At 55.2% G+C, this 56,480-nt stretch carries 54 protein-coding genes, 2 pseudogenes and 1 riboswitch (1 of these 57 running past the window's edge); of the genes and pseudogenes, 29 read left to right on the plus strand and 27 right to left on the minus strand.

What is annotated here, in order from left to right:
* The 3 genes from AAIR21_RS19045 to AAIR21_RS19055 all read left to right on the plus strand — a co-directional run.
* On the plus strand, positions 1–498 hold a 498-nt coding region (locus AAIR21_RS19045), incomplete at its 5' end, for a gp53-like domain-containing protein (RefSeq protein WP_434681967.1).
* 1 nt (position 499) lies between these two features.
* Positions 500–919 carry a tail fiber assembly protein gene (locus AAIR21_RS19050; protein ID WP_434681969.1) on the plus strand — a complete coding sequence of 140 codons (420 nt, stop codon included), beginning with the start codon at positions 500–502 and terminating at the stop codon, positions 917–919.
* A gap of 263 nt (positions 920–1,182) precedes the next feature.
* Positions 1,183–1,395: a hypothetical protein gene (locus AAIR21_RS19055; RefSeq protein ID WP_434681972.1), complete on the plus strand. Its 213-nt coding sequence runs from the start codon at positions 1,183–1,185 to the stop codon at positions 1,393–1,395.
* Between the two features lie 21 nt (positions 1,396–1,416).
* Here AAIR21_RS19055 and AAIR21_RS19060 read toward each other — a convergent pair whose 3' ends face one another.
* Positions 1,417–1,686: a hypothetical protein gene (locus AAIR21_RS19060; RefSeq protein WP_434681975.1), complete on the minus strand. Its 270-nt coding sequence runs from the start codon at positions 1,684–1,686 to the stop codon at positions 1,417–1,419.
* A gap of 93 nt (positions 1,687–1,779) precedes the next feature.
* Here AAIR21_RS19060 and AAIR21_RS19065 point away from each other — a divergent pair, with 93 nt between their 5' ends.
* Positions 1,780–2,553 carry a DNA adenine methylase gene (locus AAIR21_RS19065; protein WP_434681977.1) on the plus strand — a complete coding sequence of 258 codons (774 nt, stop codon included), beginning with the start codon at positions 1,780–1,782 and terminating at the stop codon, positions 2,551–2,553.
* A 25-nt stretch (positions 2,554–2,578) separates the two neighbouring features.
* On the opposite strand, the gene AAIR21_RS19070 is transcribed toward AAIR21_RS19065, so the two are convergent.
* A complete protein-coding gene (locus AAIR21_RS19070; RefSeq protein WP_434681979.1) occupies positions 2,579–3,046 on the minus strand; it encodes a hypothetical protein in 468 nt (155 codons plus the stop codon).
* A 369-nt stretch (positions 3,047–3,415) separates the two neighbouring features.
* On the opposite strand from AAIR21_RS19070, the pseudogene AAIR21_RS19075 reads away from it, so the two are divergent.
* The 5 genes and pseudogenes from AAIR21_RS19075 to yegS all read left to right on the plus strand — a co-directional run.
* Positions 3,416–3,499: pseudogene (locus tag AAIR21_RS19075) on the plus strand (DUF1508 domain-containing protein); the annotation flags it as partial.
* Positions 3,500–3,653: 154 nt separating this feature from the next.
* Complete coding sequence (yegQ, locus tag AAIR21_RS19080; RefSeq protein WP_014170855.1) at positions 3,654–5,015, plus strand: tRNA 5-hydroxyuridine modification protein YegQ; 1,362 nt, start codon at positions 3,654–3,656, stop codon at positions 5,013–5,015.
* Positions 5,016–5,442: 427 nt separating this feature from the next.
* Positions 5,443–6,405 (plus strand): annotated as a pseudogene (locus tag AAIR21_RS19085) (hypothetical protein).
* 7 nt (positions 6,406–6,412) lie between these two features.
* A complete protein-coding gene (locus AAIR21_RS19090; RefSeq protein WP_020883240.1) occupies positions 6,413–7,018 on the plus strand; it encodes a hypothetical protein in 606 nt (201 codons plus the stop codon).
* Between the two features lie 180 nt (positions 7,019–7,198).
* Entirely contained in the window at positions 7,199–8,098 is a 900-nt protein-coding gene (gene yegS, locus AAIR21_RS19095; protein ID WP_014170856.1) for a lipid kinase YegS, read from the plus strand.
* 54 nt (positions 8,099–8,152) lie between these two features.
* Here yegS and fbaB read toward each other — a convergent pair whose 3' ends face one another.
* A complete protein-coding gene (gene fbaB, locus AAIR21_RS19100) occupies positions 8,153–9,205 on the minus strand; it encodes a class I fructose-bisphosphate aldolase (protein WP_014170857.1) in 1,053 nt (350 codons plus the stop codon).
* 251 nt (positions 9,206–9,456) lie between these two features.
* Here fbaB and AAIR21_RS19105 point away from each other — a divergent pair, with 251 nt between their 5' ends.
* The 3 genes from AAIR21_RS19105 to AAIR21_RS19115 are packed head-to-tail and all read left to right on the plus strand — an operon-like array spanning position 9,457 to position 12,685.
* A complete protein-coding gene (locus tag AAIR21_RS19105) occupies positions 9,457–10,734 on the plus strand; it encodes a nucleoside permease (protein WP_183516150.1) in 1,278 nt (425 codons plus the stop codon).
* Positions 10,731–11,735: an ADP-ribosylglycohydrolase family protein gene (locus AAIR21_RS19110; protein ID WP_047955865.1), complete on the plus strand. Its 1,005-nt coding sequence runs from the start codon at positions 10,731–10,733 to the stop codon at positions 11,733–11,735. Before AAIR21_RS19105 ends, AAIR21_RS19110 begins: the two co-directional genes overlap by 4 nt.
* A complete protein-coding gene (locus AAIR21_RS19115) occupies positions 11,732–12,685 on the plus strand; it encodes a PfkB family carbohydrate kinase (RefSeq protein WP_063924750.1) in 954 nt (317 codons plus the stop codon). Before AAIR21_RS19110 ends, AAIR21_RS19115 begins: the two co-directional genes overlap by 4 nt.
* Here AAIR21_RS19115 and AAIR21_RS19120 read toward each other — a convergent pair.
* From AAIR21_RS19120 to thiM, 3 genes are read right to left on the minus strand one after another with little or no spacing between them, the layout of a single operon-like run.
* Positions 12,659–13,405: a GntR family transcriptional regulator gene (locus AAIR21_RS19120; protein WP_014170861.1), complete on the minus strand. Its 747-nt coding sequence runs from the start codon at positions 13,403–13,405 to the stop codon at positions 12,659–12,661. The genes AAIR21_RS19115 and AAIR21_RS19120 overlap by 27 nt on opposite strands.
* A 42-nt stretch (positions 13,406–13,447) precedes the next feature.
* Complete coding sequence (thiD, locus tag AAIR21_RS19125; protein ID WP_025203664.1) at positions 13,448–14,248, minus strand: bifunctional hydroxymethylpyrimidine kinase/phosphomethylpyrimidine kinase; 801 nt, start codon at positions 14,246–14,248, stop codon at positions 13,448–13,450.
* Positions 14,245–15,015, minus strand: coding sequence for a hydroxyethylthiazole kinase (gene thiM, locus AAIR21_RS19130; RefSeq protein WP_183516149.1), 771 nt, complete (start codon positions 15,013–15,015; stop codon positions 14,245–14,247). Before thiM ends, thiD begins: the two co-directional genes overlap by 4 nt.
* A gap of 35 nt (positions 15,016–15,050) precedes the next feature.
* A riboswitch (TPP riboswitch) is annotated at positions 15,051–15,148 on the minus strand.
* 493 nt (positions 15,149–15,641) lie between these two features.
* Here thiM and AAIR21_RS19135 point away from each other — a divergent pair.
* Together AAIR21_RS19135 and AAIR21_RS19140 are read left to right on the plus strand one after the other, a co-directional pair.
* Positions 15,642–17,018, plus strand: coding sequence for a diaminobutyrate--2-oxoglutarate transaminase (locus tag AAIR21_RS19135; protein ID WP_014170865.1), 1,377 nt, complete (start codon positions 15,642–15,644; stop codon positions 17,016–17,018).
* Positions 17,019–17,036: 18 nt separating this feature from the next.
* Positions 17,037–18,503: a pyridoxal phosphate-dependent decarboxylase family protein gene (locus tag AAIR21_RS19140; RefSeq protein ID WP_041162772.1), complete on the plus strand. Its 1,467-nt coding sequence runs from the start codon at positions 17,037–17,039 to the stop codon at positions 18,501–18,503.
* A 36-nt stretch (positions 18,504–18,539) separates the two neighbouring features.
* Here the strand turns inward: AAIR21_RS19140 and AAIR21_RS19145 are convergent, their stop codons facing one another.
* Positions 18,540–19,055 carry a protein disulfide oxidoreductase gene (locus AAIR21_RS19145; RefSeq protein ID WP_121339288.1) on the minus strand — a complete coding sequence of 172 codons (516 nt, stop codon included), beginning with the start codon at positions 19,053–19,055 and terminating at the stop codon, positions 18,540–18,542.
* 70 nt (positions 19,056–19,125) lie between these two features.
* Positions 19,126–20,046: a LysR family transcriptional regulator gene (locus tag AAIR21_RS19150; RefSeq protein ID WP_160890458.1), complete on the minus strand. Its 921-nt coding sequence runs from the start codon at positions 20,044–20,046 to the stop codon at positions 19,126–19,128.
* Positions 20,047–20,168: 122 nt separating this feature from the next.
* Here AAIR21_RS19150 and AAIR21_RS19155 point away from each other — a divergent pair, with 122 nt between their 5' ends.
* Entirely contained in the window at positions 20,169–21,947 is a 1,779-nt protein-coding gene (locus AAIR21_RS19155) for an adenine deaminase (RefSeq protein ID WP_183516148.1), read from the plus strand.
* Positions 21,948–21,967: 20 nt separating this feature from the next.
* Positions 21,968–23,311, plus strand: a complete 1,344-nt coding sequence (locus tag AAIR21_RS19160) for an NCS2 family permease (protein ID WP_032678560.1) — start codon at positions 21,968–21,970, stop codon at positions 23,309–23,311.
* On the opposite strand, the gene AAIR21_RS19165 is transcribed toward AAIR21_RS19160, so the two are convergent.
* From AAIR21_RS19165 to AAIR21_RS19175, 3 genes are read right to left on the minus strand one after another with little or no spacing between them, the layout of a single operon-like run.
* Positions 23,308–25,506 (minus strand): polysaccharide biosynthesis tyrosine autokinase, encoded by a 2,199-nt coding sequence (locus AAIR21_RS19165; protein ID WP_183516147.1) that lies wholly within the window; start codon positions 25,504–25,506, stop codon positions 23,308–23,310. The genes AAIR21_RS19160 and AAIR21_RS19165 overlap by 4 nt on opposite strands.
* Positions 25,506–25,955: a protein-tyrosine-phosphatase gene (locus AAIR21_RS19170; protein ID WP_047742893.1), complete on the minus strand. Its 450-nt coding sequence runs from the start codon at positions 25,953–25,955 to the stop codon at positions 25,506–25,508. The genes AAIR21_RS19165 and AAIR21_RS19170 overlap by 1 nt, the downstream gene beginning before the upstream one ends.
* Positions 25,955–27,094, minus strand: coding sequence for a polysaccharide export protein (locus AAIR21_RS19175; RefSeq protein WP_059306865.1), 1,140 nt, complete (start codon positions 27,092–27,094; stop codon positions 25,955–25,957). The genes AAIR21_RS19170 and AAIR21_RS19175 overlap by 1 nt, the downstream gene beginning before the upstream one ends.
* A 490-nt stretch (positions 27,095–27,584) precedes the next feature.
* Here AAIR21_RS19175 and AAIR21_RS19180 point away from each other — a divergent pair, with 490 nt between their 5' ends.
* Positions 27,585–27,917, plus strand: coding sequence for an RcnB family protein (locus AAIR21_RS19180; protein ID WP_008500887.1), 333 nt, complete (start codon positions 27,585–27,587; stop codon positions 27,915–27,917).
* Entirely contained in the window at positions 27,892–28,347 is a 456-nt protein-coding gene (locus tag AAIR21_RS19185; RefSeq protein ID WP_410390819.1) for a GNAT family N-acetyltransferase, read from the plus strand. The genes AAIR21_RS19180 and AAIR21_RS19185 overlap by 26 nt, the downstream gene beginning before the upstream one ends.
* Before the next feature lie 103 nt (positions 28,348–28,450).
* Here AAIR21_RS19185 and apbC read toward each other — a convergent pair whose 3' ends face one another.
* Positions 28,451–29,560, minus strand: coding sequence for an iron-sulfur cluster carrier protein ApbC (gene apbC / locus AAIR21_RS19190; protein ID WP_020883218.1), 1,110 nt, complete (start codon positions 29,558–29,560; stop codon positions 28,451–28,453).
* A gap of 137 nt (positions 29,561–29,697) precedes the next feature.
* Here apbC and metG point away from each other — a divergent pair, with 137 nt between their 5' ends.
* Entirely contained in the window at positions 29,698–31,731 is a 2,034-nt protein-coding gene (gene metG, locus AAIR21_RS19195) for a methionine--tRNA ligase (RefSeq protein ID WP_020883217.1), read from the plus strand.
* Positions 31,732–31,795: 64 nt separating this feature from the next.
* On the opposite strand, the gene AAIR21_RS19200 is transcribed toward metG, so the two are convergent.
* The 3 genes from AAIR21_RS19200 to AAIR21_RS19210 are packed head-to-tail and all read right to left on the minus strand — an operon-like array spanning position 31,796 to position 34,717.
* Positions 31,796–32,266, minus strand: a complete 471-nt coding sequence (locus tag AAIR21_RS19200; protein WP_014170878.1) for a DUF1456 family protein — start codon at positions 32,264–32,266, stop codon at positions 31,796–31,798.
* Positions 32,267–32,318: 52 nt separating this feature from the next.
* Positions 32,319–33,038 carry a two-component system response regulator BtsR gene (gene btsR, locus AAIR21_RS19205; RefSeq protein ID WP_020883216.1) on the minus strand — a complete coding sequence of 240 codons (720 nt, stop codon included), beginning with the start codon at positions 33,036–33,038 and terminating at the stop codon, positions 32,319–32,321.
* Complete coding sequence (locus tag AAIR21_RS19210; RefSeq protein ID WP_025203652.1) at positions 33,032–34,717, minus strand: sensor histidine kinase; 1,686 nt, start codon at positions 34,715–34,717, stop codon at positions 33,032–33,034. Before AAIR21_RS19210 ends, btsR begins: the two co-directional genes overlap by 7 nt.
* A 217-nt stretch (positions 34,718–34,934) precedes the next feature.
* On the opposite strand from AAIR21_RS19210, the gene mlrA reads away from it, so the two are divergent.
* Positions 34,935–35,675 carry an HTH-type transcriptional regulator MlrA gene (gene mlrA / locus AAIR21_RS19215; RefSeq protein ID WP_020883214.1) on the plus strand — a complete coding sequence of 247 codons (741 nt, stop codon included), beginning with the start codon at positions 34,935–34,937 and terminating at the stop codon, positions 35,673–35,675.
* A gap of 69 nt (positions 35,676–35,744) precedes the next feature.
* Entirely contained in the window at positions 35,745–35,858 is a 114-nt protein-coding gene (locus tag AAIR21_RS19220; RefSeq protein WP_010433613.1) for a protein YohO, read from the plus strand.
* Here the strand turns inward: AAIR21_RS19220 and AAIR21_RS19225 are convergent.
* From AAIR21_RS19225 to bglX, 5 genes are all read right to left on the minus strand, one after another.
* On the minus strand, positions 35,833–36,570 hold the full coding sequence (locus AAIR21_RS19225) for an ABC transporter permease (protein WP_025203651.1): 738 nt from the start codon (positions 36,568–36,570) through the stop codon (positions 35,833–35,835). The two genes, AAIR21_RS19220 and AAIR21_RS19225, sit on opposite strands and share 26 nt — an antisense overlap.
* Positions 36,554–37,504, minus strand: a complete 951-nt coding sequence (locus tag AAIR21_RS19230; protein WP_020883212.1) for an ABC transporter ATP-binding protein — start codon at positions 37,502–37,504, stop codon at positions 36,554–36,556. Before AAIR21_RS19230 ends, AAIR21_RS19225 begins: the two co-directional genes overlap by 17 nt.
* On the minus strand, positions 37,497–38,654 hold the full coding sequence (locus AAIR21_RS19235; protein ID WP_025203650.1) for an ABC transporter permease: 1,158 nt from the start codon (positions 38,652–38,654) through the stop codon (positions 37,497–37,499). Before AAIR21_RS19235 ends, AAIR21_RS19230 begins: the two co-directional genes overlap by 8 nt.
* Before the next feature lie 12 nt (positions 38,655–38,666).
* Positions 38,667–39,584 carry a glycine betaine ABC transporter substrate-binding protein OsmF gene (gene osmF / locus AAIR21_RS19240; protein WP_014170886.1) on the minus strand — a complete coding sequence of 306 codons (918 nt, stop codon included), beginning with the start codon at positions 39,582–39,584 and terminating at the stop codon, positions 38,667–38,669.
* Positions 39,585–39,730: 146 nt separating this feature from the next.
* Positions 39,731–42,028: a beta-glucosidase BglX gene (gene bglX / locus AAIR21_RS19245; protein ID WP_183516145.1), complete on the minus strand. Its 2,298-nt coding sequence runs from the start codon at positions 42,026–42,028 to the stop codon at positions 39,731–39,733.
* A 189-nt stretch (positions 42,029–42,217) separates the two neighbouring features.
* Here bglX and dld point away from each other — a divergent pair, with 189 nt between their 5' ends.
* Together dld and AAIR21_RS19255 are read left to right on the plus strand one after the other, a co-directional pair.
* Positions 42,218–43,966, plus strand: coding sequence for a D-lactate dehydrogenase (gene dld, locus AAIR21_RS19250; RefSeq protein WP_050737097.1), 1,749 nt, complete (start codon positions 42,218–42,220; stop codon positions 43,964–43,966).
* Between the two features lie 111 nt (positions 43,967–44,077).
* Positions 44,078–44,632 carry a GNAT family N-acetyltransferase gene (locus AAIR21_RS19255; RefSeq protein WP_014170889.1) on the plus strand — a complete coding sequence of 185 codons (555 nt, stop codon included), beginning with the start codon at positions 44,078–44,080 and terminating at the stop codon, positions 44,630–44,632.
* Positions 44,633–44,698: 66 nt separating this feature from the next.
* Here the strand turns inward: AAIR21_RS19255 and pbpG are convergent, their stop codons facing one another.
* Both pbpG and AAIR21_RS19265 read right to left on the minus strand, forming a co-directional pair.
* Positions 44,699–45,622: a D-alanyl-D-alanine endopeptidase gene (gene pbpG, locus AAIR21_RS19260; protein ID WP_014170890.1), complete on the minus strand. Its 924-nt coding sequence runs from the start codon at positions 45,620–45,622 to the stop codon at positions 44,699–44,701.
* A 167-nt stretch (positions 45,623–45,789) separates the two neighbouring features.
* The gene (locus AAIR21_RS19265; protein ID WP_014170891.1) at positions 45,790–46,377 is read right to left on the minus strand and encodes a Yip1 family protein; all 588 of its coding nucleotides are present in this window, start codon (positions 46,375–46,377) and stop codon (positions 45,790–45,792) included.
* A gap of 157 nt (positions 46,378–46,534) precedes the next feature.
* Here AAIR21_RS19265 and AAIR21_RS19270 point away from each other — a divergent pair, with 157 nt between their 5' ends.
* The gene (locus AAIR21_RS19270; protein ID WP_020883206.1) at positions 46,535–47,107 is read left to right on the plus strand and encodes a DedA family protein; all 573 of its coding nucleotides are present in this window, start codon (positions 46,535–46,537) and stop codon (positions 47,105–47,107) included.
* Between the two features lie 42 nt (positions 47,108–47,149).
* Here AAIR21_RS19270 and AAIR21_RS19275 read toward each other — a convergent pair whose 3' ends face one another.
* From AAIR21_RS19275 to dusC, 3 genes are all read right to left on the minus strand, one after another.
* Positions 47,150–47,914, minus strand: a complete 765-nt coding sequence (locus tag AAIR21_RS19275; RefSeq protein ID WP_183516144.1) for an SDR family oxidoreductase — start codon at positions 47,912–47,914, stop codon at positions 47,150–47,152.
* A gap of 50 nt (positions 47,915–47,964) precedes the next feature.
* The gene (gene mdtQ, locus AAIR21_RS19280) at positions 47,965–49,374 is read right to left on the minus strand and encodes a multidrug resistance outer membrane protein MdtQ (protein WP_151887816.1); all 1,410 of its coding nucleotides are present in this window, start codon (positions 49,372–49,374) and stop codon (positions 47,965–47,967) included.
* 321 nt (positions 49,375–49,695) lie between these two features.
* Complete coding sequence (dusC, locus tag AAIR21_RS19285) at positions 49,696–50,628, minus strand: tRNA dihydrouridine(16) synthase DusC (RefSeq protein ID WP_047355772.1); 933 nt, start codon at positions 50,626–50,628, stop codon at positions 49,696–49,698.
* A gap of 194 nt (positions 50,629–50,822) precedes the next feature.
* Between dusC and AAIR21_RS19290 the strand changes: the two genes are divergently transcribed.
* From AAIR21_RS19290 to AAIR21_RS19310, 5 genes are all read left to right on the plus strand, one after another.
* A complete protein-coding gene (locus AAIR21_RS19290) occupies positions 50,823–51,221 on the plus strand; it encodes a CidA/LrgA family protein (RefSeq protein ID WP_020883202.1) in 399 nt (132 codons plus the stop codon).
* A complete protein-coding gene (locus AAIR21_RS19295; protein ID WP_434682003.1) occupies positions 51,218–51,913 on the plus strand; it encodes a CidB/LrgB family autolysis modulator in 696 nt (231 codons plus the stop codon). Before AAIR21_RS19290 ends, AAIR21_RS19295 begins: the two co-directional genes overlap by 4 nt.
* Positions 51,914–52,042: 129 nt before the next feature.
* Positions 52,043–52,927 (plus strand): cytidine deaminase, encoded by an 885-nt coding sequence (cdd, locus tag AAIR21_RS19300; RefSeq protein ID WP_020883200.1) that lies wholly within the window; start codon positions 52,043–52,045, stop codon positions 52,925–52,927.
* A 127-nt stretch (positions 52,928–53,054) separates the two neighbouring features.
* Entirely contained in the window at positions 53,055–53,774 is a 720-nt protein-coding gene (gene sanA / locus AAIR21_RS19305; protein ID WP_014170903.1) for an outer membrane permeability protein SanA, read from the plus strand.
* Positions 53,775–53,895: 121 nt separating this feature from the next.
* Positions 53,896–55,284, plus strand: coding sequence for a glutamine synthetase family protein (locus AAIR21_RS19310; RefSeq protein WP_040017992.1), 1,389 nt, complete (start codon positions 53,896–53,898; stop codon positions 55,282–55,284).
* 49 nt (positions 55,285–55,333) lie between these two features.
* On the opposite strand, the gene mglC is transcribed toward AAIR21_RS19310, so the two are convergent.
* Complete coding sequence (gene mglC, locus AAIR21_RS19315) at positions 55,334–56,344, minus strand: galactose/methyl galactoside ABC transporter permease MglC (protein WP_014170905.1); 1,011 nt, start codon at positions 56,342–56,344, stop codon at positions 55,334–55,336.
* 15 nt (positions 56,345–56,359) lie between these two features.
* Positions 56,360–56,480 carry the final stretch of a galactose/methyl galactoside ABC transporter ATP-binding protein MglA gene (gene mglA / locus AAIR21_RS19320; protein WP_020883197.1) on the minus strand. The gene runs 1,400 nt beyond the window's last position, so the window shows 121 of its 1,521 coding nt (coding positions 1,401–1,521); its start codon lies beyond the right edge, outside the window; it ends in the stop codon at positions 56,360–56,362.

Genomic DNA, 56,480 nt, shown 5'->3' on the forward strand with positions numbered 1-56,480 from the left:
GTATCGTTTGACGGCACGGCGAACATCAATCTGCCTGGGGTGAATACAGCAGGTAGTCAGAGCACATCAGGTAATGCGGCAACGGCGACAAAGCTGGCCACTGCCCGCGCCATCGCTGGGGTAAATTTTGATGGTTCTGATGCAATTTCTATCCCTGCCGGCAACGTCGGTGCATACACCAAGGCAGAAGTCGATTCAAAAGTTAACGCGAAAGCCGCACCAAATAGCGCCTCAAAGGCGGCAAACGGTTGGTGGAAATGCGCATCGACGGGGATCATCTTCCAGTGGGGAAAAAACGCGTCAACAGCCGTGGGTAACACAACTGTAACTTTTCCAATCGCATTCCCCGGTGCCTGCGTCAGTGTCCAGAATACATGGATAAGGAACTCAGGTGAACCCGGGACCAAGCCGTGGGGATTTGTTACGAGTTTTAACACAACTACAGCGAGCGTAACCGGTGACACCATGGGGTCATACTGGTTCGCAATAGGATATTAAAATGGCTATTTTTTATAGTGCTGCATCTAATTCATTTTACCCGGATGAACTCAAAGAGGACTATGAGGCTAACGGGTCATGGCCCGCTGATGCCCTTGAAATCAGCGATGCTGAGCACCAGAGCCTCCTTGAGGGGGCCTCGTCCGGGATGCTCCTCCAGCCTGACGAGAATGGCAAGCCGTCACTAAGAGAGCCTGCTATTGATTACGTGCAGCAAGCAACCGGGGAGCAAAGATCCCTGATTGCTGAGGCAAAGGATATTATCGCACCGCTTCAGGATGCTGTTGATTTAGGGATTGAAACCGATGAAGAACGCGAACAATTGACTGCGTGGAAAAAGTACCGCGTACTGCTTGGGCGGGTTAATCCAGAATATGCGCCAGATATTACATGGCCTGAGCCGCCTGATATTAATGCGTGATAAAAGCCCGTGAGCGGGCTTTTACTCTGCATCACCTTCATCATCAATAAACCACAGGCAAAAGTAATACCCGGTAAGACAGATTGTAACGAACGCAGTAACAGAATCCAGTAAATAGCTCATGTGCTTATGGCTCCTCTTTTGTTGCGTTACGGTATGTTTGTTGTTCTTTGCTTTCAAATTGTTAAAAACGATCGAAATCATGAAATTGATCGCCATCAACGATCAATTCTTCCTGTAAATACACTTTTAAGGTGAGTGTTATGCAGTTTAAAAAGTTTCAGATTGCACGTGTTTACGATAATGGACATTTCGTTGGGCTTGGCGTGGCGGTAGATGGCGTATTGCTTGACGGCTCTACTGCGGCAACGGTATCGACGACTGCCGGTGGGCCTTCAACACTCAGTATTGAGTTTGTCCTTGGGCTGAATGGTCAGGATGAGCTGGGGGATAGCATCAGAATTGATGTCACCTGACACTATCTCTTTAGCGGCTGTTTAACTGTCCGGGCAAAGAGCCTTATATCCCTCAAATGTTAATTTCAGTTGGCTCAGATTGATTTCCGGGCCTCTGAGCAGGGGAATAACGGCCTGTTCGATAATAAGGCCATCATCAATCAGTTTCGCAATATTCAACAGCATCACCTCATTGCTGATGTCGCCAAACATCTCGTCGTAATCAGCTTTATTTATTGCTGACGGGAAGATATTAGCCAGAGTCGACAGGAGGTTTAACTGTAATTCCTCTGACAGGAGTCTTTGATTCATAGACGGTTTCCTTGCTCTAAATGAAAGATAACACGGCATTCTGCCCTGTGAGCATTATTAGCTACCACAATTCAGGTCAACAGAGGTGATTTTATGTCTTGCATAATATTTCCATGGGTTGGCGGCAAGCGTAAGCTGGCTCGTCAGATCCTCCCGTTATTCCCTGAACATACATGCTACGTTGAGCCGTTCTGTGGTGGCGCAGCGTTGTTCTTTATGAAAGAGCAATCGAAGGTAGAGGTGCTGAATGATATCAACAGCGATATTGTGAACCTGTACCGCGTCGTGCAGAACCATCTGGAAGAGTTTATAAAGCAGTTTAAATGGGCGTTAACCAGCCGTGAAATATTCACCTGGGCAAAAGATACGCCACCGGAAACGCTGACTGATATTCAGCGTGCTGCCCGCTTTTATTACCTGCAGAAACTCTCTTTTGGCGCAAGGTCAGACAGTCGTTCGTTCGGCACCAGTGCTACCAGCCCCGGCAGCTTCAACCTGATACGCCTGGAGGAGACAATATCGGATGCCTGGCTGCGCCTGCAGCGCGTGACGATTGAGCATCTGGACTGGCAGGAGTGCATCCGGCGCTATGATCGCCCCGGCACACTCTTTTACCTTGATCCGCCGTACTGGAAAACCCAGGGTTATGGCGTGCCGTTCGGCATAGAGCAGTACCAGTTCATGGCGGATGCGGTGCGGGGTATTAAGGGGAAAGCGATTATTTCAGTGAATGACCACCCGGACATGCGGGCGGTGTTTGACGGGCTGGATATACGCATCACCAGTACCACTTACTCTGTCGGCGGTAATAATAGCCACAGGGCGGCAGAATTACTTATCTGTAACTTTGACACCGGCCCACGCTGACCGGCATTCAAAGACAGTAGCAAATTTAATGTGGCACACCGCCGCCTAACAGGCTGGTGAACTTTTCCATCACAGTAAGGCTTTCACGATGGTTATTATTGAGCGAGATGCATGCACGATTTCTGGCCGGGTTAAACAGAGAATTGAGCGTCACGCTGTCGAACTCTTCGATCATGCTCAGTCTTGCTTTAACCTCGGAGAGGTCAAGCTCATCCATTTCATGAGCCAGAACGCCATAACGTTTCGCCTGCTGTCTCGCGGCCTCAGCCTTTTTTCCAAATTGCCAGGCTACACGGCATGCACTAAGAATGGCGATGATGATGCCAAACAACCAACTAAAATGATGGGTGCCAGAAACCAGAGCACCGAGAAAAAGCATAATGGCGTTCATGATGGTTTCGATGCGGCGGTTAAGTGTTTCTGTCATCGTTTCCAGCCAGTAGCAATACCAGATACGGAAATGATAGTCATATTCAGTTGGTTGTTTGTTCATCTAAAACTACTCCTGTTCGTCAGAATCTCTGTCATCGGGAGGTGCGGGTTTATGCAGTGCATGGCACGGCGTCGCACCTTCGAAATCAGGTATTAGTACAGCGATCTTATGTGGGGACTCATTCTGCTCATCGTTGTGCATAGCATCTCCTTTAGTGATGAATTTTATGCCCCTGCTCCCGCGAAGAAACGAGGCATTGAAATTTTATCATTAAAAACCCTTGCCGGGCAGGGTCATAAGCCCGGCATTAATCTGCCATCTGTTCTTATTTATGATTTATTCTGCACAGTGCGAAATCACTGTTTTTGTGTGGGTTGACTGGTGCGGAAAATATCGTAAATCAGTGCAGAATTTATCGCCGCGCTACAGTATGCCTCGGAACAGTCGCGAGATAAAGGCATCGCGTCGGTCAAAACTAACGGTTCAAGCCAGACGGTAAAAGACAATACCTGACGACACGCATCCGGCCGGGTTAGCGATGGTACGACCCGGCGCTTTACCTCCCTGTCCCTCAGCGCTACAATGCCCGCCCTTAAAGTGGGGGATCTCCCCTTACCGCTGCACCTGGTGCATGCGGATCTGACCTGTCATCAGAACGAGAACAAACATGTTTAAACCGGAACTCCTTTCCCCGGCGGGAACGCTGCAAAATATGCGTTACGCTTTCGCCTATGGCGCTGACGCCGTCTATGCTGGCCAGCCGCGCTACTCGCTGCGCGTGCGTAACAATGAATTCAACCACGAGAACCTGCAGCTCGGCATTAACGAAGCACATGCCCTGGGCAAAAAATTCTACGTGGTGGTCAACATTGCGCCGCATAACGCCAAGCTGAAAACGTTCATCCGCGATCTGAAGCCGGTGGTTGATATGGGACCGGACGCGCTGATCATGTCGGACCCGGGTTTAATCATGCTGGTTCGGGAGAACTTCCCGGAGATGGATATTCACCTCTCCGTTCAGGCCAACGCCGTTAACTGGGCAACGGTGAAATTCTGGAAACAGATGGGACTGACCCGCGTCATTCTGTCTCGTGAACTTTCGCTGGAAGAGATTGAAGAGATCCGCACGCAGGTGCCGGATATGGAAATCGAAATCTTCGTTCACGGCGCGCTGTGCATGGCCTACTCCGGTCGCTGCCTGCTCTCGGGATACATCAACAAGCGTGACCCGAACCAGGGTACCTGCACCAACGCCTGCCGCTGGGAATATAACGTTCAGGAAGGCAAAGAAGACGACATCGGCAATATCGTCCACAAACATGAGCCGATCCCGGTGACCAACGTGGAGCCAACCTTAGGCATCGGCGCGCCAACTGACAGCGTGTTCATGATTGAAGAGGCCAAACGTCCGGGTGAGTACATGACCGCCTTTGAAGACGAGCATGGCACTTATATCATGAACTCCAAAGACCTGCGTGCGATTGCGCACGTTGAGCGTCTGACGCAGATGGGCGTGCATTCCCTGAAAATTGAAGGCCGTACCAAGTCCTACTACTACTGCGCGCGTACTGCTCAGGTGTACCGTAAAGCCATCGACGATGCCGCTGCCGGTAAACCGTTCGATACCAGCCTGCTGGAAACCCTGGAAGGCCTGGCGCATCGCGGTTATACCGAAGGCTTCCTGCGTCGTCACACCCATGACGATTACCAGAACTACGAACACGGCTATTCCGTTTCCGAGCGCCAGCAGTTTGTCGGTGATTTTACCGGTGAGCGCAAAGGTGCGCTGGCCGCCGTGGCGGTGAAGAACAAATTCACCAAAGGCGACAGCCTGGAGTTGATGACCCCGCAGGGCAACATGAACTTCACCCTGGAACATCTGGAAAACGGTAAAGGCGAAGCAATTGACGTGGCGCCAGGCAACGGCCATACAGTCTGGCTGCCGGTACCCGAAGAAGTGGAGCTGGAGTTTGCGCTGCTGATGCGTAATTTCAACGGCGAAAGTACCCGTAACCCGCACAGTAAATAGTCAAGCAGGGAAATTTTTTCGCGCTGGGATAATTCTTAGAATCGGATCACATACCGCTTCGTTCAATACGGGTATTATCCCCCCGCTGAAAAACATAACCCATAAATGCTAGCTGTACCAGGAACCACCTCCTTAGCCTGCGTAATCTCCCTTACGCGGGCTTATTTTTTTGTACAATTCAGTCCACTTATTAAGAATGCATAAGAATGCAATTGCATAGACCCACCATATGAAGGGTGTGTATTCGCGATAACGTATGCCGGAATACCGTTCATGAAAATCGGACGGACCTATGATATTCATCACAACTATTATTGGATCTGGTAGGCGGGAGTGTTATTCAGAGCATTCCTAATTCCCGACCATAGCATGCCCTTTACTCTTGATTTCTTAGCACAATACGTTTTCACATGGACGGAGAGACGACATGACATTCCCCGGTCAGTTTTCAAAGGACATTCCGGATTACGAACTCGCACGCAGTCTGGGCCTTGCCTCCGGCGGCGATATTAATTTCAACGATTTTGCCAGTCACCTGGACTGTAGCCGAAACTTTAGCCAGGTTGGGATCCTCTACTCAGACGGTGCGCGTCAGTAATTAGTAAAGCCCTCAAGGCGGATTGCGACACCAAACGAAAGCTCGGTAAGCCATGTAGTCATCACCAAAGTAAATGCTTCCTCAAGTAGTGCCATTCAGGCAACGACTACGATTCAGTCACCTTCATTGGCGACTGAAATCGGTTCTACGGCAATTTCTTGCGGAGCCGCCATTCTCACTGTCGTACTTGCTGCTGGCGCAGGTATGGCCATTCCTCTCACCGCAGGCTCTTCAGGTGCTGTTGCTGCCGTGATTGTCGCCGGTGGTGTGGCAAAAGGAATTCAGTGTGCGAACGGGCTTGGCCGCTTGTCACTTATTGCCATGAATCATAATGACTATGTAGCGTGGATGGATTCCCAGGAATGGTATACTGCAACCAATACCGCTCTGGATGCGATTTCACTTGCTGGGGCCGCTGCGGGTCTAAAAAGCGCGGTATTGACCTACCGCCTTCTTAATCGCTCGACGTCTGAAAGTTTACTCTCTTTATTACAAAAAATGAGCCGATCGGACCGCACGAGGTTAACGGAGGAAATTATTCGCATCCGAAATCCCGGCATCTCGAATTCAGGTGTTAAAGCAGCGATGAAAGCTGGGGTTTACCCTAAACGTTACCCATCGGAAGCGCTGCAGTTGCTCTTACAGCGTGAGCTGTTGAATGCCATTTCCAACTCCTCAGCTTTTGTTGGAAGTGCGGTCTCGGGTACAATCAGGAATCCTCAGAATATTACACAATCTGGAAAATACGTTTTTGGTTTGATCCAGTCTTTTTCATTTACAGGAAGTTATTGACCTGAGCATGATAAAATACATCAAGAAGAGCCTGGCATTAAGTACTGTGATCACAAATCAAATGGCGACTGACGATCTCCAACGGCTTGAGTCTTTAAAAGATGGCTTAAAAGATCAGTTTGGCGTTCCTGTAGGTGTACATATGACAGGAATTCCCTTGTCTATCAGTATGTTACTCGCCATTTTTTGCTACGCTATGCTACAAGTTTCTGTCTGGATATTACTATTTCGCCTGCTCGGCTTACCCGAATTTAAAGTCATGATGGGTGTATTTCTTGCAGCAGTGGCGTATTGCATGATTGCGATGAGTACTATGTTTCTGACTGCTCGGGGGTCCTTGGCTGGATTTAAAGCGCATATTTCCGTTATCACGCTGACTGGACTGATGAGCATCGTTTATTTTATCTGGACGTGGAGTTCACTTTTATTCGGCTCTGTTGAGAATTACACCCCGCAAATAACCTCTTTTTTAGGGTTGGGATTTTTCTGCATGAATGTCGTGTGGATGAATACATCACTCTTTTACCGTTCAATCGCCCTAACGCTACATAATCGGATTTGGCGTAAACAGCTGAAAATAGAGACAAGGCAAATGTCGCGACTCAAACGTTGAGTGCAATAGCCCAGTGATTGACAGACGTAAAAAGTGTAAACGACACCGGGCACAGATTACGTTATACGGGGGAAAAATCTCCTTTACACAGGCTTATTTTTTCCCTTTCATCCTGTTCTTACCCGCTTTTTTCCTCCCTGCTATACACTCTTACTAACGCTAAAAAAGGGAGCAGCGCGGATGGCAATCTATCCAGACAGTTTATTGATTCTCAATGGCAAAAGTGCGGGCAACGATTTGTTGCGCCAGGCAGTGACGGATTTGCGTGAAGACGGTGCGCGTATACACGTGCGAGTGACGTGGGAAAAAGGTGATGCGGCACGCTATATCGACGAAGGCCTGAAGCTCGGGGTCGAAACCATTATTTCTGGCGGGGGCGATGGCACCATTAATGAAATTGCTGGCGCTCTGATAGATCTTCCCGCAACCGACCGCCCGGTGATGGGCATTTTGCCGCTCGGTACGGCCAACGATTTCGCCACCAGCGCCGGAATTCCCGAAGAACTGGGAAAAGCCTTGCAGCTGGCTATCCTCGGCAAAGCCACCGCCGTGGATATTGCTCAGGTGAATGAAAAAACCTGTTTTATTAATATGGCGACCGGTGGATTCGGGACGCGCATTACCAGCGAAACCCCAGAAAAGCTGAAGGCAGCGCTGGGCGGCGTCTCGTATCTGATCCATGGCCTGATGCGTATGGATACCCTGAAGCCGGACCGCTGTGAGATTCACGGCGAGAACTTTCAGTGGCAGGGTGATGCGCTGGTGATTGGTATCGGCAATGGCCGTCAGGCCGGTGGCGGACAGCAGTTATGCCCGGAGGCGCTGATCAATGATGGTCAGTTACAGCTGCGTATTTTCACGGGTGATGGCCTGCTGCCTGCGCTGTTTACCACCCTGACCCAGCCAGAAGAGAGTCCGAATATTATTGCCGGTAAATCCGCGTGGTTTGAAGTGAATGCCCCACACGGCATGACGTTTAATCTTGACGGAGAGCCGCTGAGCGGGAAGCAGTTCCGCATTGAGGTGTTACCGGGCGCGCTACAGTGCCGGCTGCCACCGGACTGCCAGCTTCTGCGTTGACAGTGTGGCCGGGCGGCGGTAACGCCTGACCCGGCCAGCGTTTTACAAAAAGTCTTAAGCGATAGTCACTTTGCTGTCCAGGTACACATCCTGCACGGCATTGATCAGCTTCACGCCGTCCGCCATCGATTTTTTAAACGCCTTACGGCCCAGGATCAGCCCCATACCGCCCGCGCGCTTATTGATAACCGCCGTGCGCACCGCGTCGGAGAGATCGGTGTCGCCACCCGCCGCACCACCGGAGTTAATTAACCCGGCACGTCCCATATAGCAGTTCGCCAGCTGATAACGCACCAGGTCGATAGGGTTTTCACTGGTCAGTTTGCTGTAGACCCGGTCATCGGTGTAACCGAAGTTTACCGCTTTATAACCGCCGTTATTTTCCGCCATCTTCTGCTTCACAATATCCGCGCCAATGGTTGCCGCCAGATGGTTCGCCTGGCCGGTCAGGTCGGCAGAAACGTGGTAGTCCACTCCGTCTTTCTTAAATGCGGAGTTACGCAGATACGCCCACAGAACGGTGACCATACCCAGCTCATGCGCGCGTTCGAAGGCAGCAGAAATTTCTTCAATCTGGCGACGTGACTGCTCAGAACCAAAGTAGATCGTCGCTCCGACCGCGACCGCGCCCATATTGAACGCCTGCTCTACGCTGGCGTAAAGCGTCTGATCGTATTCGGTCGGGTAGCTCAGGGTTTCGTTGTGATTCAGTTTGACGAGGAATGGAATGCGGTGGGCATAGCGACGCGATACGGAGGCCAGTACGCCATAGGTGGACGCCACGCAGTTACAGCCCGCTTCTATCGCCAGTTCGACGATGTTCTTCGGATCGAAATACAGCGGGTTCGCCGCAAAGGAGGCGCCCGCGGAGTGCTCAACGCCCTGGTCAACCGGCAGAATAGAAAGATACCCGGTTCCCCCCAGTCGGCCGGTATTATAGAGAGTCTGCATATTTCGCAGTACCGCAGGCGGACGGTTGTTATCAACCATCACGCGGTCGACGTAATCGTGGCCAGGCAGATAAAGCTGGTCGGCTGGAATGGTCATACAACGATGCTGTAAAAGGCTGTCGGCGTCTTTGCCAAGCAACTGCGCAATATCAGTCATGTGATGCTCCCGTAAGCCCGACGTGATGTCGGTGAGTGTTTATCCAGACCCATAGCGTTATGGGCAGACTAAGCCTGGTACCGACTTAACAGATTTTCCACCATTTGCATTTTTTTTCAGCACAATCTGCTGGCTCGATTCGTGTACAACAAAACTGTTACATTGATCAAACAATCACCGCAAAGGTATTTAAAAGGTATTATTAAGTGGTATGTTAAAGGCGTACCCTCTCTGACATGCAGGATTAAACAATGAAAACGAAAGTCCAACTGTCATTCATGATGTTTGTTGAATGGTTTATCTGGGGCGCGTGGTTTGTACCGCTGTGGTTGTGGCTGAGCAAAAGCGGTTTTACCGCCGGGGAAATTGGCTGGTCTTATGCCTGTACCGCGATTGCCGCGATCCTCTCCCCCATTCTGGTGGGTTCACTGACCGACCGCTTTTTCGCTGCGCAGAAAGTACTGGCCGTACTGATGTTCGCCGGTGCCATCGTGATGTACTTCGCCGCACAGCAAACCCAGTTCAGTACCTTTTTCCCGCTGCTGCTGATTTACTCCCTGACCTATATGCCGACCATTGCGCTGACCAACAGTATTGCCTTCGCCAATGTGGATGATGTGGAGGCCGATTTCCCGCGTATCCGCGTGATGGGCACCCTTGGCTGGATCGCCTCGGGACTGGTGTGCGGTTTTCTGCCGCAGATGATGGGCTATAACGACATTTCCGATACCAATATTCCGCTGCTGATGACGGCGGGCAGCTCCGCGCTGCTCGGTGTCTTTGCGCTGTTCCTGCCGAACACCCCGCCGAAGAGTACCGGCAAGATGGATTTCAAAGTCATGCTGGGGCTGGATGCGCTGATCCTGCTGCGCGATAAAAACTTCCTGGTGTTCTTCTTCTGCTCATTTCTGTTCGCAATGCCGCTGGCCTTCTATTACATCTTTGCCAACGGCTATCTCACCGAAGTGGGGATGAAAAACGCCACCGGCTGGATGACGCTCGGCCAGTTCTCCGAAATCTTCTTTATGCTGGCGCTGCCGTTCTTCACCAAACGCTTTGGTATTAAGAAGGTCTTGCTGCTGGGCCTGCTCACCGCCGCCATCCGCTATGGCTTCTTTGTTTACGGTGGTGCCGACCAGTACTTCACCTATGCCCTGCTGTTCCTCGGCATTCTGCTGCATGGCGTGAGCTACGACTTCTACTATGTGACCGCGTATATCTACGTGGATAAAAAAGCGCCGGTGCATATGCGCACCGCCGCACAAGGCCTGATTACGCTGTGCTGTCAGGGGTTTGGTAGCCTGTTAGGTTACCGCCTGGGCGGCGTGATGATGGAAAAAATGTTCGCATACAAAGAGCCGGTGAATGGGTTGACCTTCAACTGGGCCGGAATGTGGGCATTCGGAGGGATCATGATTGCCGTGATCGCCGTGCTGTTTATGCTGTTTTTCCGCGAATCGGACAAAGAGATCACCGCAATTGAGGTGGTTGAAGGCGATACCGCGCTGACACGAGGGGAAGTTAAATGAAACAAGAACGTGTTCTCGGTGCCCTTTACGGGCAAGCGTTAGGGGATGCGATGGGCATGCCGTCGGAGCTTTGGCCGAGAAAGCGCGTCAAAGCGCACTTCGGCTGGATCGACCGTTTTTTACCCGGACCGGCTGAAAATAACGCCGCCTGCTATTTTAAGCAGGCAGAATTCACCGACGATACGTCAATGGCGTTATGCCTGGCGGATGCGATTATCGAATGCGACGGGCAGATCAACGCGGATGTTATCGGCAAACATATTCTGCACTGGGCGGAGTCGTTCGATGCGTTTAACAAGAATGTGTTAGGTCCGACATCGAAGATTGCGCTTAACGCCATTCGTGACGGCAAGCCGGTCAGTGAACTGGAAAACAACGGCGTCACCAACGGTGCGGCGATGCGCGCCTCTCCGCTGGGCTGCCTGCTGCCGGCCACGCGTCTGGAGCACTTTGTCGCAGAGGTGGCGCTGGCCTCCAGCCCGACCCATAAATCCGACCTCGCGATTGCCGGCGCGGTGGTGATAGCCTGGGCAGTGTCGCGTGCCATTGACGGTGAACGCTGGCAGAACATCGTCGATGCCCTGCCAGGTATTGCCCGCTACGCACAGGAAGCGAAAACAACCACCTTCAGCGCATCGCTGGCGGCACGGATTGAGCTCGCCCTTAAGACCGTGCGTGAAGCCAACGGCATCGATTCCGCCAGCGAGCAGGTTTACCAGCTTATTGGCGCGGGCACCAGCACGCTTGAGTCGGTTCCAGCGGCGATTGCGATGGTCGAACTGGCAGGCACCGACCCGAACCGCTGCGCCATTTTGTGCGCCAACCTCGGCGGTGATACGGACACCATCGGCGCGATGGCGACGGCAATCTGCGGTGCGCTTCACGGCGTACAGGCGATTGACCCGGCGTACAGGGAGGAACTCGACGCCGTAAACCGCCTCGACTTTAATCACTATTGTGAAAAACTGCTGCACTTCCGGGAGCAAAGGGAGGGCGTATGAGTGCTTTTGCTGCACGCCTTGAAACACTGCACGCCACTCGCCCGGTCACGGTGTTGGGTGCTGCGGTCATCGACGTGATCGCCGACGCCTATGCCCTGCCCTGGCGCGGGTGTGATATCGAACTCAAACAACAGGGTGTCAATATCGGCGGCTGTGCGCTGAATATTGCTATTGCGCTGAAACGGCTCGGGATCGCCGCGCAAAACGCGCTCCCCGTCGGTCACGGGGTGTGGGCAGACATCATCCGTAACGCCATGGCAAAACAGGATCTGCACAGCGTCGTTGAAGTAGAAACGGGCGACAACGGCTGGTGTCTGGCGCTGGTCGAACCGGATGGTGAGCGGACCTTTATGTCGTTTAGCGGCGTGGAGAACCAGTGGCAACAGCGCTGGCTGGATGCGCTGCACGTGCCGCCTGAAAGCCTGGTCTACCTCTCAGGCTATCAGCTGGCGTCACCGTGCGGAGAGCTCCTGACGGACTGGCTGGAAGGCCTGGAAAACGTTACCGCGTTTATCGACTTTGGGCCGCGCATTGCCGATATTCCTGATGCGCTGATGGCGCGGATCATGGCCTGTAAGCCGATGGTATCGCTTAATCGCCAGGAAGCCGAGATGGCAGCGGGACGATTTGGCATGGAAGCTGAAACACTCGGCCCGCAGTGGCTACAGCGTTTTGGTTCTGCGCTGATTATTCGCCACGATAAAGACGGTGCCGCCTGGTATGAGGGTGATAAATCGGGCTACGTTCCGGCGTTTCCCGCAACCGTCGTCGACACGATCGGTGCGGGCGACAGCCACGCCGGTGGCACGCTTGCCGGGCTGGCGGCAGGATGGTCGCTGGCTGATGCCGTTACGCTTGGCAATGCAGTGGCAGCCTGGGTCGTTAGCCACCGCGGCGGCGACTGCGCGCCAGGGCGCGAGGCGTTACTCCTCGCACACAAAGACGTATAAATCGCTACGGCAGTAGCTGATGCTGAACTCAATGGGCCGGTTCTGCTGATCAAGTGCAACCTGCTTGATCACCAGCACCGGGATTTTGTCATCCATGCGGATATGCGTCTGAAACTCGCTGTCCGGCATGCGGGCACTGACGCGTGAGCGGGTGCGTTGCGGGAAGATATTCTGGCTACGGAAGTAGTCATACAGGGAAATCCCAATTGCATCCGGATCGTGAATCAACCCTACCGGCACCCAGGACTCCTCAATCGATACGGCGTCATCATCCACATAGCGGATGCGCTTAAGCAAAAAGACCTCGCTCTCCGGCGGCACTGACAGCTGGCTGGCCACCTCTTCCGGGCATTTCACCACCCGTTTATTCACCCACAGCGTGTTGGGCTTTTTGCCGCGCAGCACCACCTGCTGAGAAAAACCGCGCGCTTCCTTGAGCGAGTATTCAAAGATGTTATTGATTTGCGTCCCATAGCCCCGGGCGCGCGTCACTACGCCCTCGGCTTCCAGAGCCTGCATCGCTTTGCGCACGGTAATGCGCGACACGCCGGTTAACTGACTGAGATCGCGCTCGCCGGGCAGTATATTCCCATGCTCCAGCACCCCGTTGCGTACCGCGTTTTTTACCGTTTCGGCAAATTTCAGATACAGCGGCGTGTTGTCCGGGGCGGCAATGCGTTCATTCAGTTGGTCGATTAACCGGGTATGCGCTTGTTCCATCTCTGTTTTTCTCAGGCCTGGTGTGTGTTGCCAGTATACGGCTTACCACCAGGCATGAAAATGGTGTACCGGACCAATACCGTGACCAACCTCGAGAGTATCGGCTTTTGCCAGCGCTTCGGAGAGCCAGATTTTAGCGTCGCGGACCGTATCCCCCCAGTTGTCACGACGAGGGCGCAAAGCCGCCAGCGCGGCAGAGAGCGTGCAGCCGGTCCCGTGGGTGTTTTTGGTCTGTACCCGCGGGGCCGTGAAACGCAGCGCACCGTCGTGGGTAAACAACCAGTCAGGGCTTTCTTCATCATCAAGATGACCGCCTTTCATCAGCACGGCGCCGCAGCCCATCGCCAGGAGCGCATTCCCCTGCTCTTTCATTTCGCGCTCATTCTGCGCGTGCGGCGCATCCAGCAGCGCAGCGGCTTCAGGCAGATTAGGCGTGATAAGCGCAACCTGCGGCAGCAGCTTATTTCGCAGCGTCTCGACGGCGGAGGCGGACAGCAGCGGGTCACCGCTTTTTGCCAGCATCACGGTATCCAGCACCACGTTTTGCACCTGGTAACGTTTAAGCCGTTCTGCCACCGCTTCAACAATGTCGGTCTCGGCCAGCATCCCAATCTTGGTGGTGTCGATTCGCACATCGCTGAAAACCGAATCCAGCTGTGCGGCGACAAAGTCCGGCTCAATGCGGTAAACCGACTGCACGCCACGCGTATTTTGCGCCACCAGCGCGGTAATCACCGAGCAGCCGTATGCGCCGAGTGCGGAGAAAGTTTTCAAATCAGCCTGAATGCCCGCGCCGCCGCTTGGGTCGGTACCGGCAATGGTAAGGGCGTTAATCCGTTTCATACCCGTTCCTCCAGAGTGTAGAGCGCGTCGAGGAACGCGCTGGCAAAACTGCCGGGACCACCAGACCGGGCGACGGCCGCCGTTCCGGCACGTTTCATCCATCCGCAAGCGGCGGCGATGTTATCCAGCCGGTCACCGGGAAGCGAGCAGCTCGCCGCCACGACTGCCGAGAGCGCGCATCCCGTTCCCACCACGCGGGTCATTATCGGGCCACCGCCCACGACCGTGCGGGTGCGCTGCCCGTCGGTGACGTAATCCCGTTCACCGGTGACCACCACAATGGCATTCGTCTGGCGAGCCAGCGCCTGCGCGGCAGGCAGCGCAGCCGCCGCCGTGTCGGTGGTATCGACGCCGCGCCCGCCCGCACTCATCCCGGCCAGGGCGAGAATTTCCGAGGCATTGCCGCGAATGGCCGCCGGTTTCAGGGCGAGGATTTGGTGGCAAAAACGGGTGCGGAACGTCAGCGCCCCTACGGCAACCGGGTCAAGCGTCCAGGGTTTCCCTGCTGCCACTGCACTCTCAATCGCCCGGCGCATCGACTGGGCGCGCGGCGCCGTCAGCGTCCCGACGTTAATCAGCAGGGCATCTGCGAGCGCGGCAAACTGCTCGGCCTCTTCGGCTTCAATCACCATAGCCGGAGAAGCGCCAAGCGCCAGTAACACATTGGCCGTAAAGGTCTGTACCACATCGTTGGTCATACAGTGGGTAAGCGGGGAACGGGTTCGAAACTGATGTAAAACGTGTAAATCGAGCAGGTCAGGCTGCATGGTATCGCTCCTGCCGTGCGTGAAGAAGCGATGACCGGGAAGGCATCTGACTTCCCTACGCTGGCATTATCCAGATCAGGTAATACGGGTATTTCTCAGCCTTCATTTAAGAAGGGCACCCCGAGTCATTGGTAAGAATTCACTTACATTTGGCAGATTAGGGGAAGAGTACCAGTGATGCAAGACCTGTTGATTTCTCGCTTTCATGATTTTGTTATACCAATCAGATGTAATGAGAAGCCTGTAACCGCTATGTCCGGGAATAAAAACAACCTGTCGTGACCCCGGTATTTTGCAGGTAATGTCGAGATAATGCGCTTAAAGGGGCTATCTGCCCCCCTTAACGTCCCTCAATGGCACGATTTGTCACACACTTTTCTCTCTTTTTACAGTCCTGACAAAATACGCGTAACCGGCTGTTTTTGTTTGGCATAAAGCGCAATTTTTATTCTTAAAATGAGGATATTCCCTCCCCCGTACCGCATGTCATAAAACAGTAAACAAATTAACCATTGAGCCTCGTGACAAAAGGCTCTATATTGGCGGCGTTTTTTTCAGGCCCCCATCTGTTTTTTAACTTTTTATTCAATCGTTGCTCATAACGAAGCGGCGGTTGTAGGAGTGATATGATGACGGATAAAGTCCGTATTGACACCGTAGATGCCCACAAAAGCAACGAAACCTATCTGGCCCGTCAGGCCGAGTTTGAATCTAACGTCAGGAGTTATCCGCGCAAACTGCCTTTAGCAATCACTAAAGCAGAAGGCGTGTGGATCACCGATGCAGACAATAAAGAATACCTTGACTGTTTAGCAGGCGCAGGCACCCTTGCGCTTGGACATAACCATCCTGATGTGCTGAAAAGCATCCAAAATGTCATTACCAGCGGCTTGCCGTTACATACTCTGGATCTGACTACGCCTCTGAAAGACGCGTTCTCAGAATATCTGCTCTCTCTGCTGCCTGGTCAGGGCAAAGAGTACTGCCTGCAGTTCACCGGTCCATCCGGTGCTGACGCCGTTGAAGCGGCGCTGAAACTGGCGAAAAAAGTGACCGGTCGTAGCGGTATCATCAGCTTCTCTGGTGGTTACCACGGTATGACTCACGGCGCACTGGCCGTTACCGGCAACCTGTCTCCGAAAGAAGCGGTTAACGGAATGATGCCAGAAGTGCAGTTCATGCCTTACCCACACCAGTACCGTTGCCCACTGGGTATCGGCGGTGAGGCGGGTGTGAAAGCGCTGACCTACTATTTCGAAAACCTGATCAACGACGTTGAAAGCGGTGTGCGTAAACCTGCGGCAGTGATCCTTGAAGCCGTTCAGGGTGAAGGCGGCGTGAACCCGGCTCCGGTTGAATGGCTGCAGCGCATCCGTAAAGTGACTCAGGAACACGGCATTCTGCTGATCCTCGACGAAGTTCAGGCTGGCTTTGCCCGTACCGGTAAATTCTTCGCCTTCGAACACGCGGGCATTGAGCCAGACATCATCGTGATGTCTAAAGCGGTTGGCGGCGGTCTGCCACTGGCGGTACTCGGCATCAAAAAACAGTTCGATGCGTGGGCACCAGGCCACCACACCGGTACCTTCCGCGGCAACCAGCTGGCAATGGCAACCGGTCTGACAACGCTGAAAATCCTGAAAGACCAGAACATCGCGGGCAAAGTGGCCGCACAGGGCGAATGGCTGAAAGGCCAGCTGAACGAGATGGCGAAACGCTATCCGGTTATCGGTCACGTTCGCGGCCTGGGCATGATGATCGGGATTGAGATCGTTAAGCCACACGAAGCGGCAGACCACATGGGTTGCTACCCGGGTGATGGCGAGCTGTCTGCACTGATTCAGAAGAAGTGCTTCGAAGCCGGCCTGATTCTGGAGCGCGGTGGTCGCAACGGTATTGTTCTGCGTCTGCTGCCTTCCCTGCTGATCAGCGATGATGAGCTGAAAGTCTTCCTGGATAAATTCGAGCAGGCACTGCTTGCTGCGGGCGTTCGCCCGGCGTAACCGGAGTTGTTGAACACGATGTCAGATTCAAACCCAATTTTGTTCTCCTCTGCACAGAGCATTGAAGCTTACCAGCAGGCGATTGAACAAAGCACTCAGGCTGTGATGCAGTGGCTGAAACAGCCTGAGATGTATCAGGGCAAAACGGTCGCGGAACTGCGCGACCGTATTAAGCTGGATTTCAACCCGAAAGGGCTGGGCAACGAAGCGGCGATTGAACGCGCCGTGGAGTTCTTCCTGAAAGACAGCCTGTCCGTTCATCACCCGCAGTGTGTGGCGCACCTGCACTGCCCAAGCCTGGTGGTTAGCCAGGCGGCGGAAGTACTGATTAACGCCACTAACCAGAGCATGGACTCCTGGGATCAAAGCCCGTCCGCAACCATCATTGAGATCAAGCTGATCGAATGGCTGCGTACCCGCGTGGGTTATCAGGCTGGCGACGCTGGTGTGTTCACCAGCGGCGGCACGCAGAGCAACCTGATGGGTCTGATGCTGGCCCGTGATGCGTTCTTCGCGCGTCAGGGTCACTCCGTTCAGCAGGACGGTCTGGTTGGCGATCTGCGTAAAATCCGCGTGCTGTGCTCTGAAAACGCACACTTCTCCGTGCAGAAGAACATGGCGCTGATGGGTCTGGGCTACCAGTCCGTCGTGCAGGTGAAAACGGATGAATTTTCGCGCATGGATCTCAGCGATCTGGCAGCGAAAATTGAGCAGTGCAATGCTAACGGCGAGCAGATCCTGGCGATTGTTGCCACTGCCGGTACTACCGATGCAGGTGCAATCGATCCGCTGCGTGCCATTGCTGAACTGGCGGCGAAACAGAATATCTGGGTACACGTTGATGCGGCCTGGGGCGGCGCGCTGCTGATGTCTGAGCAGTATCGTCACTACCTGGACGGTATCGAGCTGGTGGATTCCGTTACTCTGGACTTCCACAAGCAGTTCTTCCAGACCATCAGCTGCGGTGCGTTCCTGCTCAAAGAAGCGCGCCACTATGAGCTGATGCGCTATCAGGCGGCCTATCTGAACTCTGAGTTCGATGAAGAAGCTGGCGTGCCTAACCTGGTGTCGAAATCTCTGCAGACGACCCGTCGTTTCGACGCGCTGAAGCTGTGGATGAGCCTGGAAGCGCTGGGTCAGGAACAATACGCGGCGATCATCGATCACGGTGTTACGCTGGCACAGCAGGTTGCGGCTTACGTGAAAGAGCAGCCTGCTCTGGAACTGGTTATGCAGCCGCAGCTGGCAAGCGTATTGTTCCGCTTCCGTGGACAGGTACAGATGGACGACGCGGGTATCGCCCTGCTGAACCAGAAAATTGGTGATGCGCTGCTGGAATCCGGCCGTGCTAACGTCGGCGTGACCGAGCATAACGGCGTCACCTGCCTGAAGCTGACTCTGCTGAACCCAACCGTGACCCTGGAGGACATTAAAGTCCTGCTGTCGCTGGTTGAGCGTACCGCACAGGAAGTTCTGGCGAAGTAATATCCAGCCCCTCTTCCGCCGGAAGAGGGGCTCTCTTTACAGCCCTGCCCACCACAGTCTGAGCTTCATTCCCCAGTAACTTGTCCACCCCGTAGTAGTACTGACCACTTTCCCCTTCGACACGATCACCAGCGTCGGTGTTACGCTCACCTGCCACGCCTGCGACAGCGCACCGTTGGCATCGTTGACCACCGGCATGACCAGCTGTTTCTTGTCGACCCAGCGCGCCAGCTTTGCATCGTCGCCGGAACGCATGGCGATACTTACGACGTTGCCACCCTGTTCTGCCAGCGTATTGACCGAGGGCGTCGTAAACCGGCAGATGCTGCACCAGGTTGCCCATACGTATATCAGCAGCGGGCGTTCCTGGCTGAGTACCGTTATATCGTGGATCTTTCCGTCGATGCTGTGCATCGGTGCAGCGCTAAAGCTGGCGGGGAGTGTGGGCTTGCGGTATTGATCCACGCCCCACATTACGGCCAGCGCGAGCAGAAAGAAGATGATCCCTTCCCGCGCCCAGCGGCGCAGTCGACTGAATTTGCGGTTTTCCATTGTGACCTCTTGATGAATCGACGGTCATCTTAGCGAGCAATGCGCCCTCACGCTGTAAAGAAGTGTCGGGTCATTTCGTTCGCAACGTGTCGGCCATCAGCGTAAAGCAGGATTCGATAAGCGGAGGAAGCGGCTGCGGGGCGCGCATTAACGCCACCGTGCGGGCCAGGGCCGGTTGTTGAAGATGTACCACCCTGAGCTGCGGGTCCTGGAGGTGCGTGGTATAGAGCTGCGGTAAAATCGCCACGGCGAGTTTCGAGCGCACCAGACCATACAAAGTTTCGATGTAGTCCACCTGATAGCGTGTCGGCAACGACAAACGGTGGCTTTCCGCGAGCGCCGCAACCAGACGCTGAATATTACCTTTTGAGAACACGGCGATATCCCGCCCTGCCAGTTGCTTCCAGGGCAGGTGCGCCGACGCGGCCAGCGGATCGTCGCTGTGAATGACTGCGACAAACGGGTCGTCCTGTAAGGGAAACACGTTCAGCTGGTCGGGAACAGAGTTATCGAGCGCACCAATGCCGAAATCAATCTGCCCTTTCAGCAGCTGGGCCACCAGCGCATCGTTGGTTTGATCGTGAAATTCCACCCTGAGGCGGGGAAAAGCCTGCGCGAGCGTCCGGGGCAACAAGGGGAACAGCAGCGAACTCACGGAAGGGATCAGCCCGATACGCACCGTACCTTCTCCGCCCGCCTGAACAATGTGCTGCATGTCGTCAAACGCAAGCTGCGCCACGCTGAGCACCCGCTGCGCGTGCGGCAGGATGGCATTGCCAAGCTCCGTCAACGTCACGGCCGAGGCGGTCCGGTTAACCAGTTTGCCCCCAAGCACCGTCTCGATTTGCCGCAACGCACTGCTGAGCGCCGGCTGGCTGATAGCCAGTTTGCTGGCGGTATCAGTAAAATGACGCAGCTGCGCCAGAGTGACAAAATACTGTAGCTGTCGAAGAGAGAGCGCGGGCAAGCGCTGCCAGGGTTCCGTCATGATTATCCATTACACACGTCACAGAATAACCCGGGGTTATCGGGCGATAAATTTTATCAGCTGGGCAAACGTTTGCCGTGTGCATAGAGTAGCGTCATTATTTTGATGCTGGAACTGTTAATTGCATGACTGCTGAAACCCGACGCCGCGCCGTTCAGGCTGCACGAGGCGAAATGCCCTTTGACCTGCTGCTCACCGATACCCGTATTGTGGATATGGTCACCGGTGAGATCCGCGAAGCGGATGTTGGTATCGTGGGATCACTGATTGCCAGCGTCCATCCGCGCGGCAGCCGCAACGACGCACATGAGACCCACGCGCTGAACAACCAGTTTCTGTCGCCAGGGCTGATGGATACCCACGTCCACCTTGAAAGCTCTCATCTTATGCCCGCCCGCTACGCGGAGATTGTGCTTGCACAGGGCACCACGGCGGTCTTCTGGGATCCGCATGAACTGGCCAACGTGCTGGGCATTGACGGCGTCCGTTTTGCCATTGAGGCCAGCCGCAATCTGCCGCTGCAGGTGATGGTCGCCGCGCCTTCAAGCGTGCCCTCAACGCCCGGCCTGGAAATGTCCGGGGCGGATTTTGCCGGAGACGAGATGAACACCCTGCTTGGCTGGCCGGAAGTGCGCGGTGTGGCTGAAGTGATGGACATGCATGGGGTGCTCAATGGCAGCCAGCGTATGCTTGAAATTATGCAGGCCGGGCTCGACAGCGGAAAGCTGATTGAAGGCCATGCCCGCGGTCTCAGCGGTGCGGATTTACAGGCTTATCTGGCAGCAGGCGTGACTTCTGACCATGAGTTAACGTCGGCTGACGATGCGCTGGAAAAGCTGCGTGCCGGGCTGACGCTGGAGATCCGCGGTTCGCACCCTTATCTGCTGCCCGATATTGTCAGCGCCCTGAAAACGCTCCCCCATCTTTCGTCTCACATCACGGTTTGTACCGATGATGTTCCGCCAGACATCCTCATGGAAAAAGGCGGGATCATCGCGCTGCTGAACCTGCTGATTGAAAATGGATTAGCGGCCACCGACGCACTGCGTTTTGCAACGCTCAATGCAGCCATTCGCCTGCAGCGTAACGACCTGGGGCTGATTGCCGCCGGGCGTCGCGCGGATCTGGTGGTGTTTGACTCGCTGGATAAACTGACGGCGCACCAGGTCTACGTCGCCGGAAAGCTGATTGCCCGGGACGGGGCAACGCTCGAACCTGTTGCTGATACGCCTCTTACGTTGCCGCGTGATACCGTACGGTTGTCTGCCCTGACCGCTGATGATTTTTGCATGCGCATTGGCAACGCGAACCATGGCGTGGCTCGCTTGCGCCACATCTGCGGCGCGCGCTTTACCCGCTGGGGTGAAACAGATGTGCAGGTGCGCAACGGGTGCGTGCAGATCCCGGACGGTTTTAGCCTGATCTGGGTTCAGCATCGCCATGCCCGTCATGCAGCAAAACCGCAAATTGCCCTGCTTGAAGGCTGGGGGGAACTGCGCGGGGCGATTGCCACCAGCTACTCGCACGACTCTCACAACCTGGTGGTTTTGGGCCGCGATCCGAACGATATGGCGCTGGCTGCCAATACGCTTATCAACAGCGGTGGTGGCATGGCGCTGGCGCAACAGGGTGACGTGATTGCCCACGTTGCCATGCCGATTGCGGGCATGCTGTCGGAACTGCCACCTGCCGAGCTGGCGCTGCAGTTCAGGACGCTGCGCGATCGCAGCAGTCTGATTGCCGACTGGGAACCGCCTTATCGGGTCTTTAAGGCCATCGAAGGAACCTGCCTTGCCTGTAATGCCGGGCCACATTTGACCGATCTTGGACTGACCGATGGCAGCACGCGCCAGATTGTCGATCCGCTGATTTCTTACCGGGAAACCCCGGACAACACACAATAATACCGAAGGAGAGCCGGATAATGGCCGACAATACCGTTAATTCGCCAGCACCAGGGCGCTGGCTTGAACGTCGTTTTGCACTCCGTGCACGCGGGAGCACCGTGCGCACCGAGTGCCTGGCGGGTATCACCGGTTTTCTCGCCGCCGCCTATTTGCTGGTGGTGATCCCGGGGCTGCTGGCCGTGGGCGGAATGGACAAAGGCGCCGCGACCACGGGCACCATTCTGGTCTTCGTTGCCGGGACGCTGCTGATGGCGTTTTACGCCAACCTGCCGTTTATCGTCGGGCCAGGAATTGGTGGCTCGGTGCTGGTCGGGGTGACGCTTGCGGGCAGTGAAGGCATTGGCTGGCAAATTGGTCTGGGTATCGCCTGCTGGTCGGGGATTTTATTCTTCCTGCTGACCCGGTTTGGCCTGCGTGAAGTGGTGACCCGCTCGGTGCCGCAGTCCATCAAGCTGGGGCTGACGGCCTCCATCGGGCTGTTTGTCGCCGTACTCGGTTTCCGCAACGCCGGGCTGGTGCTGGCGAATGCCAAAACGAACGCACTGATGCTGGGAGATTTTTTATCACCCGGTGCGCTGGTGGCGTTGCTCGGCCTGTTCCTGGCTATCGGCCTGCAGGCTCGTCGTATTCCGGGTGCGATCCTGTGGGCTATCCTGCTCGCGACCCTCGTGGGTATTCCGATGGGCGTCACGAAATTACCCGCCAGTTTTATCGATGTGCCCCACTCCATCGCTCCCGTCCTCGGGCATGTCGATATGCTGGGCGCGCTGAATATTGCCTTTCTGCCGTTCCTCTTTGTCTTCTTCGCCTCCGAGTTTTTCTCCACCATGGGAACAACGCTGGCGGTGGGCGGTGAAGCAGGGCTGCTGGATGAAGAAGGCAATATGCCAAACATTAACCGCCCGTTTATGGTGGACTCCATTGCCGCCGCAATTGGCCCGTGGGTAGGCATTCCTGCCGCCACGGCACTGATTGAATCGTCCGCAGCCGCGGAAGCTGGCGGCAAAACCGGCATGACCGCGCTGGCCGCGGCGGTAATGTTCCTGCTGATGCTGCTGTTTACCCCTGTGGCGCTGATGATCCCGAAAGAAGCCACGGCGCCCGCCCTGATCCTCATCGGGCTGAATATGTTTAGCGGTTTACGTAAGGTTGATCTGGCGAACTTCACCGACGGCTTGCCGGTGTTGATGATGGTGATGATTACGCTGATTGCCAACAGTTTCGGGACCGGTATTGCGGGCGGGCTGCTGTTTTATATCGTTATCAAAGCGATAGCCGGGAAATGGCGCGATATCCCCGTCGGTCTTTGGATCCTCGCCATTCCCCTGGTGTATTACTTCGCCACGCTGGTGAAGCACTAACCCTCACGCCGCTTTTCCTTCGGGGTATAGCCGTAGTCGAAATGGCTATACCCCGCGCTGTAATATAGCGCCGCAGATTTCACGATATCATTGAGAATGGCACCGTTCACCTGCACACCCATCTGCTGCAGACGCTTTACACAGTTTTCCGTCTCTTTCACGTTGGTTTTACCAAAGCGGGCAACCAGTAACGTGGTTGCGGCCACTCTGGCAATCAGCACCGCATCGGTCACGGCCAGCACCGGCGGTGTATCAACGATAACAACGTCATAGTGTGCGTTCATCCCCGACATCACCTCCTGGAAGCGTTCTCCCATGAGCAGCTCCACGGGACGTAACGGCTGGGGACCACAGGTCAGAACATCAAAGCCCGCCTTATCAACGCGCTGGATCGCCTCCTGCCACGCCACATTTCCCTCAAGGACAGCGGATAATCCGTGATGGTTGTTCAGCTTAAAGAGATTATGCACATAGCCTTTACGCATATCCGCATCGATAAAGAGCACCCGCTTTCCGGCCTGAGCCGCTATTGATGCCAGTGACGTGCTGACCAGCGTTTTGCCGCAATTCTGCGTGGGGCCCGTAATCACCACGATCTGGTTTGAGGCGTCCATCATCGTGAAGTGCAGGCTGGTACGCAGTCCGCGCATCGCTTCAACAAACATATCCGCTGGCCGGTCTGTGGGCAGGAAGGGGATATCCGAAGTTTTGTGTTTCCCGTGGGGCGCCAAAAAGTGCTTTCGGCGCAAATGCGTTTTTTTCCACAGCCAGACCGAGCGCGGCAGCGTCGCCAGAACCGGCATCCCCTGCTCTTCTATTTGCTCAGACGAGGTGATCCCTCGCCGACAGGCAGTACGAACCAACACCCAACCCATGGAGACCATCAGCCCTAGCAGCACACCAGGCAGAATAATAAGCGCTTTACGGGGCTTTATTGGCTCAGGTTGTGTAACCGCGGTATCAATGATCCGCACGTTGCCGATGGCGCTGGAGCGTGAAATGTTCAGTTCCTGTTGGCGTGTCAGCAGCTGCAGGTAAATGGTACGCCCGGACTCGACATCACGGCTCAGGCGCAACACTTCCTGCTGGGTAGAAGGCATAGATGAAACCCGGCTGTTCAGGCGCGCACGTCCCTCTTCGAGCGTTTGTCGCTTCTCCCGTAATGCGCGATAGGTCGGGTGATCCTTTTTGAAAAGCTGAGAAACCTCTGCCTCACGAAAAGTCAGTTCGTTGAGCTGATTTTCCACGTTAACGACCTGATCCAGTACGGACTTCGCCTCAAGGGATAAGTCGACGGAATCGCGCTTCGCCCGATAGGCATTCAGTCGTGCTTCGGCCTCATCCAGTTCGTGACGGACCTTAGGCAACTGCTCCTGTAAAAACGCCAGACTTCTGGAATCCTGTGCCTCCTGGCGCGCAATATTCTGGCTGAGATAATTTTCAGCAATCGTATTGAGCACCACCGCTATCCTGTCCGGGTCTTCACCCGTCAGCGTCAGGGTGATCATACCGCTCTGTTTACCGGATTCCGCGACAAAGAGTCTCTTCTGCAGCGCGTTAATTGCCTCAAGCCTGGTAAAGGCTTGAAGGGTGAATTGGGTCCCCGGCTCCGCGCTGAGCGAGGTCACCAGAAGCGTGACCCCGTCTTTCACCAGCCGTTTGCCAACCCTACCGTCAGCCTTAAGCGTCTCCCCTTCCAGGCGATACCGGCCCTGCCCCAGCGCGGTCAGGACAACCGCTTGCGGTTTCCCCTCCTGCTGGGGCAGGGTAAGCTCACCTATCGTCATGTTGCCCGGTTTACTGCCGCGTAGACGTTCCCAGAAGCGCCCCACAACCGGGAGAACGCGCTGTTTTACCTGATATGTCAGCCCCAGATTATCAACGGTTCCCCCCAGGATCATGCGCGATTTAAGCAGCAACAGTTCAGGTTCAGCGTCGGGTGAAAGGTCAGACCCAAACTGGCTTAAGCTTTTAAGCAACGAGTTGTCCTGCTTTGCTTCTATCTGTACCAGGGCATCCGCCTGGTAGACCGGCGTGGCGCTAAACGCGTAGAGCCCCGCGCACACCGTAAACAGGAGCGTGACCAGCCCGATTAGCATGCGGTGATCAATCATCTCAGCAAAGAGCTGCATAAGATCGATTTCATTACTGTGCGGTGCGGCAGCACCGTATTTGTCTGATGTATGAGAAGACATTAACGCTTAATTCCTTTTTGACCCACACGACGAGCCCATTCCTGACTGGCTTTTACCAGTTGCCCGAAAACATATTCAAACGCTTCACGACTTTTGCGGTAAGGATCGGGAATGTCCCTGTTTTCCAGCCATTGGCCAAACAGCAGCGATTTTCCGCGACATTCGGGCGACACAGCGGCAATAAAACGCAGGTGCTCCGGCTCCATCACCAGAATTAAATCGGAAGTTTGCAACATGCTGCGCGTCATCTTGCGTGCCACGTGCCCCTCCAGCGAAACGCCGTAACACCGGGCCACCTCCCGTGCAGTTGCATCCGCCGGGCGTCCTTCAAATCCGTAAATCCCAGCCGATGTCACGAGTCTGCCGGGCAGCTGTTGTCGCAACAGCCGCTCCCCCATCGGCGAACGGCAAATATTGCCGGTGCAAACCACTAAGATTGAGTTGAACATTATTGCGGCCATGAACGGATGAAGCGGACGGTTTCGGTCAGGTCATGGACACCGCTGATGGTGGGTACCAGCTGTGTGATCACGCGATTCCAGCGTGACAACGGCGCGGTGGTGACGTAGACAATGTCATACGGTTCAAGCTGGAATTCCGTCCCCAGTACCATCGCGGAGGCATCCTTCGCATTGAGCTGATAGATATTGGCAATTTTGTCCGTCGCCCCTTTTTTCGCTACCGAGCGAATAACAAAAATCCCGGTTGCATCGGCCATATTCTGATCCAGCCCGCCTGCATTCCCCAGGGCTTCCGCCAGGGTCATTCCGCTACGATCCATCTTCAACGTGCTCTGCTTCACCACCTCGCCCATCACGAACACTTTTAAGGCATCGTTACGCGGAACAAAGAGGATATCGCCCGGATACAGCAGCTTATTCTGGCTTAAATCACCATGCTGCATCAGCGCATAGAGCGAAAGGCGCGCGTCCTGGCCATTATGCGTGAGGACCACGTTACGCCAGTCGGCATCCGCGGAAAGCCCACCTGCGGCGTTGACCGCGTCCATTACCGTCAAAGGAATATTGGTTATCGGTTGCTGGCCTGATTTTGCCACCTCTCCCGTCACATAGGCTTTTTGTGAGCGGAAAGACGCCACGCTGACATCCACCTGCGGACTCTCAATGACCTTCTCCAGTTGCGCGGTGATTGCTTCACGCACCTGCGCGACCGTTTTGCCTGCAACATGCAGTTTTCCGACGTAGGGATAGAAGAGCGTTCCATCCGCATTCACCCAGTTACCCGCGTCACTCGCGGTACGATACTGCCCTGCGGGCGTGGTTAATTCCGGATGATCCCAGACGGTGACCGTCAGGATGTCGCCGGTGCCTATGCGGTATTCCCAGTTTTTGACCTGCTCATCCAGAGTAGGATTTGCCTGAGATTTGAGGACAGGCGGTCGCAATCTTTCAACAAGCGCCGGGGTCAGGGGATAAATTTCCACGTGTTGATCGAGCTGATAATTCGCTTCTCCGTCAGTCATGACTTTTTTCCCGGTAATGCTGAGATCCTGACCTGGCGAAAATACGCAACCAGTTAACTGGCCGACTGAAAGAAATAAAAGTGAAAATAGCGTTGTATTTTTCATTTATATAAAAAGTTCTTTTATTGTTGTGTTTGTTGTTAAACAGATAAAAAATAAATTCATTTAAATTAAAACTTTCAACGGGTTATTGTTTTAGCGGACGTATTACAAAAAACGGACAACGTTTCCCTTCCTGGCGATAAAAAAGCAAAATCGTTCCCATTATTTTGAAAAAAAATGGAAAGAGATTGATGTCATACGGAGGTGATATTAAATGTTCTTACGTGGGAAAGCATGCGTTGAACAGTCCATTTGCGAAGTGAGAAGGTATTTTCAGAATTGATTAATGAAATAATAAATATTGGAAATATCAAACTCGGGAGATATTGACTGTAGTGATACTGCACACGTCATTACGACTACACAAAACCGTCCACTTTTGTTACATTTTTTTTCAAACACACCATGCTTTGGTACTTAAAATGGACTGTCTGCCTCGCGTTCCATGAACCCGCAGACGAAAAGTATCTGTAACGATATCACTGGAGAAAAAATGGCTAAGCGTAAATTGCTGCTTCTGGGTGTATTACTGTCTCTGGCGGGTTCCGCGTTTTCTGCCCCGCAAACCGCCGCTGCGCCATCAGGCATTAAAGCCTATGAGGAACAAGAGTTCATCGCTGATTTCACCAAATTCAAGATTGGCGACACCGCACCGGCGCAGTATCAAACGCCTGAGTACACCATTAAACAGTACCAGCTGCGTAACCTGCCGGCCCCGGATGCGGGTACCCACTGGACCTATATGGGCGAGAACTACGTCCTGATTGGCGATGCAGATGGCAAAATCTACAAAGCCTACAATGGAGATATCTTCTATCACCGCTAATGACATTTTAATCCGGCCCTGGCAGGAGAGCGATCGCCCCTTTTTGCGAACACTCTATCTCCACGCGCGGCGCGAGGCCTGGCCATGGCTGGACGGTTCCGAGTGGCAGCTTGAAGACTTTGACGCGGCAACCCGCGACGAAGTGATTTGGGTGGCCGTTCAGGACGGGCATCGACTGGGTTTTGCGTCGGTGTGGACGAACGACAACTTCCTGCACAATCTGTTTGTCGATCCGCAGTATCAAGGTCTGGGCGTCGGTCATTTGCTCCTTGAACAGGTGCAAAACGCGTTCACCAGTACGGGTTCGCTGAAGTGTCTGGTAAAGAATGACCGGGCTGTTGCCTTTTACCAGCGCCATTGCTGGCATATTGAAGCGAAGGGTGACTCGCCGGAAGGCGAGTACTTTTTAATGCATTACGTACAGCGTTAAACGCGGGTGACACGGGTGACGCTTCGCTGAGCCGGCCTACAACACGTTATTTCCGTAGGCCGGGTCAGGCGCAAACGCCGCCCGGCAATTCAGACTAAAGCACTCACACCGCGCGAAACGCAATTTCACTCGGGATGACTTCGCCCTGCCAGTAAAGCTGCGCCGCAACGCGCCCCGCCAGCTGTCGATACATCTCTGCAAATTCACTGTCCGGACGGCTGACGACCGTCGGCTTCCCGCTGTCCAGATCTTCACGCAGCGAGATGTGCAGCGGCATCTGCCCAAGCAGTTGGGTGTGATACTGCGCAGCCAGTTTTTCTGCCCCACCGGTGCCAAAGATAGGCTCATGGTGTCCGCAGTTGCTGCAGATATGCATACTCATGTTCTCGACAATACCCAGCACCGGCACGTCCACTTTCTCGAACATCACGATGCCTTTTTTGGCGTCGATCAGCGCGATGTCCTGCGGGGTGGTCACCACGACCGCTCCCGTTACCGGAATGTTTTGCGCCAGTGTCAGCTGAATGTCACCGGTGCCCGGCGGCATATCCAGCACCAGATAATCCAGATCGGGCCACATTGTCTCCTGCAGCATCTGCATCAGCGCTTTGCTGGCCATCGGACCACGCCACACCATGGCGTTATCGTCTGTCACCAGATAACCAATGGAGTTGGTTGCCAGACCGTGGGCCATGATCGGCGCCATGTGCGTGCCATCCGGCGAGGTTGGGCGCTGGTTTTCCGCGCCCAGCATGTTAGGCACAGACGGTCCGTAAATATCGGCGTCCAGAATACCGACCTTCGCCCCTTCGGCTGCCAGCGCGAGCGCCAGGTTTACCGCCGTAGAGGATTTACCCACCCCACCCTTGCCTGAACTGACGGCAATGATGTTTTTCACGCCGTTCACGCCCGGGTGGTTTTTCACACGCTTGAGGGTGGCGATGCTGTGGGTCAGCTTCCAGTCAATGGCTTTCGCGCCGGTAATGCGCAGCAGCTCAGAGCTGGTTTGCTCTTTTAGCGCGTCAAACGCGCTGGTCCAGACGAAGGGCATCTGCAGCTCGATGTGCAGCGTATCGTCCAGCCATGCGACATGGTGTAACGCTTTCAGCGTGGTGAGATTGTGCTTCAGGGTTGGATGCTGAAAGTTAGCCAGCGTCCCGGCGACCATTGCTCTTAAGGCTTCCGGTGATTTGGCCTGGGATTGAGAACTCATCCCGACTCCTTTGTTCTTGTGAATAAGACCTTAGATGAACAAGTTTACCTGAAAGGCCGTGGTTTGTGCTTACTTAATAATGCCCCTTTTGGTAATATCAAAAACCCTTTTCACAGTTAAAAGAAGTAATGCCTACTATGACTCAAGTCGCGAAGAAAATTCTGGTAACGTGCGCACTGCCGTACGCCAACGGCTCAATCCACCTCGGCCACATGCTGGAGCATATCCAGGCTGATGTCTGGGTCCGTTACCAGCGAATGCGCGGCCACGAGGTTAACTTCATCTGCGCGGACGATGCCCACGGCACGCCGATCATGCTGAAAGCGCAGCAGTTGGGGATCTCCCCAGAGCAGATGATTGCCGAAATGAGTCAGGAGCATCAGACCGATTTTGCGGGCTTTGACATCAGCTATGACAACTATCACTCCACGCACAGCGACGAAAACCGTGAGCTGTCGGAGCTGATCTACTCTCGCCTGAAAGAGAACGGTTTTATTAAAAACCGCACCATCTCTCAGCTGTACGATCCGGAAAAAGGCATGTTCCTGCCGGACCGCTTTGTCAAAGGTACCTGCCCGAAATGTAAATCACCGGATCAGTATGGCGATAACTGCGAAGTGTGCGGCGCAACCTACAGCCCGACTGAGCTTATCGATCCGAAATCTGTTGTTTCGGGTGCCACACCGGTAATGCGTGATTCCGAGCACTTCTTCTTCGACCTGCCGTCCTTCAGCGAAATGCTGCAGGCGTGGACCCGCAGCGGCGCGCTGCAGGAGCAGGTCGCGAATAAAATGCAGGAGTGGTTCGAATCCGGTCTGCAGCAGTGGGATATCTCCCGCGATGCACCGTATTTCGGTTTCGAAATTCCGAACGCACCGGGTAAATACTTCTACGTCTGGCTGGATGCGCCAATCGGGTACATGGGCTCCTTCAAGAACCTGTGCGACAAGCGCGGCGACACCGTCAGCTTTGACGAATACTGGAAGAAAGATTCCGACGCCGAGCTGTATCACTTTATCGGCAAAGACATTGTTTACTTCCACAGCCTGTTCTGGCCGGCGATGCTGGAAGGCAGTAACTTCCGTAAACCAACCAACCTGTTTGTGCACGGCTATGTGACGGTCAACGGCGCGAAGATGTCCAAATCTCGCGGTACGTTCATCAAAGCCAGCACCTGGCTGAACCACTTCGACGCGGACAGCCTGCGTTATTACTACACGGCGAAGCTCTCTTCCCGCATCGACGATATCGACCTGAATCTGGAAGATTTCGTGCAGCGCGTGAACGCCGACATCGTCAACAAAGTCGTCAACCTGGCTTCCCGTAACGCGGGCTTTATCGCCAAGCGTTTCGACGGCGTGCTGTCTGCCGAACTGGCCGATCCTGAACTGTACAAAACCTTCACCGACGCCGCCGCGGCGGTTGGCGAAGCCTGGGAAAGCCGTGAGTTCGGTAAAGCGATTCGTGAAATCATGGCGCTGGCTGACGTGGCTAACCGCTACGTTGACGAGCAGGCACCGTGGGTTGTCGCGAAACAGGAAGGCCGCGACGCCGACCTGCAGGCGATCTGCACCATGGGCCTGAACATGTTCCGCGTGCTGATGACCTGGCTGAAGCCGGTACTGCCACAGCTGGCCTCCCGCGCTGAAGCATTCCTCAACACCGAGCTGACCTGGGATGCTATCCAGCAGCCACTGCTCGGCCACAAGGTGAATACCTTCAAGGCGCTGTACAACCGCATCGAGATGAAGCAGGTAGAATCCCTGGTGGAAGCGTCTAAAGAAGAGGTGAAGGCTGCCGCTGCGCCGGTGACTGGCCCGCTGGCAGACGATCCGATTCAGGAGACCATTACCTTTGATGATTTCGCCAAGGTCGATCTGCGTGTCGCACTGATTGAAAACGCGGAATTTGTCGAAGGCTCGGACAAACTGCTGCGCCTGACGCTGGATCTGGGCGGTGAGAAGCGTAACGTCTTCTCCGGTATCCGTTCTGCCTATCCTGATCCGCAGGTGCTGATTGGCCGTCAGACCGTGATGGTCGCCAACCTGGCACCGCGCAAAATGCGCTTCGGCATCTCGGAAGGCATGGTGATGGCGGCAGGTCCTGGCGGGAAAGATATCTTCCTGTTAAGCCCTGATGAAGGCGCCAAACCAGGTCAGCAGGTGAAATAATAAAAAAGCCGGAGATAATCTCCGGCTTTTTTTTGCCTCTTCATCCTTCACGCCCCGGTACCACTCACGGCTTAGCGTGATGCACCCGGTGAGTCAGTCCGCGTAAAAAATAACGCAAAAACTGGTCGCCGCACTCGCGGTAGTTCTTATGGTCCGGCGCACGCATCATGGCGGTGATCTCCGGCATCGACACGCGGTGCTTCTGCTCTGTCATAATCGCCAGAATATCGTCTGTTTTCAGTGAAAAGGCGATACGCAGCTTTTTCAGCACCGTGTTGTTATTCACCCGACGCTCAAGCGCCAGTTCTGGTGCTGAGTCATCTTTCCCGCGCTTGTCGTAGATGAGGCCGTTCAGGAAGCCAGACAGGATAATGTCAGGGCAGCGAACAAACCCCTCTTCATCCTCTTTTGTCATCCAGGTGTCGAAACCGGCAGAGGTGGACTCCATGCCAGCAAGCGCAAGAATGCGCACCATATCATTATTGTTTGCTTTCAGGGTGTAGCGCAGGCTACGGAGAATATCATTACTGAGCATGGGTGCCTTTAACTTAACTGTCGATGATGCAATGGGGCGCAGTGTACCAGTTTTACAGGCCGATCGCCTCTTTCAAACTCTTAAGGTAGCGGCGACTGACGGGGACGGTTTGCCCGGCACGCAGCACCAGCTCTGCCTGTCCGTTGTCTTCCAGCCGGATCTCTTTCAGGTGCGCCATGTTCACCAGATACTGGCGATGGCAACGAACGAGCGGCGTTCGGCTCTCCAGCGTCCGCAGCGTCAGCTCGGTGAAGCCTTCGTTCCCCTCCGCGCTGGTAACAAATACGCCGCTCAAACGGCTGCTGACAAACGCTACATCGTCCATCTGCAGAAGGTAAATCCGACTGTGGCCAGTGCAAGGGATAAATTTCAGCGGCTGCTGGTTTTCCGGCAACAGCGTGACATCCTGCACGGTGCGCTCCTGGCGCAAACGGCTGAGGGTCTTTTCAAGACGCTTCTCTTCAATCGGTTTGAGTAAATAATCGAATGCGTGCTCCTCAAAGGCTTTGACGGCGTATTCATCGAAGGCGGTCAAAAACACAATGTAGGGGCGATGTTCCGGGTCGAGCATTCCGACCATCTCCAGGCCGCTAATTCGGGGCATCTGAATGTCGAGGAACAGCACGTCCGGGCGCAGTTTGTGCACGGCGCCAATGGCCTCAATGGCGTTTGCGCACTCCCCCACAATCTCAATGTCAGGCTGCTCCTGCAACAGAACGCGCAGGTTTTCCCGTGCTAACGGCTCATCATCCACAATCAGCACTCTTAGCATGCGTTTTCCTCCAGCGGCAGTCGTAACGTAATACGGGTGAATCGGTCGGGCTCACAGGCAACGGTAATGCCACAGTCATCACCAAAGTGCGCGCGCAGGCGTTTATCCACCAGGCTCATCCCTAATCCGCCTGAGGTGGAAGGCACGTAAAGCCCGGCGTTATCTTCAATATCCAGCACCAGATGATGGTTAAAGCGGCTGGCGGAAATGGTGATCTCCCCAATTCCCAACAGCTGTGACGTACCGTGTTTAATGGCGTTTTCCACAATAGGCTGCAGGGTAAAGGCCGGAAGATGCTGATACGCCAGCTCATCCGGGACGGATAACGACACCTGCAGACGAGTCTGGAAGCGTGCCTGCTCAATCTGCAGGTAAGCATTAACGTGTTCTATTTCATCGGCCAGGGTCACAATCTCGGACGGACGTTTAAGGTTTTTGCGGAAAAACGTCGACAGGAACTGAACCAGCTGCGCGGCCTGATCGCTGTCGCGGCGGATCACCGCTTTGAGCGTATTAAGCGCATTGAACAGGAAATGCGGATTCACCTGAGCGTGCAGGAGTTTAATTTCGGATTGCGTCAGCAACGCTTTCTGACGCTCATACTGCCCGGCGAGGATCTGCGCGGAGAGCAGCTGAGCGATGCCCTCTCCCAGCGTACGGTTGATAGAGCTGAACAGACGGTTTTTCGCTTCATAAAGCTTGATGGTGCCCATTACCCGCTGGTTTTCCCCGCGCAGCGGAATAACCAGCGTGGAGCCCAGTTTACACTGCGGGTGCAGCGAACAGCGGTAAGGAACTTCGTTGCCGTCGGCATAAACCACTTCGCCGGTTTCAATGGCGCGCAGCGTATAGGCGGAGGAGATCGGTTTCCCGGGCAGATGGTGGTCGTCGCCCGTGCCGGTAAAAGCCAGCAACCGTTCACGGTCGGTTATCGCCACCGCGCCGATATCCAGCTCCTTATAAAGCACCTGCGCCACCTTCATGCTGTTCTCTTCGTTAAAGCCCTGACGCAGGATCCCCTCCGTCGAAGCGGCGACCTTCAGGGCCGTCGCGGAAAACGCCGAGGTGTACTTCTCAAACATGGCGCGCTTGTCGAGCAGAATACGCATAAACAGCGCAGCACCCACGGTATTCGTCACCATCATCGGGGCAGCGATATTGCTCACCAGATGGAGCGCATCGTCAAACGGTCGGGCAATCAGCAAGATGATGGCCATTTGCGCCATTTCAGCGACAAAGGTGATCGCCCCGGCGGTGAGCGGGCTAAAGACTTTATCCGGACGACCGCGCTTAATCATATAGCTGTGAACCAGGCCGCCGAGCAGCCCTTCGACGATCGTTGAGATCATACAGCTCAGCGCCGTCATGCCGCCCATCGAATACCGATGCAGGCCACCGGTTAACCCGACCAGCCCACCGACCACAGGGCCGCCAAGCAGCCCGCCCATCACGGCACCGATGGCTCGCGTATTGGCAATGGAGTCTTCGATATGGAGACCAAAATAGGTTCCCATAATGCAGAAAATAGAGAAGGTCACGTAGCAGAGCAGCTTGTGCGGCAGGCGTACGGTAACTTGCATCAGCGGAATGAACAGACGCGTTTTACTCATCAACCAGGCGATGACAAGAAATACGCACATCTGCTGAAGCAACAGCAGCACCAGATTAAACTCGTACATACTCAAAACCGCACACCCTCAAAACGCGTAACATACACTGCTGGCGGTAAACTTTCTTTGAAGCGCGGCAAAAAAGCTGCAATTCGTGCCCGGCATCACACCTTTTGCCGAACCTAACGCCTGCTTCGCATTATTCGTGCAAAAAACAACCATTTCTTCCTGGTTCAGTAAACAGGGACTACAGTTAAGCTGGGGACGCGTAAGCCAGGGGGCGAATATGGCGCTTTACACAATCGGTGAAGTGGCACTCCTTTGTGATATCAATCCCGTCACGCTACGGGCATGGCAGCGACGGTATGGATTACTCAAACCGCAGAGAACGGACGGAGGCCATCGTCTCTTCAACGATGCCGATATCGACCGGATCCGCGAGATCAAAAGCTGGATCGATAACGGTGTGCAGGTTGGCAAAGTGAAATCCCTGCTCAGCCATGACGATCCAGACACGCAGCTTCTCTGGCGCGAACAACAGGAAACGTTGCTGCGCCTTCTGCAGGCGGGCAATCTGCAGCGCCTGCGCGCATGGATAAAAGAGCAAGGGCGCGATTATCCCGCGCAAACGCTGATCACGCATCTTTTCATCCCGCTCCGTCGACGCCTGCAGTGCCAGCAGACCACCCTGCAGGCGCTGCTGAGTATGCTCGACGGCGTCCTGATCAACTACATTGCCGTCTGCCTTGCCTCGGCGAAGAACAAGCACGGAAAAGACGCGCTGGTGGTCGGCTGGAACGTGCACGATACTACTCGTCTGTGGCTGGAGGCCTGGATTGCCACCCAGAATGGCTGGCGCGTTGATGTCCTTGTGCACTCGCTGGCGCAATTTCGCCCTGAATTGTTCGACGGCCAGACCCTGCTGGTCTGGTGCGGGGAAGTGCCTTCCGCCTCGCAGCAACAGCTGATGACGGAATGGCGTGAACATGGTTACCCGGTTTACTCGCTTGGCCCGGAAGAGCCGTAACGGCATTTAATGGTTCATTAACAGCTGCGCTTCACCGTATAATTGTTCCGTTAACAACAGGAGCACATGATGAAGGCAACCAAACTGGCCGTAATTACCCTTTTTGTTCTGATGGCCGTAAGCGGTATCGGCGGCGTGATGCTGGCCGGGTATTCGTTTATTGTTCGTGGCGGTGTCGGCTGAGATACTGCGCCAGACGCTCAAAAACGCGATCGACGACGATTGCCGCCAGCGCGACCAGCAACGCCCCCTGCACAATATAGGCCGTATTGAACCCGCTTAAGCCGATGATAATCGGCGTTCCCAGGGTATTGGCTCCCACCGTCGACGCAATGGTCGCCGTCCCGATATTAATGATCACCGACGTACGGATCCCCGCAAGGATGACCGGTGCCGCCAGGGGGAGTTCAACTTTGCGCAGCCGCTCTGCGCGACTCATCCCCATCCCTTCAGCAACGCTCAGTACCGACGCAGGTACCGCCGCAATACCGGCCAGCGTACCCTGCAGAATGGGCAACACACCGTATAAAATCAGCGCAATGATGGCAGGTTGCTGACCAAAGCCCATCACCGGCACTGCAATCGCCAGCACCGCCACCGGCGGAAACGTCTGGCCAATCGCCGCAATGGTCTCCACCAGCGGGCGAAACTCCCGTCCCGCGGGCCGCGTGACCGCGATGCCCGCCCCCACGCCCAGTACAATAGCGATGGCACTTGAGAGCACCACCAGCCAGAGATGGGCCAGGGCAAGATTAATAAAACTCTCCTGCTGATACACCGGGCGCGGCAAGTCGGGGAAGAGTGTGCTAAACAGCGCCGCGCTGTGCGGCATCAGAAACAGCAAAGCGACAAAGAGCACGACCAGCCAGAGCAGCGGATCACGAAGTGCCTTCACGTGTCACCTCCCCTGCCAGCAGATCGCGAAAATGCAGGGTGCCACTTGGCGCGCCACGGGCATCCGCAACGGGCAACACTTCACACTGGCGGGCAACAAACGCCGAAAGCGCATCCCGCAAGCTCATCTGTTCCTGCAGAGGCTCGCCACTCACAGTCGCGTCCTGTCGACGCATATAGTCGCTGACCGTACGCAGCGAGAGCAGCCTGACGCCCAGCTCGCTGCGGCCAAAAAACTCACGCACAAAATCGTTCTTCGGCCAGGTCAGCAGTTCAAGCGGCGTCCCCTGCTGCACCACCTCGCCATGGTCCATCAGCACCAGATGGTCGGCCAGACGCAGCGCCTCATCAATATCGTGCGTCACAAGAATGATTGTTCGCCCCAGAATGCGATGAATGCGGGTCATTTCCGCCTGCAGTGCGGCGCGCGTGACCGGATCCAGCGCGCCGAAGGGTTCATCCATCAATAACACCTGCGGATTGGCCGCCAGCGCACGCGCCACGCCCACCCGCTGCTGCTGGCCTCCGGAAAGCTGGTGCGGGTAGCGTTCACGCAGCGCAGGTTCTAACCCGAGCAGAGACATCAGTTCATCAACCCGGTCGGCAGTTTTTGCCCGCGACCATTTCTCCAGCTGCAGCACGGTGGCGATGTTCTGCGCGACCGTCCAGTGCGGAAACAGGCCGATGGACTGGATGGCATACCCCATACGACGACGCAGCTCCAGCACAGGCAGGCTGCGGATCTCTTCTCCGGCAAAGCGGATCAGACCGCTGTCATGCTCAACCAGGCGGTTAATCATCTTCAGGGTGGTGGATTTTCCCGACCCCGAAGTGCCAATCAGCACGGAAAATGCGCCCTCGGCAAAATTCAGGTTGAGATGGCTTGCCGCCGGACGACCCGCAAAGGTTTTACTGACATCGTGAAATTCAATCATTGGCTCTTCTCCTGAGCAGCGCGAGCCATAAGGCAAACAGCGCGTCGATGACAACCGCCAGCGCAATCGTGGGCACCACGCCCAATAACACCAGGTCCAGGGCGCTACTCAACAGCCCCTGGAAAACCAGCGCGCCAAAGCCGCCCGCGCCAATCAGCGCCGCAATCACCGCCATGCCAACGGTTTGCACCGCCACCACCCGCAGGCTGCGCAGCAGCAGGGGCAAAGCCAGCGGCAACTGGATCTTCCAGAAACATTGTCTCGCGCTCATCCCCATTGCATGGGCACTTTCCAGCACGTCCGGCGCGACCTGGCTCAGCCCGGCCACCACGCCGCGCACCAGCGGCAGCAGCGCATAGAGCACCAGCGCGATAAGGGCTGGCGTTAAACCGGTTCCGGCGATCCCCATCGTTCCCAGCACCGGGAACGACTTCACCAGCCCGGCCAGCGGAGCAATCAACAGGCCAAACAGAGCGACGGACGGGATAGTCTGAATCACATTCAGTACGGCAAACACCCCGCCCTGACGTGAAGGGTGGCGATAGCACCACATACCCAGCGGTATGCCGAGCAGTAAGGCCGGGATCAGGGTGCCGAAGAGGATCGTGAGGTGTTGCGCCAGGGCGTCATTAAACACCTCCTGACGGTTGGCGTACTCTTTTAACAGCGAGAGATTATTCAGCTCACCGCTAAACAGCAGCAGCAATGGAATACACCATATCTGGGCATTGAGTATCCAGCGCCAGACGGATGTTGAGATAAGACGGCGAATAGCATCGCTGCAGGCCAGCAGACACAGCGCCAGCCAGAGCCACAAACCGCTACCCACAGAGGTTCTTGCCAGCGGACTTTCCGCCGAGGTCATGTGCGTTGCTGCAAGCCCGCCTCCCCAGAATAAGGCGATAAACAGCCCTTCACAAAGCAGCAGCGTCAGCCACTGAGCCGTGCGTCCTTGCCAGAGCGACAACGCAACCCACGCGCCCAGCGCCGTCACCAGTAACCACGGCGTAAATGACCAGACCTGCCAGAGCGAGCGACTCTCCCCCGACATCAGGCGATTCGGGGCCACATTCACAAACGGTAACGCGACCGCCGCGATGGCCACACAGGCCAACAGCAGCAGTACGCGGTTATGACATTTTATTGGCACAGCCCTGTCCTGTTACTTCACAAGCCCTTGTTGTTTCAGGAAATCGGCGGCCACTTTTTTGGCATCCAGTCCCTCAACGGCAATGCTGGCATTCAGCTGTTGCAGCGTTTTTGCATCCAGCTTTTCGAAGACCGGTTTGAGCCATTCAGCAATATCCGGGTACGCTTTAAGTACCGCTTCCCGCACGACAGGTGCCGGGGCGTAAATCGGCTGGACGCCTTTTGGATCGGTTAAGGTTTGCAGGCCAAGCGCCGCGACCGGGCCGTCGGTGCCGTAAGCCATCGCCGCATTAACGCCCGACGTTTGCTGCGCAGCGGCTTTGATGGTCACCGCGGTATCACCGCCCGCCAGAGAGAGCAGCTGGGCCTGATCCAGTTTGAAATCATAGGCTTTTTCAAACGCCGGCAGCGCATCCGGACGCTCAATAAACTCAGCGGAAGCCGCAAGCTTAAAGTCACCCTTCTCTTTCAGGTAGCGACTCAAATCCGCAAGCGAGGTCAGCTTTCCTTTCTCCGCCACGTCCTTGCGCACCGCGATGGTCCAGGTATTGTTGGCCGGCGCCGGCGTCAGCCAGACCAGCTTATTTTGCTCAGCGTCGAGTTTTTTGACTTTTTCATACCCGGCTTTGGCATTTTTCCACGCCGGATCGTTTTCATCTTTGAAGAAGAACGCGCCGTTGCCGGTGTATTCCGGGTAGATATCCAGCTCGCCGGAGGTAATCGCGCCGCGTACCACAGGCGTGGTTCCCAGCTGGACTTTATTGACGGTTTTAACACCGTGGCTTTCCAGTACCTGCAGAATAATGTTACCGAGCAGCGCACCTTCGGTATCTATCTTGGAACCCACTTTTACCGGTTCTGCCGCCTGTAATGGCAGACTCAGCGCCGCCAGTAACACCGCTGAACCCAACATCCCCTTTGCAATCGTCATTCCACTGTCCTCATTTTTTTGCTGCCTTTTTCAGAGGCTTGAGAGAAAAGCGTAGCTTAAAACGGCGGAATTAACCGTCAAAATGCCTTTTTAACATAAGGTAAGACGCATCCCCCGCAAAGCGGGGGATGCAAGGGAGGGAAACGTCAGAGCAGCTCGAACTCGCCTTTATTAACGCGGGCGGAATCGACCCCGATAAAGACGTTAAACTTGCCTGGCTCCGCATCATATTTCATCTGCTGGTTCCAGAACTTCAGCGCATCCACGTCGATGGGGAAGCTGATGGTTTTGGTTTCGCCCGGCTTCAGGTTGACCTTCTCGAAGCCACGCAGCTGTTTCACCGGACGGCTCATGGAGGCGGTCACATCTTGGACGTACATCTGAATGACCGTTGCCCCTTCGCGTTTACCGGTGTTGCTCACCTCGACGCTTGCGGTAACTTTGCCGTCACGCTTCAGGCTCGGCGCAGACATTTTGACGTCAGAAACCTTGAAGGTGGTGTAGCTCAGACCGTAACCAAACGGATACAGAGGGCCGTTCGCTTCATCGAAGTAACGGGAGGTGTACTTATTCGGTTTGTCGGCGTTGTACGGCCGGCCGGTATTCAGGTGGCTGTAGTAAACCGGGATCTGCCCGACCGAGCGCGGGAAGGACATTGGCAGCTTGCCTGACGGGTTGTAATCGCCAAACAGCACGTCGGCAATCGCGTTACCGCCTTCGGTACCGGCGAACCAGGTTTCCAGGATCGCGTCGGCCTGCTGGTCTTCTTTGACCAGCGCCAGCGGACGACCGTTCATCAGCACCAGCACCAGCGGCTTGCCGGTCGCCTTCAGGGCGGCAATCAGATCGCGCTGGCTTTGCGGAATGGTGATGTCGGTACGGCTGGAGGCCTCATGCGCCATCCCTTGCGCTTCACCCACTACCGCGACAACCACGTCAGATTGCTTAGCGGTGTTCACCGCTTCATCAATCATCTCTTTCGGCGAACGCGGATCGACCTTCACCGCCTCTTCGTACTGATTGAGGAAGGTGACAATGTCTTTATCGTTGGTGACGTTCGCCCCTTTGGCGTAAACCACTTTCGCGTTCTCACCCACGGCGTTCTTGATACCGGTCAGCACCGTGACGGACTGATCGGCCACCCCCGCTGCAGACCAGCTCCCCATCACGTCGCGCTTGCTGTCAGCCAGCGGGCCCACCACGGCAATGGTGCCGGATTTCTTCAGCGGCAGCGTGTCGAGGCGGTTTTTCAGCAGCACCAGGCTTTCGCGTGCCACATCGCGGGCCTCTTTGCGGTGCAGACGGCTTTCCGCGTTGGTGTCCGCCGGGTCAGAATCTTTCGGCCCCAGGTGGCTGTACGGGTCGTTAAACAGCCCCATGTCATATTTCACGTTCAGCACGTGGCGCGTGGCGTCATCCAGCTCCGCCATGGTCACCTTACCGCTCTTCACCAGCCCCGGCAGGTATTTGCTGTAGTACTCGTCGCTCATGCTCATGTTGATGCCGGACTTGAGCGCCACGCGTACCGCATCTTCCGGATCGGAGGCGGTACCGTGCTTAATGAGCTCTTTAATGGCGCCGTGGTCAGAGACGGTGATGCCCTTAAAGCCCCACTGGTCACGCAGAACGTCTTTCAGCAGCCACGAATCGGAGGTCGCCGGCGTGCCGTTGAGGGAGTTCAGCGCCACCATCACCGCGCCGCTGCCGGCATCCAGCCCCGCTTTGTACGGTGGCATGTAGTCGTTGAACAGCCGCTGCGGGCTCATATCCACGGTGTTGTACTCTTTACCCCCTTCCACGGCGCCATAGGCCGCGAAGTGTTTGACGCTGGTCATCACCGCGTAGCGATCTGCCGGGCTCTTACCCTGCATCGCTTCCACCATGGTTTTCCCCATCGTGGCTGTTAAATAGGTATCTTCACCGAACCCTTCTGAGCCGCGGCCCCAGCGCGGATCGCGGGAGACGTCCACCATCGGTGCCCAGGTCATATTCAGGCCATCATCCGCCGCTTCATAGGCAGAAACGCGCCCCACGGTTTTCACCGCATCAAGGTTAAAGGACGATGCCAGACCAAGGCTAATCGGGAAGACGGTACGCTGACCATGCACCACGTCATAGGCGAAGAACAGCGGAATTTTCAGGCGGCTGAGTTCCATTACCTGATCCTGCATTTTGCGGATATCCGGGCGGGTGACGGTGTTAAAAATAGCCCCGACCTGCCCGTCTTTGATCATCTCGCGGATGGCCTCTTTCGGGTTATCCGGGCCGACGCTGATAAGACGCAACTGGCCAATTTTCTCATCGACCGTCATTTTCTTGAGCAATTCCGTGACAAACGCGTCCCGGGCTTCAGGCGTGAGCGGGTGATTGCCAAACAAATCCTCTGCCAGCGCAGGTTGCAGCGCCAGGCTGACGGCGACACCTACAGAACATAGCCATTTCATGTCGTTTTACTCTCTCATCAATAACCGCCGGAAGAACTCGGCCAGACCGTGCGAAAAGCGCAGTGTGCCACAAACCCTCAGAACGTTGCAGGGTTATTCTCTGATTTTTCTCATGAATACTAGACCGCTTAACAGTTAATCGCGCTATGCTTTACAGCGAGAAATTTGCCCCACCACAAGGAGTGGAAGATGTCTTCTGTTCGAACTCACGATAACACGACGTTTATTAACGAACTGTCGCGCCTGGTTGGCTCCTCTCACCTGCTTACCGACCCGGCAAAAACCGCCCGCTACCGTAAGGGCTTTCGTTCCGGTCAGGGCGAGGCGCTGGCGGTGGTGTTTCCCGGCACGCTGCTTGAACTCTGGCGCGTCCTGAGCGCCTGCGTGGCCGCCGACAAAATTATTCTCATGCAGGCGGCTAACACCGGCCTGACTGAAGGCTCAACGCCGAACGGCAACGATTACGATCGTGACATCGTGATCATCAGCACCCTGCGTCTCGACAAACTGCATCTGCTGGATAAAGGCGAGCAGGTGCTCGCGTTCCCTGGCACGACGCTCTACTCCCTTGAAAAAGCGCTTAAGCCGCTGGGACGCGAACCGCATTCGGTCATTGGCTCATCCTGTATTGGCGCCTCCGTGATCGGCGGGATCTGCAATAACTCCGGCGGTTCGCTGGTGCAGCGCGGCCCGGCTTACACCGAGATGTCACTTTTTGCCCGTATTGACGAAAACGGCAAGCTGACCCTGGTCAACCATCTGGGCATTGATCTTGGCGTTACGCCGGAGCAGATCCTGAGTAAGCTCGACGACGATCGGGTGAAAGATGAAGACGTCCAGCACGACGGTCGTCATGCTCACGACCACGATTACATCACCCGCGTGCGGGATATCGAAGCGGATACCCCGGCACGTTACAACGCCGACCCTGACCGCTTGTTTGAATCTTCAGGCTGTGCGGGCAAGCTGGCTGTTTTTGCCGTGCGCCTCGACACCTTCCCGGCCGAGAAAAAACAGCAGGTGTTCTACATCGGCACCAATCAGCCGGACGTGCTGACCGAGATCCGTCGTCATATTCTGGGCGAGTTCGCTCACCTGCCGGTGGCGGGCGAGTACATGCACCGTGATATTTACGACATCGCGGAACGCTACGGCAAAGATACGTTCCTGATGATCGACAAGCTCGGCACCGATAAAATGCCGTTCTTCTTCACCATGAAGGGCCGTACCGACGCGATGCTGGAAAAAGTGCCGCTGTTTAAACCCCACTTTACCGACCGCTTTATGCAGAAACTGGGCAACGTCTTCCCGTCACATCTGCCGGAGCGGATGAAAACCTGGCGCGATAAGTACGAGCATCACCTGCTGCTGAAAATGGCCGGGGACGGAATTGCCGAAGCGCAAACCTGGCTCAATGAATTCTTCAAAACTGCCGAAGGCGATTTCTTTGCCTGTACCCCTGAAGAGGGCAGCAAAGCCTTCCTGCACCGTTTCGCCGCTGCGGGTGCCGCCATTCGTTATCAGGCGGTGCATTCAGACGAGGTGGAAGACATTCTGGCGCTGGATATCGCCCTTCGCCGCAACGATACCGAGTGGTTTGAACACCTGCCGCCGGAAATTGACAGCAAGCTGGTCCACAAGCTCTATTACGGCCACTTTATGTGCTACGTCTTCCACCAGGATTACATCGTTAAGAAAGGGGTGGATGCGCACGCGCTGAAAGAGCAGATGCTCGCGCTGCTGCACGCGCGAGGCGCACAATATCCTGCGGAACATAACGTGGGGCATCTTTATAAGGCTCCTGACGCACTTAAGCAGTTTTATCGCGAGAATGACCCCACAAACAGCATGAACCCCGGCATTGGTAAAACAACGCGGAATAAATACTGGAAAGAGAGTCCTGACGCGGAGCAGCCCGTGACGCAAGCGTCTGATTAATTCCCACAGCCAAATTTGAGAGATTGTTAAGCGCGCCTTAATCGTACTAGAGTAGCGTTCTGTCGCCGGAGAAACGTTTCTCCGGCATCTGTTACGAGGAGCAGGCACATCATGTCGGCTGTTGATATTTTATCCGAAACCGAAGTGGAAGTGCGCGATGCCCTTCCCGACGATGTGCATGCTATCGCCGCTATCTACGCCTGGCATGTGCTTCACGGGCGCGCATCCTTTGAAGAAGTTCCCCCCACCGTTGATGAAATGCGTCAGCGAATGAAAAGCGTGGCCGAGAACGGCTTACCGTGGCTTGTCGCGCTGTATCGCGGCATCGTCGTAGGCTACTGCTACGCGACGCCTTACCGTCCGCGCCATGCCTATCGCTACACTCTGGAAGAGTCGATTTACGTGGATGCGAGTACTACCGGTCGTGGTTTTGGCTCCGTCCTGATGGATGCGCTGATCGCCCGCTGCGAGCAAGGTCCGTGGCGGCAGATGATTGCCGTTGTGGGGGATGGCAACAACAATGCCGGCTCGTTACGGTTGCATAAGAAATACGGCTTCGAAATCGTCGGTCAGTTACGCAGCGTCGGGTATAAGAAAGGTGACTGGCGGGATACGGTGATCATGCAGCGCTCACTCAATGACGGAGACTGGACGCTGCCGGAGTAAGGCGCAGCGAGGTCTGTTACCCTCTCCCGCGGGAGAGGGTGAAAACACAGTCATCAGCAATCCGGCTCAGTCGTTCTGGGCGGTTGCCATCTGCTCTGCTTTCTGCTTTTTGTAGGTCAACGCCGCGGCCGGTACCGGCTGCACTTTCCCCGTCTCAATCCAGGTACGCAGTCGGCTTGCATCCGCGAAGTGGGTGTATTTGCCAAAGGCATCCATCACCACCAGCGCCACCGGTTTACCGTTGAATACGGTACGCATCACCAGACAGTGTCCCGCCGCGTTGGTAAACCCGGTTTTCGTTAACTGAATATTCCAGTTATCCCGGTACACCAGATGGTTAGTATTACGGAACGGCAGCGAATAGGCCGGGTTCGCAAAGGTCGCCATCTCTTCACGGGTCGTACTGAGCTGACCAATCAGCGGGTACTGTTTGCTGGCAATCAGCAGTTTTGTCAGGTCGCGGGCCGTGGAGACGTTGTGAATCGACAGACCAGTCGGCTCGACGTAACGGGTATTGGTCATCCCCAGCGATTTGGCTTTTGCGTTCATCGCACGAATAAATGCGTCATAGCCACCCGGATAGTGGTGGGCCAGGCTCGCCGCCGCGCGGTTTTCAGAAGACATCAGCGCCAGCAGCAGCATGTTTTTACGGCTGATTTCGCTGTTCAGTCGCACGCGGGAGTAGATCCCTTTCATCTCCGGCGTATGGCTGATATCCACTTTCAGTTTTTCGTCCAGCGGCAGATGTGCATCAAGCACCACCATCGCGGTCATTAATTTGGTAATCGAGGCGATCGGGCGTACCAGATCCGGATGGCTGGCGTAAATCACCTTATTGGTGTTGAGATCAACAATCATCGCACTGCCGGAAGCGATTTGCGGCTGGGCAGCAGCGGTGGTCACGGCGGGCGTTTTGGCGATCGCTGGCGCGGCAGCGGACGCTCCCAGCAACAGGGCCAGGCTAAGTAAAGAGACTCGGAATTTCAGCATGGTGAGACTTCTGATAATTATTCACGCACGTTATGACGTACACCGCCTGTGTCGATGGAGAAACGCAGGCTGGCTTCGGCATCATAGCGGTCACCGGGCTTTGTCGCCAGAGGATAATCGTGAACAGATGCTGCATTGCTGGCATTTACGCCAGCAATGCAGTGAGCCTAGAAGAGACGGTATCCATAACCCCACAGAATAACCGTCAGAGCCAGTAGCGCTTCCAGCACCAGCACGCCGATGGCGAGCGTTGAACTGGAGAAGCTCAGGCCCTCTTCTTTATTGATATTAAGGAAGGTTGGTACCCCCAGATACAGCAGATAACCGGTGTAAAAGAGGGCAATAGTACCGATCAGCGCGCACAACCAGACCAGTGGATACAGCGCCACAATACCGCTTAAGAACAGCGGCGTCGCGACATACCCGGCGAAAACCATACAGTGTGCCAGCGATGGACGTTGCGGATAGTTACGCGCCATCCAGTGAATGACACGCCCCATGACAGCCACACCCGCCAGCATCAGGCCATAAAAGAGAATGGCCAGTGAAAGACCGGTAAACCAGGAAAGCTGAACCACGGTGCCATCACCAAAGTTCCAGCCGATTTGTGTTGTGCCAATAAACGCGCAGATTACAGGCACCGCTGCCATCAGCAGCACATGATGCGTGTAATGATGCGAGACCGTTTCGTTCTCCGTTTTGATGACATGCATTTCACGATCGGGATGGGAGAAAAGTCCCCAGACATGGTTCATAACGCCCCCTTGTTGTCGGCCCGTCAGCGATATCTTAAGTATAATGCAGGCCTGAGATTATTTTATGTACAGTGGGAAATTTCCGTTGATTGCCCCGTTATTGATTCATGGGGTATATGATTAACCGAGGCATAATAAGGGAGATGACATTGACGTAATGGATATCAACAGTCTTATTGAACACTATGGATACGCTGCACTGGTCGTTGGCAGCGTGGCGGAAGGAGAAACCATCACGCTGCTCGGCGGGGTGGCCGCGCATCAGGGGTTACTCAAATTCCCACTCGTTGTTGCCGCAGTCGCACTCGGCGGGATGATTGGCGATCAGCTGCTCTACTTTCTGGGACTGCGCTTTGGCCCTACGCTTTTGAAGCGCTTTTCAAAGCACCGCAAGAAAATTCACCGTGCCCAACGGCTTATCCAGCGTCACCCTTACCTGTTCGTGATTGGCACCCGTTTTATGTACGGCTTTCGGATTATCGGCCCAATACTGATTGGCGCCAGCCATTTACCGCCGAAAATTTTCCTGCCGCTGAACATTCTTGGCGCGATTGCCTGGGCCCTGATCTTTACCACGCTCGGTTATGTGGGTGGAGAAGTGATTGGTCCGTGGCTGCATAATGTTGACCAGCATCTGAAGCACTGGGCATGGGTTATCCTGATTGTCGTGGTGGTAATTGCGGTCCGGCTGTGGCTGAAGCATCGGGAAAAGACGCGGGATGAAGAGTAAGTGCAATGGCGCCCTCTCGCACAAAGAGAGGGCGAAAAGTTTCTACCCGGCGGGCTTAAATTGCGGATTTGCCAGCATAAAACCGCCGTCGACAATAAATGATTGCCCGGTAGCATAGCTGGCGTCACCGTCACACAGCCACGCCACCAGGCTGGCAATCTCTTTGGTATGCCCCGGCCGCGCGAGCGGGATCGCGGGCATCGAACCGGCCTTCACTTCACTGTCGTCCATATCATTCATTGGCGTGGCAATGGCACCTGGCGCAACGGCATTCACCAGGATGTTATGCTCGACCAGCTCCAGCGCCATGGATTTGGTTAATCCGCCCAGGGCATGCTTGGCCGCCGTATACGCACTGGCATCCGGTAAAGGCGTGTGTTCATGCACCGAGGTAATGTTCACAATTCGCCCCCCTTCTCCCTGCTTCACCATCTGACGCGCAGCGATCTGTGAACAGAGAAACGCGCCATCCACGTCAACGGTAAAAATCCCCCGCCACTCCTCAAACGGCATGTCGAGAAACGGCGCTTTGGTCATCGCCCCGGCATTGTTGACCAGCACGTCCAGCCGACCAAAGCGCGTAATTAACGCTTCAATGGCCTGCGCCCCCTGCGGGAGAGTGCTTAAATCAAGTTGAACCGCCTCTGCACGCCGCCCCTTCGCCTCGACTTCGCGGCAGGTTCCCAGCGCACCTTTTTCGTCGGAATGCCAGGTGACGCCGATATCAAACCCTCGTTCAGCCAGCATCAGGGCCGTGGTTTTCCCAATCCCGGAATCCGATGCGGTAACAATCGCGACTTTGGTCATACTCACCTCCAGAAAAGCTGCAAAGAGGTAAGTATAGATAATCGCGCTTTTTAGCCCTGATGATAGCCGCCACCCAGCGCCGAGGTCAGCTGCAGCGTGGCGTCAACGTACTGGCCTTTGAGCATCACCCCGGTGAGCTGCTCCCTGAGGGCCGGTATTCTGGCCTCACTTACGCGGGAGCCGGCGATAATGCCGGCGCGAAAGCGGGCCTGAGCCAGTGCAACAACGCGGGCAGCCTCTTTTTCGACACTCTGCTGGTGCTGGTTTTTTGCGGTCAGTGTTTCGACTTCGCTGGCCGTGCGCGCCACCTGATTCACCGCATCCACCACCGCTTTGTTATAACGCGCGACGGAGAGATTGTTCTGCGCCTGGGCAATATCCAGCTCGGCGTTTAGCCTGCCGCTGTCGAAAATGGGCAACGTCAGCCCGGCGGTGACGCCCATCTGCTGCGCAGAAGAGCGGAACAAATCGCTCAGATGCAGGGCATCCTGCTGTAAGAAAGCCATCAGATTCACATCGGGATAGAAGGCTGCTCTGGCGGCCTCAACGTCACTCATGGAGGCCTCGATATACCAGCGAGCCTCCTGCAAATCCGGTCGACGTGCCAGCAGTTCATACCCCAGCGTGGCCGGGAGCGAGGCTTCTACTGTGGGTAAGGCGTGGTGTGTAAGCGTCACTGAGGAGGTGTTCGTCAGGGCGCTCAGACGCGCCTCAATGGCTTTCATTTTTCCGTTCACTTCTGCCAGCTGCTCGTCAGTTTTGCTGGCGTTGATGTCGGTCTCGACGCCCTCTACGGAAGAGGTGATCCCATGCTGATACAGTTCGCGGTCGGCTGCAATAATCGTGTCCTGCTGGTGTTTAATCTCCGTGAGGACATCCCCCACCGCGGCCTGGGTTTGCCACGCCCAGTAAAGACGTGCGACGCTGCTGGCAAGCAGTTGTCGGGTTTGCTCAAGCTCCGCTTTTTGCGCGTTTACCCGGCCAATTCGGGCTTCAACCCGTGCACGATTTTTCCCCCACAAATCGAGATCCCAGCCCGCGCTCAGACCAAAAGTACCGTTGGTGTACCACGGTCCGGTGGTTCCCGCCGCCGGATCGGTTATCGCAAAGGGCCCCATCAACCCTTCGGCCGACATTTTTTGCCGTTCAGCATCCGCTGCGAAATCAATTTCCGGCCCCCCGGCGGCCAGGGTGGCTTTTGCCTGCGCTTCCGCCAGCGTGATGCGCTGACGGGCAATTTGCATATCCGGCGCATCGTTCAGCGCCTTCGCAATCAGCGAATTGAGTTCAGGATCGTTATACGTTTTCCACCATGCATCTTTCGGCCACGCGGTATGGCTCAGCGTAGTATTCACCGCAGCCATTGTTGATTGCATATTTACAGGGGAAACCGAGGCATGTTCCGGCGCGCAGGCCACCAGAATAAAAACCAGGGGAATACTCAGAGATAAAGGTTTCATTACGCCATTCACGCGAAAAATAAAGGCGCAACTTACGCCAGACGTCGCTCTTTTTTTTAGTAACGCGTGGCAACCCGCAATTTGTCATACATTTTCATACTCAGAAAATTATTCATCATAAGAATGAATTAAATGAGTGAATTCATCTTCATTATAAATTCACTGCTACACTTACTTTCGACAAACAGACGCAGGAGAAACGAATGAAAATATTACTGTGGGTTATTTTAATTATATTTCTGATAGGGCTGCTGGTGGTAACCGGTGTATTCAAGATGATTTTCTGATTTCATTGCCCGGCTCAGCGCCGGGCAAATTCCGTTACCTGGACTGAATCACCCGTGCAATATCAGCGGAAGTCTGCAGCGTGCGGATCTCCTGAAATAACTCCAGCGCTTCACTGTACTCTTTGCGTAAATAACTGAGCCACTGCTTAATTCGCGCGACGTGATATAACCCAGTATCACCCTGTTTTTCGAGGCGGCTGTACTTTTTCAGTAGCGTGACCACATCAGCCCACGGCATACGTGGTTCGTTATATTTAATCACCCGGCTGAGGTTTGGTACGTTAAGCGCGCCGCGGCCAATCATCACCGCATCGCAGCCAGTCTCTTTCAGGCACGCCTGCGCGCTTTCGTAATCCCAGATTTCGCCGTTGGCAATAACGGGAATGGTGAGTCTTTTGCGGATCTCGCCAATCGCCTGCCAGTTAATACGTTCGGCTTTATAGCCATCTTCTTTGGTGCGGCCATGCACCACCAGCTCAGTGGCCCCGGCCTGCTGCACGGCATCGGCAATCTCAAATTGCCGCGCGTCGCTGTCCCATCCCAGACGCACCTTTACCGTCACCGGCAGATGCGACGGTACAGCCTCACGCATGGCTTTTGCGCCACGGTAAATCAGCTCCGGATCTTTCAGCAAGGTGGCGCCGCCGCCGCTGCCATTCACCAGTTTTGATGGGCAACCGCAGTTGAGGTCAACCCCAAAGGAACCAAGCTCTACGGCACGGGCCGCGTTCTCCGCCAGCCATTCGGGATACTGACCCAATAGCTGAATGCGCACCAGCGTGCCGGAAGAGGTGCGGCTCTGATGATGCAGTTCCGGGCAAAGGCGATAGAATGATTTTACTGGCAACAACATATCGACCACGCGCAAAAACTCCGTCACGCAGAGATCGTAGTCGTTCACCTCGGTCAGAAGCTCGCGCACGAGAGAGTCGAGCACGCCTTCCATTGGGGCCAGTAAAACACGCATAGCAGTACCTGTGAAAAAAGACGCGCTATAGTAGCCGCTCTCCCGGCATGAGGAAAGCCCGGCGGTTAACCCGGTGAGGTTATACCAGACGTTCCATTTCGGAATGTCTGGTATGCTCAAAATTCATGATGTGATCCGTGGCACATTTTTAGGTTTAATTGTATGATGAATGCGTTTCATCAAGGACTTTCACCATGAGAAAATCATTGAACATTATCTGGCAATATCTTCGCGCATTCGTCCTGATTTACGCCTGCCTGTATGCCGGAATCTTTATCGCATCCCTGCTTCCCATCACCATTCCTGGCAGCATCATCGGAATGTTGATCCTCTTTGTTTTGCTGGCGTTGCAAATTTTGCCTGCCAGATGGGTTAACCCTGGCTGCTTTGTCCTTATTCGCTATATGGCGCTGCTGTTCGTGCCTATCGGCGTCGGGGTTATGCAGTATTTTGATTTGCTCCAGGCGCAATTCGGACCCATTGTGGTGTCCTGCGCGGTCAGTACGCTGGTGGTTTTCCTGGTAGTAAGCTGGAGTTCGCATCTGGTGCATGGCGAACGTAAAGTGGTTGGGCAGAAAGGAACAAAACAATGATGGCCAATATCTGGTGGTCGCTGCCGTTAACGCTGGCAGTGTTCTTCGCCGCACGCAAACTCGCCGCGCGTTTCAAAATGCCGTTACTTAATCCGCTGCTGGTGGCGATGGTGGTGATTATCCCGTTCCTGCTTCTCACCGGCATTCCTTATGAACGCTACTTTGCCGGCAGCAAAATTTTGAACGACCTTCTGCAGCCCGCCGTGGTGGCGCTCGCCTTTCCTTTATATGAGCAATTGCACCAGATCCGCGCCCGCTGGAAATCCATCATGACCATCTGTTTTGTCGGGAGCCTGGTGGCGATGATCACCGGCACCTCGGTGGCGCTGCTGATGGGCGCGTCCCCGCAAATTGCGGCCTCTATTCTGCCTAAGTCGGTCACCACGCCTATTGCGATGGCCGTGGGCGGCAGCCTGGGGGGGATTCCGGCCATCAGCGCCATGTGTGTGATATTCGTGGGGATCCTCGGCGCGGTCTTTGGACATACCCTGCTGAATGCGATGCGTATCCACACCAAAGCGGCACGAGGTCTGGCGATGGGTACCGCGTCGCACGCCCTGGGCACCGCGCGCTGCGCTGAACTGGATTATCAGGAAGGGGCGTTTAGCTCACTCGCACTGGTGATCTGCGGGATTATCACCTCCCTGCTCGCACCGTTTATTTTCCCGCTGATTGTGGCGGTCATGGGTTAAAATTTGCGATGCGTCGCGCAAATTTCATTTTGTTTTCATAAGTTGCATACATAATGAGAAGTGGATCACATATAAAGCCCCAGCGGCTCCGTAAACTACCGATCCATTAACCTTTATGAGGCAAACGCCATGCATCCACGTTTTCAAGCTGCTTTCGCCCAGCTTGCAGAGAATGTGCAATCAGCTCTGGCCCCGATTCTGGCGGATGAGCATTTCCCGGCCCTGCTGACGGCTGAACACGTCACGGCACTGAAAGAAGCCACAGGGCTGGACGACGACGCGCTGGCCTTCGCGCTGCTGCCGCTGGCGGCAGCCTGCGCCCGCGCCGATCTCTCTCATTTCAACGTCGGTGCGATTGCACGCGGCGTAAGTGGAACCTGGTACTTCGGTGGCAACATGGAGTTCCTGGGCGCGACCATGCAGCAGACCGTTCACGCGGAACAAAGCGCCATCAGCCACGCCTGGCTGCGCGGTGAACAAGCGCTGAGCGCCATTACCGTTAACTACACCCCTTGCGGCCACTGCCGCCAGTTCATGAACGAGCTGAACAGCGGGCTGGAGTTACGCATCAATCTGCCAGGCCGTGCGCCGCATACCCTCGGGGATTACCTGCCTGACGCGTTTGGTCCGAAAGATCTCGACATCAAAACGCTGCTGATGGATGAACAGGATCACGGTTTTGCCCTTTCCGGCGATGCGCTGAGCGAAGCCGCGATTCGCGCGGCGAACAAGAGCCACACGCCATACAGTCACTCCCCAAGCGGTGTGGCGCTGCAGTGTCGTGATGGTCGCATCTTCACCGGAAGCTATGCCGAAAACGCCGCCTTTAACCCGACGCTGCCACCGCTTCAGGGCGCCCTGAATTTGCTGAGCCTCAATGGCTATGACTACCCGGACATTCAGCGCGCTATTCTGGCAGAGAAAGCCGACGCGCCGTTGATCCAGTGGGATGCCACCGCCGCAACGCTGAAAGCGCTCGGTTGCTCAACTATTGACCGTGTTTTGCTTGCGTAATGCCTCCGGCGGGCAGAAATGCCCGCCGCTTTGCTGAAAAACCCCTCAGTTGATTCGCTGTTTCTTGCGCTAACCAGGCGGGTAAAGTAGCCTGAGTTAAATTTCACCTTCGGTACGAGCCATCTGCATGTTAAAGCGCGCTTTTTACAGCCTGTCTGTCCTGGTCGGCATACTGCTGTTGATCGTGCTGGGTCTTGATCGCTGGATGAGCTGGAAAACGGCTCCGTATATCTTTGACGACCTGCAGGACCTGCCCTATCGTCAGGTCGGCGTTGTGCTGGGTACCGCCAAGTATTACCGCACCGGGGTAATTAATCAGTATTACCGTTACCGCATTCAGGGCGCGCTGAACGCGTATAACAGCGGCAAAGTGAATTACCTGCTGCTGAGCGGCGATAATGCGCTGCAAAGCTATAACGAACCGGTCACCATGCGCAAAGACCTGATTGCCGCTGGCGTCGATCCGGCCGATATCGTGCTCGACTACGCCGGGTTCCGCACTCTGGATTCCATCGTGCGTACGCGCAAGGTGTTCGATACCAACGATTTCATCATCATCACCCAACGCTTCCACTGCGAACGGGCGCTGTTTATCGCACTGCATATGGGTATCCAGGCGCAGTGCTACGCCGTGCCGTCGCCTAAAGATATGCTGAGCGTGCGCGTACGTGAGTTTGGCGCGCGTTTTGGCGCTCTGGCCGATCTGTACATCTTCAAACGTGAACCGCGCTTTTTAGGTCCGCTGGTACCCATTCCGGCGATGCATGAAGTGCCGGAAGATGCGCAGGGCTACCCGGCCGTCACGCCAGAACAACTGCTTGATATGCAGAAAAAAGAGAAAAAATAGCCTCGCCTTTATACTTTCTTTATACCGGGCGTAACGCTTTTTATCCCGCCTTTACGCCGCCCCTTTTAAGCTGAGTTCACTGCCGCTACGGCTTCATTGAAGAATGACTATGAACTCAATAATGAATGCGTTTTTCCTGAAAAATATCCGCCCCTATTTTAACTTCCCGGGTTTATCACTCCCGACGGCACTCAATGCTGGCCTCTGGCTTGATGACAAACTTGATGCCATGCAGCACAACGTCTCGCTGGAAGTGGCGGATTACCTGGAACGTTACCCGCAGACAAAACATATTGACGTTTACCTGAACGACATCAATGGCATTATGCGCGGCAAGCGGCTCTCGGTGGAAAGCATGCTGAATCTGGAAAAAGGCTGTTACTTCCCCCTCTCCGTCTACTCCATGGACCATAAAGGCAAAATAGCCGCCCCGCTTGATGATGAGCCCGACCGGCTCTGCGTTCCCGTCGGCGGTTCCCTGCGCCCCTGTTCGCAAGACCCTCAGCATAACGCGCAGATCCTGCTGACCATGAAAGAGAGCGACGGCAAACCGTGCCCGCTTGAGCCAAGGGTGATATTGCAAAACGTTCTGGCTCGTTTCCATCAGCACGGGCTCTTCCCGGTGATTGCCCCGGAAATTGAGTTTTATCTGACCGGACGCGGCACGCAGGATCCACAAAATCAGGGCTGCTTTCATATGGATACCTCAACGGCACACGCGGCGCTGTTTGACGAGCTGGAACAGCTGGCGCACCTGCAGCGTATCCCCCTGACCGGGATCGTGGCCGAGGCCGAATCCGGCCAGTTTGAGTTAAACCTGAAGCATAGCCATCGCGTCGTTGAAGTCTGCGATAACGTGCTGGCCCTGCGACGCCTGACCCGCTACGTTGCGGAGAAACAGGGTCTGCAGGCCAGCTTTATGGCCAAACCGTTCAGCCAGCAGTCCGGCAGCGGTTTGCACTTCCATTTCAGCCTGAACGATATTCATGGCGAAAACGTATTCGCGTCTCCGGTGGAAGCGCTGAACAGCATGATGCGCCTCTGCATCGCTGGCCAGCTGGCGCTGATGCCCGCCTCCATCGCCATTCTCGCCCCTGGCGTTAACGCATTCCGCCGCCTGCGTAAAAACCTCACGGAACCGCTATTTAACTCCTGGGGCTATAACACCCGCTCCGCCGCGCTGCGTATTCCCTGCTCTGATGACCATAACCGGCGTATTGAGTACCGGCTGGCCGGGGCTGATGCAAACCCGTATCTGGTGGCGGCAACGCTTCTGAGCGGAATGCTGTACGGGCTGGAAAATTTTGACGAGCAGGATTTACCTGAACCTCAGCAGGACGGGCCGGATCTGCCGCTGTTTCAGCAGGAGGCGATCGAGACATTTGCACGCTGTCAGTATCTTACCGACAGCCTGGGAGAGGCTTTTTCTCAACAGTGGGTTGCCTGCAAACTCTCCGAACTCGACTGGTTCGAGAGCATTGTCACCCGGGAGGAGTCGAGTCTGGCGTGAAGCACAAAAAAGCCCGCTCGATGAGCGGGCCAGGTAATGCCAGAGGCGATTATTTTTTACGCGCGTATTTGAGTGAATCCAGGGCGACCGCAAAGATGATGATGCCGCCTTTGATGATGTACTGCCAGTACGGGTTCACACCGATGTAGGTCAGACCGTAGTTGATTACGGTAAAGATGATGACACCGGTTACCACGCCGAACACGGTACCCACGCCGCCGCTAAAGGAGACGCCGCCGACCACACAGGCTGCGATCGCATCCAGTTCGTACATGAAGCCCAGGTTGTTCGTTGCAGAGCCGATACGGCCCGCTTCCAGCATCCCACCAAAGGCGTAGAACACACCTGACAGGGCATAAATCATCAGCAGGTTCAGGGCAACGTTGACGCCGGACACTTTCGCCGCTTCCGGGTTACCGCCGATAGCGAAGATGTTTTTACCGAAGCGGGTTTTGTTCCACAGGATCCAGACAAAAGCGACGGCAATCAGGGCGTAGAAGGTAATGTACGACAGGCGGAAACTGCCCAGCGCGATAAACCCTTGCGTAAAGGTCGAGAACCCGCTGTCGAAGCCAGAGATTGGCGACGCCCCCACGAAGTCGTAGTACAGGGAGTTGATACCGTAAACGATGATCATCGTACCTAAGGTGGTGATAAATGGCGTCACGTTCAGGTAAGCGATAATGATGCCGTTAATCAGACCAATCACTGCGCCGATCGCACAGACAATCAGGATCACCACGAAAATGGGCATGGTCGCCATTTCCGGGAACACCTTGTTGGCGTTTTCCATCGACTGTAGCAGCGTTGCCGCGATAACCGCCGCGAGGCCAACCTGACGTCCCGCTGACAGGTCAGTCCCCTGCGTCACGATAAGTCCCGCCACGCCCAGCGCGATAATAATACGCACGGAGGACTGGGTCAGGATGTTACTGAGGTTCAACAGGCTTAAGAACGTAGGGTCCTGGAAAATGATGATAGCCAGCAGTACTAAAAGAACAACGTAAATACCGCCTTCTTTCAGGTAAGTGAGAAAACTTTTTTTATTTAACGCACTCATGAGGAGCCCCTGATCTTAAAGGTGCAAAGACGCAAGACGCAAAATTTCGTTTTGCGTTGTCGTTTTGGTGTCAACAATACCGGCAACGAGACCATTGCTCATAACCAGAATACGATCTGTGATCCCTAACAATTCC

This window comes from Enterobacter sp. PTB (assembly GCF_051130085.1).
Lineage (GTDB): Bacteria > Pseudomonadota > Gammaproteobacteria > Enterobacterales > Enterobacteriaceae > Enterobacter > Enterobacter ludwigii.

Excerpts from the sequence above, each read along its gene's own strand:
- AAIR21_RS19050 (WP_434681969.1), top strand. The coding sequence starts at position 500 with ATGGCTATTTTTTATAGTGCTGCATCTAATTCATTTTACCCGGATGAA.
- AAIR21_RS19055 (WP_434681972.1), top strand. The coding sequence starts at position 1,183 with ATGCAGTTTAAAAAGTTTCAGATTGCACGTGTTTACGATAATGGACAT.
- AAIR21_RS19060 (WP_434681975.1), bottom strand. The coding sequence starts at position 1,686 with ATGAATCAAAGACTCCTGTCAGAGGAATTACAGTTAAACCTCCTGTCG.
- AAIR21_RS19065 (WP_434681977.1), top strand. The coding sequence starts at position 1,780 with ATGTCTTGCATAATATTTCCATGGGTTGGCGGCAAGCGTAAGCTGGCT.
- AAIR21_RS19070 (WP_434681979.1), bottom strand. The coding sequence starts at position 3,046 with ATGAACAAACAACCAACTGAATATGACTATCATTTCCGTATCTGGTAT.
- yegQ (WP_014170855.1), top strand. The coding sequence starts at position 3,654 with ATGTTTAAACCGGAACTCCTTTCCCCGGCGGGAACGCTGCAAAATATG.
- AAIR21_RS19090 (WP_020883240.1), top strand. The coding sequence starts at position 6,413 with ATGATAAAATACATCAAGAAGAGCCTGGCATTAAGTACTGTGATCACA.
- yegS (WP_014170856.1), top strand. The coding sequence starts at position 7,199 with ATGGCAATCTATCCAGACAGTTTATTGATTCTCAATGGCAAAAGTGCG.
- fbaB (WP_014170857.1), bottom strand. The coding sequence starts at position 9,205 with ATGACTGATATTGCGCAGTTGCTTGGCAAAGACGCCGACAGCCTTTTA.
- AAIR21_RS19105 (WP_183516150.1), top strand. The coding sequence starts at position 9,457 with ATGAAAACGAAAGTCCAACTGTCATTCATGATGTTTGTTGAATGGTTT.
- AAIR21_RS19110 (WP_047955865.1), top strand. The coding sequence starts at position 10,731 with ATGAAACAAGAACGTGTTCTCGGTGCCCTTTACGGGCAAGCGTTAGGG.
- AAIR21_RS19115 (WP_063924750.1), top strand. The coding sequence starts at position 11,732 with ATGAGTGCTTTTGCTGCACGCCTTGAAACACTGCACGCCACTCGCCCG.
- AAIR21_RS19120 (WP_014170861.1), bottom strand. The coding sequence starts at position 13,405 with ATGGAACAAGCGCATACCCGGTTAATCGACCAACTGAATGAACGCATT.
- thiD (WP_025203664.1), bottom strand. The coding sequence starts at position 14,248 with ATGAAACGGATTAACGCCCTTACCATTGCCGGTACCGACCCAAGCGGC.
- thiM (WP_183516149.1), bottom strand. The coding sequence starts at position 15,015 with ATGCAGCCTGACCTGCTCGATTTACACGTTTTACATCAGTTTCGAACC.
- AAIR21_RS19135 (WP_014170865.1), top strand. The coding sequence starts at position 15,642 with ATGATGACGGATAAAGTCCGTATTGACACCGTAGATGCCCACAAAAGC.
- AAIR21_RS19140 (WP_041162772.1), top strand. The coding sequence starts at position 17,037 with ATGTCAGATTCAAACCCAATTTTGTTCTCCTCTGCACAGAGCATTGAA.
- AAIR21_RS19145 (WP_121339288.1), bottom strand. The coding sequence starts at position 19,055 with ATGGAAAACCGCAAATTCAGTCGACTGCGCCGCTGGGCGCGGGAAGGG.
- AAIR21_RS19155 (WP_183516148.1), top strand. The coding sequence starts at position 20,169 with ATGACTGCTGAAACCCGACGCCGCGCCGTTCAGGCTGCACGAGGCGAA.
- AAIR21_RS19160 (WP_032678560.1), top strand. The coding sequence starts at position 21,968 with ATGGCCGACAATACCGTTAATTCGCCAGCACCAGGGCGCTGGCTTGAA.
- AAIR21_RS19165 (WP_183516147.1), bottom strand. The coding sequence starts at position 25,506 with ATGTCTTCTCATACATCAGACAAATACGGTGCTGCCGCACCGCACAGT.
- AAIR21_RS19170 (WP_047742893.1), bottom strand. The coding sequence starts at position 25,955 with ATGTTCAACTCAATCTTAGTGGTTTGCACCGGCAATATTTGCCGTTCG.
- AAIR21_RS19175 (WP_059306865.1), bottom strand. The coding sequence starts at position 27,094 with ATGAAAAATACAACGCTATTTTCACTTTTATTTCTTTCAGTCGGCCAG.
- AAIR21_RS19180 (WP_008500887.1), top strand. The coding sequence starts at position 27,585 with ATGGCTAAGCGTAAATTGCTGCTTCTGGGTGTATTACTGTCTCTGGCG.
- AAIR21_RS19185 (WP_410390819.1), top strand. The coding sequence starts at position 27,892 with ATGGAGATATCTTCTATCACCGCTAATGACATTTTAATCCGGCCCTGG.
- apbC (WP_020883218.1), bottom strand. The coding sequence starts at position 29,560 with ATGAGTTCTCAATCCCAGGCCAAATCACCGGAAGCCTTAAGAGCAATG.
- metG (WP_020883217.1), top strand. The coding sequence starts at position 29,698 with ATGACTCAAGTCGCGAAGAAAATTCTGGTAACGTGCGCACTGCCGTAC.
- AAIR21_RS19200 (WP_014170878.1), bottom strand. The coding sequence starts at position 32,266 with ATGCTCAGTAATGATATTCTCCGTAGCCTGCGCTACACCCTGAAAGCA.
- btsR (WP_020883216.1), bottom strand. The coding sequence starts at position 33,038 with ATGCTAAGAGTGCTGATTGTGGATGATGAGCCGTTAGCACGGGAAAAC.
- AAIR21_RS19210 (WP_025203652.1), bottom strand. The coding sequence starts at position 34,717 with ATGTACGAGTTTAATCTGGTGCTGCTGTTGCTTCAGCAGATGTGCGTA.
- mlrA (WP_020883214.1), top strand. The coding sequence starts at position 34,935 with ATGGCGCTTTACACAATCGGTGAAGTGGCACTCCTTTGTGATATCAAT.
- AAIR21_RS19220 (WP_010433613.1), top strand. The coding sequence starts at position 35,745 with ATGAAGGCAACCAAACTGGCCGTAATTACCCTTTTTGTTCTGATGGCC.
- AAIR21_RS19230 (WP_020883212.1), bottom strand. The coding sequence starts at position 37,504 with ATGATTGAATTTCACGATGTCAGTAAAACCTTTGCGGGTCGTCCGGCG.
- osmF (WP_014170886.1), bottom strand. The coding sequence starts at position 39,584 with ATGACGATTGCAAAGGGGATGTTGGGTTCAGCGGTGTTACTGGCGGCG.
- bglX (WP_183516145.1), bottom strand. The coding sequence starts at position 42,028 with ATGAAATGGCTATGTTCTGTAGGTGTCGCCGTCAGCCTGGCGCTGCAA.
- dld (WP_050737097.1), top strand. The coding sequence starts at position 42,218 with ATGTCTTCTGTTCGAACTCACGATAACACGACGTTTATTAACGAACTG.
- AAIR21_RS19255 (WP_014170889.1), top strand. The coding sequence starts at position 44,078 with ATGTCGGCTGTTGATATTTTATCCGAAACCGAAGTGGAAGTGCGCGAT.
- pbpG (WP_014170890.1), bottom strand. The coding sequence starts at position 45,622 with ATGCTGAAATTCCGAGTCTCTTTACTTAGCCTGGCCCTGTTGCTGGGA.
- AAIR21_RS19265 (WP_014170891.1), bottom strand. The coding sequence starts at position 46,377 with ATGAACCATGTCTGGGGACTTTTCTCCCATCCCGATCGTGAAATGCAT.
- AAIR21_RS19270 (WP_020883206.1), top strand. The coding sequence starts at position 46,535 with ATGGATATCAACAGTCTTATTGAACACTATGGATACGCTGCACTGGTC.
- AAIR21_RS19275 (WP_183516144.1), bottom strand. The coding sequence starts at position 47,914 with ATGACCAAAGTCGCGATTGTTACCGCATCGGATTCCGGGATTGGGAAA.
- mdtQ (WP_151887816.1), bottom strand. The coding sequence starts at position 49,374 with ATGAAACCTTTATCTCTGAGTATTCCCCTGGTTTTTATTCTGGTGGCC.
- dusC (WP_047355772.1), bottom strand. The coding sequence starts at position 50,628 with ATGCGTGTTTTACTGGCCCCAATGGAAGGCGTGCTCGACTCTCTCGTG.
- AAIR21_RS19290 (WP_020883202.1), top strand. The coding sequence starts at position 50,823 with ATGAGAAAATCATTGAACATTATCTGGCAATATCTTCGCGCATTCGTC.
- AAIR21_RS19295 (WP_434682003.1), top strand. The coding sequence starts at position 51,218 with ATGATGGCCAATATCTGGTGGTCGCTGCCGTTAACGCTGGCAGTGTTC.
- cdd (WP_020883200.1), top strand. The coding sequence starts at position 52,043 with ATGCATCCACGTTTTCAAGCTGCTTTCGCCCAGCTTGCAGAGAATGTG.
- sanA (WP_014170903.1), top strand. The coding sequence starts at position 53,055 with ATGTTAAAGCGCGCTTTTTACAGCCTGTCTGTCCTGGTCGGCATACTG.
- AAIR21_RS19310 (WP_040017992.1), top strand. The coding sequence starts at position 53,896 with ATGAATGCGTTTTTCCTGAAAAATATCCGCCCCTATTTTAACTTCCCG.
- mglC (WP_014170905.1), bottom strand. The coding sequence starts at position 56,344 with ATGAGTGCGTTAAATAAAAAAAGTTTTCTCACTTACCTGAAAGAAGGC.